We start from the raw sequence: 50,135 nt of genomic DNA on the forward strand, positions 1-50,135 counted from the left end.
GGTTGCAGAGCAACCGCAAACCCTGAATCCGCGATCTGCCTGAAGAAACGCAGCGTCAGGCCCAGCGACGGCTGCGCCGCCGATCGCAGGCTGCGCCAGCGGCTACAGGCTGTGTTTTCAACCTCCCCTATTCACGACTTTTCACATGGAAAGGTTGGGCCGGCTGGCCTGGCCGGTGCTAATCTTCGGCAGTTTTACGCACAGTCGAGCCGCAACCCGTGCCGGGTTCAGGGAAGACGACCACACATTCAACAACGGATCGATCGGGTCAAATAATGAATAAATCAGCAGGCGTACTGTTAGGAATCGTCGTTGCAGTGGGAGCTATCAGCGCCGGCGGCGCCTGGTACACCGGGACCAAGCTGGAAGGGGTACTGCAAACCTCCATCGCCGACGCCAACAAGGAACTCCAGGCGGCCATGGTCGGTTCCAACGGTACCGCCAGCCTGGAGCTGGTATCGCTGGAGCGCAATCTGTTCAGCAGCACCGCGCGCTACCGCCTCAAGGGCCAGGGCGAGATGTTCGGCGACAGCGCCGAAGGCGTCGAGCTGGTCTTTGTCGACCGCATCGAACACGGCCCGCTGCCGTTCTCGCGCCTGATGACGCTGAAATGGCTGCCGGTCATGGCCACCAGTCACTACGAGCTGGAAAAGAACCCCCTGACCGAAAAATGGTTCGCCGCCACCAAGGACGTTTCCCCGCTCAAGGGCGTGGTCAACCTCGGTTACGACCGTTCCGCCACCGGCAACCTCGAGCTGCTGCCGCTGGAAACCGCCCTGGACGACAAGTCGACCCTGAAGTTCTCCGGCATGAAGCTGGACCTCTCCACCAGCACCGAGGCGCAGAAGGTCAAGGCCGAAGGCTACATGGACAGCCTCAAGCTCAACAGCGTCGCCGAAGACCAGACGCCGGTGCAGATCGAGCTCAACGGCCTGACCCTGGCCAGCAACCTGACCAAGAGCAACTACGGCTTCTACGTCGGCGAAAACACCCTGGAGCTGACCAGCACCAAGGCTACGTTCGGCGAGAAACAGTCGGTGCTCAGCTTCAAGAACTCGGAAATCAAGAGCGCCACCGACGAGACCGGCGCGCACCTGGCCGGCCGCGCCGACTACAAGATTGGCGAGGTCGCCCTCAACGGCAAGGCCGTCGGTTCGGCGCAGATGACCTGGAGCATGAAGAACCTCGACATCGCCTCCGGCATGTCGCTGATGCAGGTCTACCAGAACAAGCTGCAACCCTACGAAGACGCCGTCGCCGCCGCCGAAGCCGCCGGGGAGCCAGCGCCCGAGCTGAACCTGAGCGAGGCCGAGCAGGCCCAGGTCAAGGCTGACCTGGACAAGCTGCTGGCCGCCCAGCCGCACATCGCCCTGGAAAACCTCTCGTTCAAGACCACCAATGGCGAAAGCCGCCTGAGCCTGGTGGTGGACCTGAACAAGCCGCAATCCATGGAGCTGCCGCCGGCCGAACTGAGCAAGCAACTGCTCACCCAGCTGGACCTGAACCTGCTGCTGTCCAAGCCGATGATCGCCGACGTGGCATCGCTGCAGGCGCAGCTGGACGGCGTGACCGACGCCAAGGCCATCGCCGACCAGGGCAGCATGGCCGCCGATATGGTCAGCGGCATGGCGCTGGGTACCCAGCTGGCCAAGCTGGAAGGCAACGACATCGTCTCCAAGCTGCGTTATGCCAACAACGAAGTGAACTTCAACGGGCAGAAAATGACGCCTGAGCAGTTCGTCGGTTTTGTCATGAGCAAACTGGGCCCGGTCACCATCCAGTAAGCTGCGAAAACGCCCGCCAGGGCATTTTCGGCACGCAACGCCCGGCCTCCATGCCATGGAGCTGCCGGGCGTTTTTTTGCCTGCTCCGGGCTGGAGAATCCCCGTCCAGAGCCTCCTTCAACATCGCTGGAAGCCACGTCGTTCGCGGATTTGTGCAGAAACGAATCTGAAGAAATATTGCATTTCAGCATCTGTATCAGCCTTGCATGGAAGACTCCGCCGCAATCTGGCCGAGTCATCTGATTCGGCTTCCTGGCACGTACCAGGCGGGGCCACGACCCCGGCTAGCCATGTAAGGATGCTGAAGAAATGCCGCCCATTGTTCATCCCGTTCGTGTTTATGGTTTGCGACCACTGCTGCGCCTGGCGTTATGCAGCCAATTGCTGTGGCCGACCCTGGCCCTCGCCGACCCTGCCTATGACCGCCTGATCCTCGATGCCCGTGCCGGCAGCTATGCCCCCGCGCTGAGCCATTTGCGCCAGGTGCCGGCCGACCGGCTGAGCACCGGGCTGGTCAGCGACCACCTGCAGATCGCCAGTTGGGCCGGCCTCGATGCCGAGGTGGTGAATGTCTATGAAACCCAGGCCCGTGGCCGGGTGCTGCCGGTCCAGGCACTGGCCGCCACCGCCCGGGCCTATCGCAACCTGCAGCGCTGGGACTCGGCCATCCAGGTGTACCGCCTGGCTCTGGAACGTGCCCCGCGGGACCCTGATCTGCAACTGGGCCTGGCCCTGACCCAGGCCGACGCCGGCAAGCCGGAGGAGGCCGTGCGCCGTGCCCGCGAGCTGGTGGCGGCCAAGCCCGACGACGCCACCCGCCGCCTGGCTCTGGGCTACGCCCTGAGCCGCGCCGGTTCGCCGTATGACGCGCTGTTCGAGTTCGACCAGGCGTTCGTCCGCGCCGGCACCCGCCCGGAAGTCGCCCGCGAATACGTATTCGCCCTGCAACGGGCGCGCTTGCCGGAGCCGGCCCTGCGCCTGGCCCGCCAGCGCCCGGGGCTGATCGATCCGACCATCGAACGCCGCCTGCAAGGCGACCTGGCCGCCGAGCGCGTGCGCCTGGCCGAGCTGGCCACCCGCAGCGAGAAAGAGCGCTACGTGATCGCCGACCGCGCCCTGGCCGATTACGACCAGTTGCTCGCCACCTGGACCCCGGACCCGGCAGCCAAGGACGACGTGACCCGCTGGCGCATCGACCGCATGGGCGCGCTCAAGGCCCGGGCGCGCACCGCCCAGGTGATCGCCGAATACCACCAGCTGACCGCCGAAGACGTGGCCATCCCCACCTACGCCCTGCGCTGGGTGGCGGCCGCCTACCTGGACCAGCGCCAGCCGGAGATTGCCAGCGACCTCTATCGCCAGGTGCTGGCGGCGCCGGATGCCGACATCGGCGACCGTGTCGAAGACAGCACCGCGCTGTATTACGCGCTGCTGGAAAGCGACCGCCCGCTGGAGGCACAACAGGTCGCCGAGGACCTGGCCCGGAACCAGAAACCGCGGGTCGAGCTCAAGGGCCTGCCGGTGGGCAACCCCAGCGATGAATGGATGGACGCCCAGCAGCTCGCCGCGCAGGCCGGCACCTACAGCGCCGACCTGGCGGGCAGCGAACAGCGCCTGGCCAGCCTGGTGGACCAGGCGCCGGGCAACATCGGCCTGCGCGTGGCCCAGGCCAACCTGTACCAGGCCCGCGACTGGCCGCGTCGCGCCGAGGGCCAGCTCAAGGAAACCGAGAGCATGGCGCCACGCGATGTCGGCCTCGAAGTTGCCCAGGGCTACACCGCCCAGCAGCTGCAGGAATGGCGCCAGTTCGATGCGCTGACCGACGACGTGGTGCAGCGTTATCCCGAAAACCGCCAGGTGCAGCGCCTGGCCCGCAAGCGCGAAGTGCACGACATGGCCGAGCTGCGGGTCGAGACCTACGGCGGCAAAAGCTACGGCGGCGGCAACAACGGCGCCGGCGCGGTTTCCGGGAGCAAGGATTTTGGCATCGAGACGCTGCTCTACAGCCCGCCGATCAACGAAGACTGGCGCCTGTTCGGCGGCCTCGGCTACGCCACCGGCGATTTCCAGGAAGGCACCGGCCACCACCGCTGGCAGCGTATCGGCGTGGAACGCCGGACCCGCGACATGACCCTGGAAGCGGAAATCTCCAACCATTCCTACGGCTTCGACGACAAGCAGGGCGCGCGGCTGTCCCTGGCCCGCGACATCGACGACCACTGGCAGTACGGCGCGAGCCTGGAATACCTCTCGGCCAATACTCCGCTGCGGGCGCTCAACAGCAACATCTACGCCAATGGCGGCAGCGCGTTCCTGCGCTGGCGGGCCAACGAGAGCCGGGAATGGCGGCTGGCCCTGAGCCCCTCGCACTTCAGCGACGGCAACAACCGCCTCGAGGCCTTGCTCACCGGTCGCGAGGGCATCTATGCCACGCCTCACGTACAGGTCGACCTGGGCCTGGAGCTGGGCGCCAGCCGCAACAGCAAGGAAGACACACCGTACTTCAACCCCAAGTCGGACCTCACTGTCCTGCCGACGGTGAACGTCAACCACGTGCTGTATCAGCGCTACGAAACCTCCTGGAGCCAGCAGTTCCAGGTAGGCGCCGGTACCTACAGCCAGCGTGATTACTCCACCGGGGCGATTGGCCTGCTCAGCTATGGCCAGCGCGTGACCTGGAACGATGTGTTCGAAGCCGGCGCCGCCCTGAGCGTGCTCAACCGGCCTTACGACGGCGACCGGGAAACTGACCTGCGCCTGCTCCTCGACCTTACCTATCGCTTCTAGAGAGTCTGAAGATGCCTCCGATGACCCGTTGCATCCTCCTGCTGGGAGCCCTGATTCTCAGCGCCTGCGCCCAGCCCGCCGCGGACTTCCTGCCGCCGGCGCAACGCCCCGTGCCGGCCAACGAAACCCCGTGGCCGAAAAACCACGTGCTGGGCATTGCCTACCACGACGTCGAAGACCGCGACCCCGACCAGGCGGTGGTGGCCGTGCGCACCGAACGCTTGATCGAGCAACTGGCCTGGCTGCGCGAGAACGGCTACCAGCCGGTGACCGTGGACCAGATCATGGCGGCGCGCAAAGGCGGCCCCGAGCTGCCGGCCAAGGCCGTGCTGCTGAGCTTCGACGACGGCTACGCGAGCTTCTACACCCGCGTGCTGCCGGTGCTGCGCAGCTACAACTGGCACGCGCTGCTGGCGCCGGTGGGGGCCTGGGTCGATACCCCGCTGAACCAGCCGGTGGATTTTGCCGGCACCCCGCGCAAGCGCTCGGACTTCCTGACCTGGCAGCAGGTGCGTGAAATCTCCCGTTCCGGCCTGGTGGAAATCGCCGCCCACACCGATGCCAACCACAAAGGCGTGCTGGCCAACCCCCAGGGCAACCTGCAACCGGCCGCCGCCACCCGGCGCTATGACGCCAGCACCGGGCGCTACGAAAGCGAGGCCGAGTTCGAAGCGCGCCTGCGCGGCGACGTCGCCGCCATCTCGAAAAAAATCCGCGCCGCCACCGGCTACAGCCCGCGCGTCTGGGTCTGGCCTTATGGCGCCGCCGACGGCACGGCGCTGCGGGTGGTGGGCGAGGAGGGCTATGACATGGCCCTGACCCTCGACGACGGCCTCGATGCCCTCGACAACCTGATGAGCAGCCCGCGCTTCCTGGTGGCGTCGGACCCGGACGGCATGCATTTCTCCAACAGCATCGTCGGCGTCGAAGCCAAAAACCCAATGCGGGTGGCCCATGTCGACCTGGACAACGTCTACGACCCGGACCCGCAACAGCAGGAAATCAACCTCGGCAAGCTGGTCCAGCGCATGGCCGACCTGGGCGTGAATACCGTGTTCCTGCAAGCCTTCGCCGACCCCAAGGGCGATGGCCTGGTGCACTCGCTGTACTTCGCCAACCGCCACCTGCCGGTGCGCGCCGATATCTTCGACCGGGTCGCCTGGCAGCTGCGCACCCGGGCCAACGTCAAGGTCTTCGCCTGGATGCCGGTGCTGAGTTTCGCCCTCGACCCGAGCCTGCCGCGCGTGACCCGCTGGGACCCGGAAACCGGCCAGGTCGCGGTCGATCCGGACCAGTACCGGCGCCTGTCGCCGTTCGACCCAGAAGTGCGGCGCATCATCGGCGAGATCTACCAAGACGTGGCGCGCCTGACCTCGGTGGACGGCATTCTCTACCACGACGACGCGGTGTTCTCCGACTTCGAAGACGCCAGCCCCGCCGCGCTGCGCACCTACGCCGCCAACGGCCTGCCTGGCTCGATCGCCGCCTTGCGCGCCGACCCGGCGACCCTGCAGCGCTGGACCCGTTTCAAGAGCCGCTACCTGATCGACTTCACCCATGAGCTGACCGCCAAGGTCAAGGCGATCCGCGGGCCGCAGGTGCTGACCGCGCGCAACCTGTTCGCCGAGCCGATGCTCAACCCGCAGAGCGAAACCTGGTTCGCCCAGAACCTCGACGACTTCCTCGCCAACTACGACTGGACCGCGCCGATGGCCATGCCGTTGATGGAGGGGCAGCAGCGCAAGGCTTCCGGCGCCTGGCTGGAACAGCTGGTGGCCACGGTCAAGGCGCGCCCCGGTGCGCTCAACCGCACCGTCTTCGAGCTGCAAGCCCGGGACTGGACGCAAAAACCGGCGCGCGATATTGACGCCGCGCAAATGGCCGACTGGATGGGCCGACTCAAGCGCCAGGGCGCGACCAGTTTCGGCTACTACCCGGATAACTTTCTCGAGAACTCGCCGGACCTGAAGACCATCCGTCCTGCGTTCTCCACCAAGTGGAATCCTTAAATCATGTTGGATCGACTGTTAGCCCTGCTCGTTCTGGCGATTGTCCTCGGTGTGCCGCTGGGCCTGATTTTCCTGGTGACCGGCCAGTTCCTGATGGACTTCGTGTTTTTCTACCCGCTGTTCATGTCCGGCCTGTGGATCGCCGGCGGCCTGTACTTCTGGCTGCACTGGGAGCGCCACTGGCCCTGGAAGGACGACACGCTGCCGCCGCCGCTCAAGGGCGAGCCGCTGATCAGCATCCTGATCCCTTGCTACAACGAGGGCGACAACGCGGCGGACACCATCCACGCGGCGCTGGCCCAGCATTACCCGAACATCGAAGTGATCGCGATCAACGACGGCTCCAAGGACAACACCGCGCAGGTGCTCGATGCCCTGGCGCTGGAGGACTCGCGGCTGCGGGTGGTGCACCTGGCACAAAACCAGGGCAAGGCCGTGGCCCTGCGCATGGGCGCCGTGGCGGCGCGCAGCGAATACCTGGTGTGCATCGACGGCGATGCGCTGCTGGCGCCGAACACCGCGGCCTACCTGGTGGCGCCGCTGCTGGAGAACTCGCGCCTGGGCGCCGTCACCGGCAACCCGCGGATCCGCACGCGCTCGACGCTGGTAGGGCGGGTCCAGGTGGGCGAATTCTCTTCGATCATCGGCCTGATCAAGCGCACCCAGCGGGTGTTCGGGCGGATCTTCACGGTCTCCGGGGTGATTGTCGCGTTCCGCCGCTCGGCCCTGCACCGGGTCGGCTACTGGAGCCCGGACATGATCACCGAAGACATCGACATCAGCTGGAAGCTGCAGCTCGATCACTGGAGCATCTTCTACGAGCCGCGGGCGCTGTGCTGGATCCTCATGCCGGAAACCCTGCGCGGGTTGTGGAAGCAGCGCCTGCGCTGGGCCCAGGGTGGCGCCGAGGTGCTGTTCAAGAACATCCGCGGGATCTGGCAATGGCGCCACCGCTACCTGTGGCCGCTGCTGTTCGAATACTGCCTGTCCACCGGCTGGGCCTTCACCTTCCTGCTGTCGGTGATCTTCTGGGGCGTCGGCCACTTCATCGTCATGCCCGAGGCCATCGCCGTCGACCGCCTGATGCCGCCGGCCTTTACCGGGCTGGTGCTGGCGATGGTCTGCCTGCTGCAGTTCGCGGTCAGCATCCTGATCGACCGCCGGTATGAGAAGGGTTTGGGCAAGACCATGTTCTGGGTGGTCTGGTACCCCCTGGTGTTCTGGTTCGTCAGTTTGCTCACCACCTTGGTGAGTTTCCCCAAGGTGCTGTTCAGCCAACACCGCAAGCGTGCGCGCTGGGTCAGCCCCGACCGTGGCATCAAGCCGATAGATGATGAAGAGGAGGCTCGCTGATGAAAATCATCAGAACCCGTCAACGCCCATTGCTGGTGATCGTCGATGTGGCGTTCACCGTGCTGGCCTGGATCGGCCTGGTGTACCTGCTGGTACGCGGCCTGTGGCCGCTGATCGACACCCACGACGGTCCGCGTATCGAAGTCGGCGTGCTCGAGGCGCTCGGCACCTTGCAGATCTACCTGTGGGTGGCCCTGCTTAACGCCGCTGTGCTGATCCTCTGGGCGCGTTACCAGCAGCGCAAGAGCAAGCGTTTTGCCCGGCGCCGCCTGCCGTCGCCGATCGTCGACGATCAACGCCTGAGCGAAAGCTTCAAGCTCAGCGCCGCCAACCTGCTGCGCATGCGCCAGCCCGGGACCATGACGGTGCACAACGACGAAGAGGGCGGCATCAGCCTTGTCACTACCGGCTTCATGCGCCTCAACGCCGAGCACTCGGGGCATTCGTCGTTGCTGGCCGAACCTGCGGAACGTTGATCCAGCGGCCGGTGAAAGGCCCAAGGGTCAGATGGCCGGTTGGAATCCCGGTTGTGGCAAAAAAGCCCCGGTACGGAAAAATCGGGGCTTTTTCGTTTACAAGCGGCTACGGCTCAAGCTCAATCAACGGCAATATCGCTCAAGCGCAACGCTGCGCAGTGATAGTCTCCAGGCCCCGATGAACCTATTCGCAGAAGGTGCTCGCGTATGTCCCGTTTTGCCTCTTTCCCTACCTGGCTGGCCGCCAGCGCCGTCCTGCTGTGCCTGCAATTGCCGGCCCAGGCCCAGGAGCGTTTCACCCTGAACGTGCCCGGTGTCTCGGACAACCGCCTGTTCACCCCGGCCAGCGCCAGCGATGCCAAGGGCTGCGGCGGGCATAACCAGTCGCCGGCCCTGGCCTGGACCGCCGGCCCCGAAGGCACTCGCAGCTACGCCATCGTGATGCACGACCCGGACGGCGCCAAAGGCCAGGGTATCGATCACTGGGTGCATTACGGGATCAAGGCCACGACCCGGCAGATCGCCGCGGGCGCTGGAACCAAGGGCACCCTCGAAGGGCTGGGCGGCACCAACAGCAAAGGCTCCACCGGCTACGTCGGCCCTTGCCCGCCGGTGGGCGACAGCGCGCACCACTACATCATCCAGATCTACGCCCTGGAGCTGGCGCCCGATGCCTTGCCGGCCGGCCTGACCCGCGCCCAGCTGCTGGAAAAGATCAACGGCCATGTGCTGCGCAACAGCAGCGTGGTGCGGCGCTACCTGCGCTAAGCAAAAAAATTCCTGGGGCTTAACCCGAATCGCCAAGGGGCTTCGTCTGAAGGGGGGAATGGATCAATTTCTCCCGAGGTCAGCCCCTATGTTCCTTCCTCCGCACTACATTCGCCCCGCCTTCCAGGGTTGCGCCGCCGGGTTGCTATTGGCCATGGCCGGTTGCGGCCCGTCCTTGCCGGATACCCGGGGCGGTGCCTTGCCCGTCCAGGAGACGACAGCGCCGCAGGCCGCCGTGGCTGTGCCAAGCGAGGCCGCGCAGGCCGATGCCAGCCTGGCCCGGCACAGCGCCAAGGCGTTCGCCCCGGCGCCGATGCCCGCCTCGATGCTGCAACGCGAAGCGCTGCCCGCCGGCTATCGCGCCGAGCCGCGCGAGCAGTACCAGAACCTGCCGGACAACCCGATCCACAGCGTGGCGCAGGCTCCGGTCTCGACCTTCAGCGCCGACGTCGATACCGGCGCCTACGCCAACGTCCGGCGCCTGCTCAACCAGGGCAGCCTGCCGCCGGAAGGCGCGGTGCGCCTGGAAGAGCTGGTCAATTACTTCCCCTACGATTACGCCCTGCCCGGCGACGGCTCGCCGTTTGGCGTGACCACCGAGATCGCGCCGTCGCCGTGGAACCCCCACACCCGTTTGCTGCGCATCGGCATCAAGGCCTCGGACCGCGCCGTCGCCGAGCTGGCGCCGGCCAACCTGGTGTTCCTGGTGGACGTGTCCGGCTCCATGGATCGTCGCGAGGGCCTGCCGCTGGTGCAAAGCACCCTCAAGCTGCTGGTCGACCAATTGCGCGAGCAGGACCGGGTGTCGCTGGTGGTCTATGCCGGTGAGTCGCGGGTGGTGCTGGAACCGACTTCCGGGCGCGACAAGGCGAAGATCCGCAACGCCATCGAGCAGCTGACGGCGGGCGGCTCCACCGCTGGCGCCTCGGGCATCCAGCTGGCGTATCAGATGGCCCGCCAGGGCTTTATCAAGAACGGCATCAACCGCATCCTGCTGGCCACCGACGGCGACTTCAATGTCGGCATCAGCGACTTCGACCGCCTCAAGCAGATGGCCGTCGAGCAGCGTAAAAGCGGGGTGTCGCTGACCACCCTCGGCTTTGGCGTGGACAACTACAACGAACACCTGATGGAGCAACTGGCCGATGCCGGCGACGGCAACTATGCCTACATCGACAACCTGCGCGAGGCGCGCAAGGTCCTGGTCGACCAGCTCGGCTCGACCCTGGCGGTGGTGGCCAAGGACGTGAAACTGCAGGTGGAATTCAACCCGGAGCAGGTCAGCGAATACCGCCTGCTGGGTTATGAAAACCGCGCGCTGAAACGCGAGGACTTCAGCAACGACAAGGTCGATGCCGGCGAAGTCGGTGCCGGGCATACCGTCACCGCGCTGTATGAAATCGTGCCCAAGGGCGAGCCGGGCTGGCTGGAGCCGCTGCGTTACGGCCCAGCCCCCGCGCAGCCGCAATCGAGCATCAAGAGCGACGAACTGGCCATGCTGCGGGTGCGCTACCAGACAACCCAGGGCGGCAGCAGCCGGTTGATCGAGCGGCCGATCCTGGCTGCGCAGCAACACGGCAAGCTCGCCCAGGCCAGCGATGATCTAAGATTTGCCGCAGCCGTGGCGGCGTTTGCCCAGCAGCTCAAGGACGCTCGCTATACCGGCGACTTCGGCCTCAAGGACACCGTCGCCCTGGCGCGCGGCGCCAAGGGCGAAGACCGTTTTGGCCTGCGCGGAGAGTTCGTGCAGCTGGTGGAACTGGCGCAGAGCCTGCAGACTCAGGCCGCGCCGGCGGACCAGCCGGCGCCTGCCGGGCAGGCCTTGAGCCGCCGTGAGTAACGCCATGACCCGCCCCCACAAGGAGCCCAGCACGACCATGCCAGGGATGAACCGGCCAGGCACCGCCAGCAGCGACGAAACGCTGCTGGCACGTTATCGCGCGGGTGACAGCGCCGCCTTCGAGGTCCTCTACCAGCGGCATCGCCAGGGGCTGTACCGGTTTTTGCTGAGCCTGTGCGACAAGGTCGAGCTGGCCGACGAGGTCTACCAGGACACCTGGCTCAGCCTGATTCGCACGGCCAGCGCGCCACAGGGCCGGGCCAGCTTTCGCACCTGGCTGTACCAGATCGCCCGCAACCGCCTGATCGACCATTGGCGCAAGCACGGCATCCGCAACCCGCTGCACGACAGCTACGACGAGCAGCTGCACGACCTGGCCGATGCCGCCGACGGCCCCGAGCAGCACCTGAGCCTGAGCCGTGAACGGCAGCGCATCGAGGCCGCCTTGCAAGACCTGCCCGCCGACCAGCGCGAGGTCTTCCTGCTGCGCGCCCACGGCGACCTGGAATTGCCGCAGATCGCCAGCCTTACCGATACACCGCTGGAAACGGTGAAAAGCCGTTTCCGTTATGCGCTGAAAAAATTGCGTCGGCTCCTGGCCGAGGAGGTACTGACATGACTGACGCCCGACCACTTCCCCCCACCGAAGAAGAGCGCATGCTCGAGCACATTCGCCAGCACAGCCACGGCGAGCCGCCAGCCAGCCTCGACGCCCTGATCATGGCCACGGCCCGTCGCGAAGCCCCGGCGCCTCGGCCTTCGTTGTGGCAACGCTGGTTCGACCTGTGCCGTCAGCCGCGCTGGCAAGTGGCGTTCGCCAGCCTGTTCGGCGTGACCCTGCTGCTGGGCGTGCTGCGATCCCCGGAACCGGCACCGAGCCCGGCCTTCGCCCCTGCGCCGGCCCCCGCGGCAAAGCCCGCCGCCCCGCAGCTTGCGCGGCGCCAGGCCGAATACGCTGCCGACGCGGAAGCGCCCGCGCTGAAAAAATCCGCGCCGAGCGCAGCGGCCCTGGAAGAATCGAGTGGCTTCGAACTGGCCGCCACGCCGGATACGGCCGCGGGCGCCTTGTCGGTGCCGGCCCCGGTGGCGCCCATGGCGGGGCCGCCGCTGACCCAGGACGCACAGGCATTCGATGCCGAGCCGCAACAGGCGCTCAAGCGGCTGGCCTCATCCCCCGGCAAGGAACGGTTCGACGGCAAGGCGCCGAACCCGCTTCTCGATGACGCGCTGCGCGAAGTGCTGCGCCTGCGCCAGGCCGGCCAGGGCAAGGCCGCCGACCAGCACATCAGCACCCTGAAGCAACGTTTTCCCACCGAGGACATCGACGCCCGCCTGCGGGCCTTGCAGCAACCCTGACGGCAAAACACGCGCAAGCCATGGCCTGGCATCCGGAAAACGCGCACTATCGAGGCAGTTTCCTGAAAGTGAGAGGCTGGCCATGGCGCCACGCATCGACCGTATCGCTGCACTGCTGAACTGCCCGACCAAGGGCGCGGATATCCGCCAGGCCATCAAGGAGAGTCGCAAGGACTTTCTGCTCGAGGCCGGTGAAGACGATGAAGACCCGCAGCAGGCCCAGCCTGCCGCGGATCAGGATGAAGCGGCGCAGAAGCCGCAAGCGCCCGAGTGAAACCCTCCGTGATTACTTGCGGGCCGGCGCGCGCTTGACGTTCTGGCCCTTGGCCTCGATGGCCAGGGCAATCGCCTTGTAGCAGTCGTAGAACAGCTCCTGGTTCTTGAACATGTTCTCCACCAGTTCCATCTTGCCGTCGCTGTGCTGGACGCGGATGAAACGCTGGTTGAAGACCTCGACCAGCTCGACGTCCGAGATATTGATCAGGCGAATCTCGCGGATCTTCGAACTGAAGTTACTGACCGGGGCCACCAGCTTCTTGTCCGTCAGCACCACATAGCGATTGCCGGCGCCACGCAGGAAGATCAGCGCACCCGCGACGGCGACGGTCATGGCAACGCCCAGGACGCCGGTCAGTTGCATGACCAGATGCCCATTGAGCCCCAGGCCATCTAGCAGCCGGATCACGCCGTTGTTCTCGCTGGGTGTGCCGAACACCGCGAACAGCGAAAGCCCACCGAAGACCAGGCCCGCCAGGGTCATTTTCTTGTAGTTGGGCCCGTAGTAATAACGCGCCTGGTGCGACGGCGCGGTGTTGCCGGAAAGGTTCGAGATATTCATCGTGCGGGGTCTTCCATGAGTCTGGCGAGAAACGCTGTGTATGCGCTCGGCAGTGGGCCGGGCGCGTGAATGGCATCGGGGAGGCATCATCGCAAAAAAGATTGGAGACACCTAAAGGGCTTTCGGAGTGAAAAGGCTTCAGCAAGAAGCGAAATACCTCACAACGAATGCAGCCAATCCGCCTTGTTCCTCCCAAACCTCCATCCCTATAGTTCCCCCTGTCGCTGAAAAATCAGCGACCGGATTTGGCGATCCGTTTAAAGTTAGGCGCAGTCGTGTCATCGACTCCTTGCGCGTGCATTTCTGTACGGGTGATGGCGATCAATGGCGGCTGTGCGCGGGAGACCTTTGGGTCTGCCGGGTTTACTAACTTACCGGTTCGCCAACCCGCGTACGGCTGCCACCCACTCGTTTGGCGACGAGATCGGCAGTCTTCTTAACCAAGTTAGGGATGACATGTCATGTCGAAGTACATACCGCTGCAAACCAATTTTCCTGATTGTCCTGTTCTGCTGATCGATAGTGATGAGCCGATAGCGCATGTGTTGGATTGTGCTCATCAGCGGATCAAGGCGGGGACGGATCTTTTGGAAAGCCTCACCTCAGTGACGATCAAGGGCATTGAGGATGAGGATCTCTATCGGCTGACCAACGCGGCTTATCTGCTGCTCAGGGAGGGGGTGGATTTATTGGAGGTCGCGCGAAGAGTTGTTGCTTGAGCTTGAGTTCCACGAAGGGCTTCTTGCGCAGCCCTTCGATCAATTTCAGCTGACGGGAGAGGCCTCGCCTCTGCATGAATGCCCCCTCTGTCCCCCTAAATTGACGCAATCGTATCGCCCCACCTATAGTCTCGGGCAGAACGAATGAAGCGAGCGGACGGTACAAGGAAAACCTCCCACCTCATTTTGCAGCTCTATGGCCAAGGAGAAAGGCGATGCTGAACGGTGCTGGCACCCGTGGGTGCAAAAAACTCAAATCAGACACGGTTGATGTAAAGACTTGTTGCCGGTGTGCCGTCGTATCGAATTCATCTGAACTATATATGCTGTACTTTTCCCTATGAGCCAAGCCGCCCTTATCAATCCAAACATCTTAACGTGGTCCCGCGAACGTGCTGGTCTGACTGCTGAGGATGTAGCTAAAAAGCTGCCTACAAAACCTGATCGTGTTCTTGAATGGGAGTCTGGGGAAAGCAAGCCTACTTTTAGGCAGGCTCAGCACTGGGCGACTATTGCCCACGTTCCCTTTGGCTTTCTCTTCCTCAAAGAGCCTCCCTCCGAAAAACTTCCATTACCCGACTTACGCACTTTGGGCGGAGCTGCTCCTGCGTATCCTAGTTTGAACCTACTGGATACAGTGAAAGATGTGCTACGTAAGCAGGATTGGTACCTAGATTACCTTCAGGACCAAGAGATGAACCCACTTCCGTTTGTGGGTAGGTTCACAACACAGGCTTCGGTAAAGCAAGTAGTAGCTGATATAAGGCAAACTCTAGGTGTAGATCCTGATGCAGCACGGCTTAACTATGAAGCATATGTCCGTATGCTCATTAGCGCAGCTGAGACGGTTGGAATACTTGTGATGCGTAGTGGCATTGCTTTAGGTAATACTCATCGTAAATTAGATGTTTCTGAATTTCGAGGGTTTGCGATTAGCAATGCGTTAGCGCCAGTGGTTTTTATCAATAGTGCTGATGCTGATACAGCTCGTTTATTTACTCTTATGCATGAGCTTGCACATATTTGGATTGGCAGCACTGGAATATCTGATGGCGGTAGTCCTGTTGGCCGTAGAGAGGAAGTTTTCTGTAATGCCGTGGCTGGCGAATTTCTTGCTCCAGAAGAAGCCTTTCGGGCAGCTTGGCAGGATGGGGTCGATTGGCACGATAATTTAGCCCCATTGGCTGCTCGATTTCACGTTAGCACCCTAGTAATTGGTCGTCGCGCACGGGATCTAGGCTATATCAGCAGCGATCAGTACGGTAACTACTACCGTCAGATACTCCGAGCTTTTCAGGATAAGGATGGTGCTGGCGGCGACTATTATCGAACCGTAAAGGCAAAAAATAGTATCCGTTTCAGTAGAGCTGTATTAACAGAAGCAATGAGCGGTCGGATGCTGCTGCGTGACGCGGGTAGGTTGCTCGGTGTGCAGCCTGCTAACCTTAGGACCTACGCCAGTAAGCTCACGGAATGAAGCATTTATTAGACGCAAATACACTGATTGAAGCTAAGAATCGTTATTACGGTATGACCATCTGTCCCGGATATTGGTCTTGGCTTCTTCTTCAAAGCCAGGCTTTTGAGTTGGCCAGCATAGTGCCTGTTAAAGATGAGTTGACCAAAGGGAAAGACGAGCTGGCTCAATGGGCTAAAGATAATTCTGCTTTGTTTCATGAGATTAGTGATGAACGAACTCAGGAAGCATTTGGCCAAGTTGTTTCTGCTATTGCCGTACAAAGCGAGAAAATGAAGGTTGGCGCGCTCGACGAGTTCCTGAGTGGAGCAGATCCTTGGCTAATTGCGAAAGCCATTACTACTGGTGCAGCAGTAGTGACTCACGAAGTGCTTAATCTTGAGGTTAAGAGGAAGTTTATTATTCCGAACGTATGTGAGATGTTTGGCGTTCCTTATATGAATACCTTTGAACTACTAAATAAACTTGAGGCGCGGTTCGTCTTACCAGTATGAGCCGTTAGAGAAGTGGTTCAGGTTCCTTGAACTGGTAGAAATGACGTTTTGCCGAAGTATCAGGACAAACATATTTCGAGCGATCAGCAACCGGTGGCAGGCGCGTTCAGGCGTAGGGGGACGCGGGCGGGTCGATGAATTCGGTGGCGGCACCGTCCTCGGCCATGCGCCGGGCCCGCTCCGGCAGCAGCCGGGCGTGGTTTTCCAGCTGCCAGCGATACCAGCTCAGGCGCTGGACTATCCGTCGTCGGCAAGGTGCTGGCAGTTGCGCCAGCAGATCGGTGCTGGCGGGTGCCCAGCGAGCCCGGGTCGAGTAATAGCCGAACAGGTTTTCCCGCAGGCCGAAACAGTCCTCGAAGCTTTCCTCGATGCTGTACACATACAGCTCGAAGCTGGCGCTCAACTGCTGCTCGCCGTCGGCGTTATCGCGCAGGTAGGCGAATATCCCCGGCCAGTTGATGCAGAACAGGTGCTCGTCCCAATCGCCGTCCCGGGTCAGGTACTCGCCCTGGCCACGAAAGAACTGCGGTATCTCCTGGCGTGCCAGGGCCCGTTCAAAGTTGCTGCTCATGCCGCTCTTCCTCTCGTGAGCCCTGGACATTGGCGATGCCGACGGATTGCGCCACGCATTCGATGACACAGTCGAAGCCGATTTCCAGGCGCAGGTAATAACCGGGCTTCAAGCGCGTGAGCTGGGTGCGCATACGTCCGTCGAAACGCGTGCCGCTGACGTGCAGTTCGCTGATGCCCTGGATCTTCAGGTCCAGGCGGCAATGGGTCAGCGCCTGGCTGGCCGGCCAGGTGGACGGCAGGGACTGGCGATGCAATGCGCCCGCCAACGGCAGGCTCAGTTGCTCGCCCTGGAATTGTGGTCCCGGGGTGTGCAGGTCGTAGGGCGTGGCCGCTACGTCGAATACGGCTTTCCAGGCTTGGGGATTATCGACGCTGAACAGCCAGTCGTGGGAACCGCGATCTCGCGCCGGGATCGTCCGGCATTCGGCCAGGGACGGCAACCGGGCGCGGGACAGGTCGTCGTGCCACAGCTGCCGGGCCGCCAGGAGCAGGCGCTGGAAGAAGTCCCGGCTGTCGTCGATCTGTGCTGGCCAGCCGCTCGGCCATTGATCGTATGCGTAGTCGTCTTCCATGGGCTCCCAAACCGCCTGGAAGTCGAAATCCGGGTCGTCCAGAGCCGCTTGCAGGATTTCCACCCGCCGCTGCCGGTGACGGAAGTTCTCCTGGGCGTTGATGCGCGCCAGGCAGTAATGGCGGATCAGGTGTTCGCGATCATCAGGGTCGTTGGGGTCGTAGCGGCTCAGTTCGGCATCCAGGGCCGGGGGCATGTCATAGCCGGTGAAACAGCCAATCCAGACACGCAGGTCGGGCTGATAGGGCTGGTTGAGCAAAGGATGGCGCAGCATTGGGACCTCCTGTCCGCGAGGCGTGGGGTGGAACACCTCGATGATTTTTTGACCCACTCCAATGCCAGAAACGAAAAAGCCCCAGGCCATGCGACCTGGGGCTTTTGCGTTTCTAGCTGGCGCACTCGGCGGGATTCGAACCCACGACCCCTGCCTTCGGAGGGCAGTACTCTATCCAGCTGAGCTACGAGTGCAGTGCGGGCGACATCATACCCATGTCGGCTGGGGGCGTCCATGCGGTTTTTTTCTGCGTGATGATTGGTTGCCGCCTCGCTGTTTTCCCGGTCCTTGGCGATACCCGAACGCCCCTTCGCCCTATTCACAAGTGCCCCCGCCGGACGTCCCTTTGTTTGCTTTGCTCTATGGGCTCCAAGAGGGGCCTCAAGCGCTCTCCGGCTGCGTTTGCGCAGCTATTTCCTACCAGTCAAGGCGAACGCATGCATTCAAAAGGCGCGGTAATGCTCGATTTTTCGTTACGTCAGACACTGCTGGCTCGCTCCGATCTGTTCCGGGGGCTGCCAGACACCTTGATCCGTTATGTGGCCACCCATGCCGTGGAGCGGACGTTGAAGGACCGGGAGGTGCTCTACCTCAAGAGCGAGGCGCTGGACTTCATCGCACTGGTCGCCGAAGGGCAGGTGTATTCGGTGATTCATGGCCCCGACGGGCGCGAGCAGATTGTCGGCAGCGCCGGTGTCGGCCAGGTGGTGGGGGAGTCGGCGCTGATCGAGGGCCACGCCCGGGAAAACTCGGCCTTCGCCTGCGGCCCCACGCGCGTGCTGCTGTTGGGGCAGCGACATTTCCGGGTGCTGTACGACGAGCCGCTGTTCTGGCAACGGGTGCTGATGCTGTTGATGACCCGGCTGATAAAAATCATGGAATTGCTCGAGCTGGTTTGCCTGCATCGCCTGGAGTCGCGGTTGGCGCGGTTCCTGCTGGCCAACATCGATGACTTCGAGCTGGCGCCGGTGACCTGTGCCTCGGTTCCGCGCAACCAGGGCATCCTGGCTTCGATGCTCAATACCAGCCGGCCCAAGCTCAATGTCCAGTTGCAGCTGTGGCGGCGTTCGGGGGTGATCAGCTGCCAGAGCGGCCGGCTGGTGATCAACGATGTCGAGCATTTGCGCCGCAAGGCCTACTCGCTCAATTAATTGTTCAACTGTTCCCCAGGTAACAGCGAACGCCCTCTGTGCAATCACAGACTGTCGGCTCATCAAGGAATGCACAGGGAGTGCTGGCGATGGGATCTTTTCGTGAAGTGGCGGCGGTCGACCGGTTGTTCGAGGACAGTTGGCGAGCGGTGTACCCCGAGCTGATGCGTCGGGCCAACCGGCGGGCCAGGGGCAACCTGAGCCTGGCCCAGGAGTGGTTATCGAACACGGCCGTCAAAGCCCTGCTGTTCTTCAGGCGTTCCCCGGAACGCATACGAGAGCCGCAGGGTTTTCTGTTTCTGGTGCTGGACCATGTGTTTCTCGACAGCCTGCGGCGCAGCAAGCGCGAAGGGCAGCTGTTCGATCATTCGGTCGATCTTGAACACGATCACCAGGTGCTCCTCGCCGCGCCGTGCATGTCGGTGCTCGAGTACACCGAGCAGATCGAGCGGCTGGTGCAGCTGGGCAACCGCGTGGAGCGGTTGCCGTTGCCTCAGCGGCGGCTGTTTGAAATGCGTTTTGTCGAGGAACTGCCCTATCCGCAGATCGCCGCGGCGCTGGGCATCGCCCAGCCTTTGGTGCGCAAGCGCGTGCAATTGCTGCGCGAGGCGCTGCGCTGAAAACGTTTTTTGCATTCACAGCCTCGGATGTCGGGCGTTCTTGTTTCATGAGCACCTGAAACCACCGACGAGTTCACCGCCAGCGCGCCTGCGCTGGTGCATTCCATCAAGGAGAGATGTATGTCAGAGCCGATGGTCAACAGCCAGATTACCGACGCTGTAACCCAAACCAACGTCAAGGTGGTGGCCGAGGCTCCGGCCCAGGCCATTGCCTCGCTGTATCAGGTGGCCAGCCATTCGGCGGGCCTGTCCCTGCAGAATGCGGTCAACAGCCAGCAGGCGTTGAATCAGATCTCCAACGCGGTGATCTCCAAGGCTGTGTCGCTGATCATGCAGATCGGCGAGAAGGCCTGACGCCTGGGGAGATACCTCATGTTCTGGTTCAAGAAAAAACCTGCTGCCGCCGCCGAGCCGGCCACCGACGCCACGGCAGCGCCTGGCCCCACCGCGCCTGGCCCCACGGCCGCCAGCGATGCCCCGCAGCCGGCGGCACCGGCCAACCCCACGCGCAGCGTAATGGACCGCATGAACGAGCACATGCTGGCCCAGGCCGCGGCACCGGCGCCCGGCAGCACCGATGCGCTGAACAGCCAGATCGTCGAGGCGGTGCAATTCACCAATGCGCAGACCTTCAGCTATGCCCCGGCGCAGATCGCCATCGCCCCGGACATGATGATCAGCCAGGCCGCCGGCCTGGTCGCGCAATCGGCGGCGGGCTATTTCGACGGGGTCAGCAAGCTGGCGTTGGCGGCGCAGGCGGTGTTGCTCGAGCAGATGACGAAAAACATCGTCGAGAACCATCCGGAAAAAGCCGCCGAGGATGCCTTGGGCGCCCTGGCCACCGATCTGCTGGTGGGGGCCGCCGCCGCGGTCGCCGCGGCCGCCGGTGCCATGGAAGCGGCCGCGGCGGGCGCGGCCATCGACAAGATCGACCAGAGCATCGCCAACTACAGCAGCACCCTGGCCAATCGCGCCGCGCCACCGCCCTGATTCACGCCGCCCTGGCGTCATGAGCATCAAGTCCCGGAACCCCTCCGGGACTGTGCAGCAGCACGTTCAAAAAGCACTTTTCTTCAACGAGGAGCGACATCATGCAGCCCGGAGATATTGTTTTTTCAGTGGCGCAAGTGGACGACAAGCTGTCCACCAGCATTCCTCGCGCGTTCATTCGCGCGGGGCAATGGATCAAGGCCAAGATGTTCGGCGAAGGTTCGCCGAATGTGCCGGTGGTGCACGCGGCCATCGCGATCAACGATACCTGTGTGATCGAAAGCGTCGGCAACGGCATTCAGATGACCGATCTGTCGACCGAGACGGTCAAGCGCTCGGCCATGGTCTATTCGTGCGGCGACGAGGATCTTGCACGGGCCGCGACCGTGGCCGCCGAGCAGTTCAACGGCGACGTCGGCAGTACCCAGATCAGTGGGCGCTACAGCGTATGGAACGCGACCCTCTCGGTGTTCAAGCGCACCCCGTTCACCCCGGAACTGCAAGCGCGGATCAACGAGTCGGTGGCGATCGGCAATGTCTCGTTTTGTTCGCAATTCGTCGCCAACAGCTACGAGGTCGGCAACCTCTACAACAACGCCAACCTGCTGCCACCGCCGCCGGCGGTCTTCGACACCCGCCCCAGCGCCATGACGCCCTGGGACCTGGCCTCGTCCTGCGACAGCGACGGCAAGTTCTACTTCGCCGGCTTCTGGCAGGACGGTATCGAGGTGCGGCTTTAGCGGCACGGCCCCGTGCCTGAAGGAGGAAGTCCAGATGCCCCAGGAAACCCCGGACGCGCTAGCGGCGCTCTATCAATTGGCCGATGCGCTCAACCTGAGCCTGACAGCGGGTGAAAAACAGATTCTCGAAGCCTGGATGCGCAGCCAACCGCAGACCGGTGTCATCGATCAGGTGCTTACCCAGACCCAGCATTTGATCGAAAACGAGAAGCAGCGCACCAGTGAGTTGATGGCGCAGGCCAAGGCCAGCGAAAGCGCGCTGCAGCAGAACGCCCAGCAGCGCGAGGCGGTGATCCGCCAATGGCTGGCGGCCAAGCAACAGGCAGCGGCCAGCGAGGCGGGCGCGCCACCGGCCCAGACGCTGGCGTCCGGGCAGGCCGAGCTGATCCAGAAGGCCGTCAACGCTGCCGTGCAAGCCCGGATGCAGGGGCTGGTCGAGCAGGTCGAGGCGGTCATTTCCCGTCTCGGCACGCCCGTCACGCCGCCTCCGGAAACTTGAGCAGTTGCTTGTTCACAGCCTGTGTTTTGCCACGTTCATTGATTAACACGGAACCCGCCGTGTACTAACAAAGGAAGTTGAACCATGCCATTAGTCAACGAGCAAATTACCGACGCGGTCACCCAGACCAACGTCAAAGTGGTGGCTGAAGCGCCAGCGATGGCCATGAGCACCATCTACCAGTCCATGGCCCAGGCCACGGCGATCCTGTTCCAGAACTCCGTTTCTGCGCAGCAACAGCAAAACACCCTGGCGCAGGCGGCCACCAACCAGGGCGTGATGCAGATCTACAGCGTCGATACCACCGCGGGCGCGGCGGCGACCGAAAAAGTCGCCCAAGGCGGCGTGGCCGACAACCTCACCAGCCTGCTGACGATCCTCAAGTCGTTCAACCCTTGATCGGGCGAGCGTTAACGGAAGCTATTGTTTTCTAATCAGGAGTTTCATTTATGAGCACAGTCAGTCCGCAAATCACCGATGCCGTCACCCAAACCAACGTCAAGGTCGTTGCCGAAGCGCCGGCCATGTCGATGGGCACCATCTACCAGTCCCTGGGGCAATCCGTGGCGATCCTGTTCCAGAACTCGGTCTCGGCCCAGCAGCAGCAAAACACCCTGGCCCAGGCGGCCACCAACCAGGGCGTGATGCAGATCTACAGCGTCGATACCACCGCCGGCGCCTCGGCCACCGAAAAAGTGGCCCAGGGCGGTGTGGGCGACAACCTCACCAGCCTGCTGACAGTGCTCAAGTCGTTCACTTAAGACCTGGCCCTGGAGAAACCCCGCAGCCTTTTGGGCTGCGGGGTTTTTTGCTTTCCTGCGGCAGTGGGCTCGCCAGCGATGAAGAACGGGCCCTGGCCATCGATGCCGACCTCCAGGCCGCCATCGCCAACAGGCTCGCGCTGCAGGCGGGGGGCCGGTGCGGCGATAGCGGGCAATGTCGTTGATCCGAAAGGTTCTGCCAAAGCGGCGTTTTCGTTCTTTTTTTCGAACAGCCTATTGCCCTGTCCCCCTGTTGACCCTAGGATTCGTTTGAGATTTCAAACGCTCTTGTCTGAGAGCCAACCCGCACGTCTATTCTGATATGCGCTATTTCTGTGCTTGAGCCCGGTAAAAGATTTTCCTGACGGCAGCCTGTCAAGGCGCCTTTCAATAATCACAATTCGCTCCGCCCCGCGCGGTGCTGTTAAGGAAGCCGACATGCAGCTTAAAGACGCCCAGTTGTTCCGCCAGCAAGCCTTCATCGATGGAGCTTGGGTCGACGCGGACAATGGCCAGACCATCAAAGTGAACAACCCGGCAACGGGCGAAATCCTCGGCACCGTGCCGAAGATGGGCGCCGCCGAGACCCGCCGTGCCATCGAAGCCGCCGACAAGGCGCTGCCGGCCTGGCGTGCGCTGACCGCCAAGGAGCGGGCGACCAAGCTGCGTCGCTGGTATGAATTGCTGATCGAAAACCAGGACGACCTCGGCCGCCTGATGACCCTGGAGCAGGGCAAGCCACTGGCCGAGGCCAAGGGCGAAATCGCCTACGCCGCGTCCTTCATCGAGTGGTTCGCCGAAGAAGCCAAGCGTATCTACGGCGACGTGATTCCCGGCCACCAGCCAGACAAACGCCTGATCGTGATCAAGCAGCCGATCGGCGTGACCGCGGCCATCACCCCGTGGAACTTCCCGGCGGCGATGATCACCCGTAAAGCCGGCCCGGCCCTGGCCGCTGGCTGCACCATGGTGATCAAGCCGGCTTCGCAGACCCCGTTCTCGGCCCTGGCCCTGGTCGAGCTGGCGCACCGCGCGGGCATCCCGAAAGGCGTGCTGAGCGTGGTCACCGGCAGCGCCGGCGACATCGGCGGCGAGCTGACCAGCAACCCGATCGTGCGCAAGCTGTCCTTCACCGGCTCGACCGAAATCGGTCGCCAACTGATGGCCGAATGCGCCAAGGACATCAAGAAAGTCTCCCTGGAGCTGGGCGGCAACGCGCCCTTTATCGTGTTCGACGACGCGGACCTGGATAAGGCCGTCGAAGGCGCGATCATCTCCAAGTACCGCAACAACGGCCAGACCTGCGTCTGCGCCAACCGCCTGTACATCCAGGATTCGGTCTACGACGCCTTCGCCGAGAAGCTCAAGGCCGCGGTGGCCAAGTTGAAGATCGGCAACGGCCTGGAAGAAGGCACCACCACCGGTCCTCTGATCGACGAAAAAGCCGTGGCCAAGGTCCAGGAACACATCGCCGACGCCCTGGGCAAAGGCGCGACCCTGCTGGCCGGTGGCAAGCCGATGGAAGGCAACTTCTTCGAGCCGACCATCCTGGTCAACGTGTCGAAAGACGCGGCCGTGGCCAAGGAAGAAACCTTCGGTCCGCTGGCGCCGCTGTTCCGCTTCAAGGACGAGGCCGAAGTGATCGCGATGTCCAACGACACCGAGTTCGGCCTGGCCTCGTACTTCTACGCTCGCGACCTGGGCCGTGTGTTCCGTGTGGCCGAAGCCCTGGAATACGGCATGGTCGGCGTCAACACCGGGTTGATCTCCAACGAAGTCGCGCCGTTCGGCGGCATCAAAGCCTCCGGCCTGGGCCGTGAAGGTTCCAAGTACGGCATCGAGGATTACCTGGAAATCAAATACCTCTGCCTGGGCATCTGATACCCGCGCCAAGGCATGGTTTTAAACGCCAGGGGCACGAGAGCGCTGTCCCCTGGCGTCGCTTTAAACGATTTTTCAGTTAGTGGCCGGGATAGCCGGGGCAGTCGATCATCGCATGCTGCCGCGGTTGCCTTCCCGCCACGTCATCCTTGAACCACGCCGACCGATGAGCGGCGAATGAGGACACTATGAGCAAGACCAACGCATCCCTGATGAAACGCCGTGAAGCCGCCGTACCGCGTGGTGTGGGCCAGATTCACCCGATCTTCGCCGATTCCGCGAAGAACGCTACGGTAACCGACGTTGAAGGTCGCGAGTTCATCGACTTTGCCGGCGGTATCGCCGTACTCAACACCGGCCACCTGCACCCGAAAATCATTGCCGCGGTGACCGAGCAGTTGAACAAGCTGACCCACACTTGCTTCCAGGTCCTGGCCTACGAGCCTTACGTGGAACTGTGCGAAAAAGTGAACGCCCGGGTGCCAGGCGATTTCGCCAAGAAAACCCTGCTGGTGACCACCGGTTCCGAAGCCGTGGAAAACTCCGTGAAGATCGCCCGTGCCGCCACTGGCCGCGCCGGCGTGATCGCCTTCACCGGCGCCTACCATGGCCGCACCATGATGACCCTGGGCCTGACCGGCAAGGTCGTGCCTTACTCGGCCGGCATGGGCCTGATGCCAGGCGGCATCTTCCGCGCGCTGTACCCCAACGAGCTGCACGGTGTGAGCATCGACGATTCGATCGCCAGCATCGAGCGCATCTTCAAGAACGATGCCGAGCCGCGTGACATCGCCGCGATCATCATCGAGCCGGTGCAGGGCGAAGGCGGTTTCTACGTCGCACCCAAAGAGTTCATGAAGCGCCTGCGTGCCCTGTGCGACCAGCACGGCATCCTGCTGATCGCCGACGAAGTGCAGACTGGCGCTGGCCGGACCGGCACCTTCTTCGCCATGGAGCAGATGGGCGTTGCCGCCGACCTGACCACCTTCGCCAAGTCCATCGCCGGCGGCTTCCCGCTGGCCGGTGTCTGCGGCAAGGCCGAATACATGGACGCCATCGCGCCAGGCGGCCTGGGCGGCACCTACGCCGGTAGCCCGATCGCTTGCGCCGCCGCCCTGGCGGTGATGGAAGTGTTCGAGGAAGAGCACCTGCTGGATCGTTGCAAGGCGGTCGGCGAGCGTCTGGTGACCGGCCTCAAGGCCATCCAGGCCAAGTACCCGGTGATCGGCGAAGTGCGTGCCCTGGGCGCGATGATCGCGGTCGAGCTGTTCGAGAACGGCGACAGCCACAAGCCGAACGCGGCAGCCGTCGCCCAGGTAGTGGCCAAGGCGCGCGACAAGGGCCTGATCCTGCTGTCCTGCGGCACCTACGGCAACGTCCTGCGCGTGCTGGTTCCGCTGACCTCGCCGGACGAGCAGCTGGACAAGGGCCTGGCGATCATCGAAGAGTGCTTCTCCGAACTCTGATGCCGTTGTGACCTGTTCGACAAAAAGACCCGCCTCGGCGGGTTTTTTTGTACCTGTCGCTGCCGCGCAGTGCATTTACGCTGTATGGAAGCCTCGGCTTTGACTAAGGTGCAAAGGATTGCCCAGGGAGCGTGCTGCATGACTGCTGTGGATTTACCCGCTGTACCGCGAGTGTTGATTGCCGAGGCGGACCCTTGGTCTCGCGACCTGTTGAAACAGGTGTTGTTGAGCGTTCGCTGCGACGCCCGGCTGGATGTCTGCGGCAATGGCCAGGAAGCCCTGCAACTGCTGGCCGAACACCCTTATGACCTGGTGATCGCCGATTGGGAATTACCCGGCGTCGACGGCCTGGGCCTGCTGCGCAGCGTGCGCCAGCGCAAGCGCAACCCGGTGTTGCCCTTTATCCTCATGAGCAGCCGCAACGACAGCGCCAGCGTGCGCGAAGCCCTGCCGCTGGCCCCCACGGCCTATCTGACCAAGCCGCTGAACATGGAAGGCCTGACCCAGCGCCTGCAGGACTTGCTGCTGGACCCCGGCCAGGAAGTGTCGTGCGAGGTGCCGACCCTGGCGCCGGGCATGACCCTGTGGACCTTTCTCGAGCGCCGCCGCGAGCTGGCCGACGGCGCGCCGTTGCTCGCCGATGTGCAACTGGCGGTCAAGCGCAGCCTCAACCCCGACGGTCTCGACCTCAAGCTGCTGGAAGAAGAGGTGCGTACCGACCCGCAGATCAACGCGGTGCTGATCGCCGCGGCCAACAGCGCCGCCCAGCACCATGGCAGCGCCGTGCAGACCCTGGGCCAGGCCCTGCACCGGCTGGGCACCGGGCAGAGCATGAACCTGATTTTGGGCCTGGCGCTCAAGCGCAGCGCACGCCTGAGCGACCCGGCCCTGGGCGACTATGCCGAGCGTTATTGGGAGCTGTCGCTGCACACCGCCGAATATGGCCGGACCCTGGCCCGGCTGCTGGACCTGGACCAGGAGCGTTGCTATTGCGCCGGCCTGCTGCATCGCCTGGGCGACCTGGCGTTGCTGCGTTGCCTGCAGGAGTGGAAGCAGGCCGGGGGCGCGCTGGACGACATGGAAGAGATCGGCGACGCCCTGGAGCAGTTCGGCGCGGCCTACGGTTCGGCCCTGCGCACCCGCTGGCGCCTGCCGTTGGAACTGCGCGAGCTGATTGCCTCGGCCTATCAGCTCGGTGGCGGGGTTTATTCGCGCGAGGCGCTGGTGATGAACCTTGCCAGCCAGCTCGCCCGCCTGCAGCCGTCCGAGGGCCTCGAAGAGCTGGCCAACAGCAAGACCGCGCGGTTGCTCAAGATCGGCCTGCCGGAACTGGTTCGCCTGCGTAAAGCCGACACGCGAGAAGCATGAGGACCCCGCGCAATCCTGTAGCCGCTGCCGAGCCCGCGAGGCTGCGATCGGCGGCGCAGCCGCCGCAAAACCAGCGCACGCGGTGTGCCTGATGTAACGCGGAGCCTGGTTTGCGATGGCTGTGCCATCGATCGCAGCCTCGCGTTGCTCGGCAGCGGCTACAGGTGCGCAGGCGGCTCGAGCGTTCGCAGTACCTCTTTTCGCAGCTCTTATTGCGTTTAGCTAATTCATGAACCCACCCGTCCCCCGTAGCCGCTGCCGAGCCCGCGAGGCTGCGCTCGGCGGCGCAGCCGCCGCAAAACCCGCGTACGCGGTGTGCCTGATGTAACGCGGAGCCTGCTTGGCGATGGCTGCGCCATCGATCGCAGCCTCGCGTTGCTCGGCAGCGGCTCCGGTGGGTTGCAGTTGCGACCTACGCCGAAACGATGCGGTTTTTGCCCTGGCGCTTGGCCTGGTACATGGCTGCGTCGGCGCGGGCGAAGAGGCTGTCGAGGTTTTCGTCGGCGGCGGTGAGACTGGTCAGGCCCTGGCTGACGGTGATGCTGAAGTGCTCCTCGCCATGGCTGAAAGTCAGGCGCTGGATTTCCCGTTGCAGGCGTTCGGCAACCTGGCGCGCCATGTCCGGGGCGCAGCCGGGGAAGAGGGCGGCGAACTCCTCGCCGCCGATTCGCCCGAACAGGTCGCCACGGCGCAAGGTCGCGCGCCCGGTCTCGGCGATGCGTTGCAGCACGTTGTCGCCCTCGGGATGGCCGTAGGTGTCGTTGACCACCTTGAAGTCATCGATATCCAGCAACAGGAAAGCCAACGGCGTGCCTTGCTGGCGCGCCTGCTCGAACTCGCGGTTGGCGCACTCGAAGAAGTGCCGGCGGTTGCTGCTCTGGGTCAGCACATCGGTGGTGGCCAGGCGTTGCAGCTCGGTTTCCAGCTGCTTTTTCTCGGTGATGTCTTCGGCCAGGCCAACGATGATCACCTGGTCCCCGGGGGCGGCGTTGCGATTGATGAAGCACTTGTCGCTGAGCCAGCGGACCTGGCCCTGGGCGTCGATGATGCGGTATTCGCGGTCTTCCACCGCGCCTTTGTCCAGCACCTGGGCCAGGGTCCGCTCGGCGTATTCGAGGTCGTCGGGGTAGACGCTGTTGCGCCATTCGTTGAAATCGGCCAGCAGCAGGCCGGCGGAGCGCCCGAAAATGCGTTCATACGCCGGGCTGACATAGAGCACCTTGCGGGTTTCCCAGTCGAAGGCCCAGAGCACGGCATTGACGCTGACCAGCAGCGAGTTGAACAGCTGTTCACGCTCCGTCAGCCGGGCGACTTCGCCCTGGGCATGCATCAGCGCCATCAGGGTTTGCGCGGCCTCGGGCCACTGCGGAAAAGCGGATGGGAGTTGTGGGTTCTTGTTGACCATCGGCACCGATCTCAAAGCGCACGCCGCTCTGGAAGCAAAGCGGCCACAGAAAGCCCGCCTGGATGGCGAAGTGTTGCTTGAGATAGGGGATTGGCTGCGAAGTTCCCGTTTCTCGCGGTCTGCGAGCAGGCTCCCGCTGGGCGGTCACGGTACGGGGAGAAATGGGCTGCCACCGAGCGGCCCGAGGCTTGCGAATTGCCGCGCCAGGCCTGTCCGCCACGGCAGGCGAGGCTGCCGTGGCGGGTGGCGGGCCGGCGTCAGATGCCGGCAGGGCGTAGCGAGTAGGTTTTCAGCTGGCTGGCGAAGTCGCGCAGCGATTGGATCCCGCTGGCCTCGGCTTCGTGGACCCATTCCTTGATCGCCGCCAGCATGTCGTGGCCGTTGGAGCTGGTCTTGGCCCAGATCTGTTGCAGCGCCAGGCGCTTTTCGTAGATCACTTTCAGGGCCTGGCTGTGTTCCAGCATGTTCTGGATGCGCACATGGTGGCGATCTTCCAGCAGGCTGGTTTCCCGCGACAGCAGGCGCTTGGCGCGATGGAATTGATGGCGCACCGAGTGGTCGACCTTGTCCAGTTCCTGCTTGACCAGCGGCGCGATCACCAGCTTGCGGTACTGCGCCATGATCTGGAAACGGTTGTTGAGGATCGCCATCGCCGTGTCCATGTCCAGGTGGCCCTTGCCTTCGACCCGGTGGGCGATCGGCGCGACCCGCTGCACCTTGGCCAGGCGCAGGAAGCTGAACACCTTGATCCAGGCCCAGCCCAGGTCGAATTCCCATTTCTTGACCGACAGCTTGGCCGAGTTGGGGTAGGTGTGGTGGTTGTTGTGCAGCTCTTCGCCGCCGACCAGGATGCCCCACGGCACCAGGTTGGTGGCCGCGTCGCGGCATTCGAAGTTGCGATAGCCGACTGCGTGGCCCAGGCCGTTGATCACGCCGGCAGCCCAGACCGGGATCCACATCATCTGGATCGCCCAGATGGTGATGCCGATGGTGCCGAACAGCAGCAGGTCGATCACCGCCATCAGCGCCACGCCGCCCAGCTTGTAGCGCGAGTAGAGGTTGCGTTCGATCCAGTCGTCGGGGCAGTTCTTGCCGTAGATGCGCAGGGTTTCCGGGTTTTTCGCTTCTTCGCGGTACAGCTCGGCGCCCTTGCGCAGCACCGTGGACAGGCCTTTGATCACCGGGCTGTGGGGGTCGTCCGCGGTTTCGCATTTGGCGTGGTGCTTGCGGTGGATGGCGGTCCACTCGCGGGTGTTCTGCGCCGTGGTCAGCCACAGCCAGAAGCGGAAGAAATGTTTCAGGCCGGCATTGAGCTCCAGGGAGCGGTGGGCTGAATAACGATGCAGGTAAACCGTGACGCCAACGATGGTCACGTGAGTCATTAACAGGGTGACTGCCACCAGTTGCCAGGCCGACAAGCCAAGAAAACCTTCGTACCACATAGGCTGTAGGGCCCTCGATAAAGAAAAAACAGCAGTCGCATTATCGCCAAGCCTGCACAGAAAACCAGTCGCCCTTTCAGATAAGAGTGGCCAGATGTTTCTTCCTCTATAATCCCAAGCTTTTCGTAAGGACATTGACGACCTTATGTCGGTTTCTTCTCGCGACGCTCTGCGCGCAGCCCTGCTCTACCTTTTGCTGTCGGTCTTGTGGCTGCAGTTCAGTGGTTATTTATTGAGCAGTTTCTTCGATGAGTCGAACGACCTGGCGCGCTGGCAACTGATCAACGGATATCTCTGGGCCCTGGTCAGCGCCGTTTTGATTTTCATCGCGCGGGGCCGTTTGTTGCGTTTGCTGGGCGCCGACTCCTGGCGGCACCAGCGCGAGGACCGCGAGCGCCTGCGCCAGGCGGCGGCCGTGTTCGATTGCACCCGCGAAGGGGTGCTGGTCAGCGATCGCCAGGGCAAGATCGTCCATGTGAACCGTGCGTTCATCGAGATCACCGGCTATCAGCGCGACGAAGTGCTGGGTCGCCAGCCGAGCATGTTCAAATCCGGGCACCACACGGCAGAGTTCTATCAGGCCATGTTTGATTCGCTGAACGCCACGGGCGAATGGAGCGGCGAGATCTGGAACCGGCGCCAGGGCGGCGAGATCTACCCGCAGTGGCAGACCATTCGGGCGATCCGCGATGACGATGGCCAGCTCAGCCACTATGTCGCGGTGTTTTCCGATATCAGCGCGATCAAGGATTCCGAGTACGAACTGGCGCACCTGGCGCACCACGACCCGCTGACCGACTTGCCCAACCGCCTGCTGTTCACCGACCGCGCCGAGCAGGCGCTGGCGTCGGCACAGATCCACAAGCGCGGCTGCGCGCTTCTGATGGTCGACCTGGACCACTTCAAGATGATCAATGACAGCCTTGGGCACAACGTCGGTGACCGCCTGCTCAAGGCCGTGGCCCAGCGCCTGCAGGGCATGTTCGGGCCGGGCATCACCCTGGCGCGGCTGGGCGGCGACGAGTTCGCGGTGCTGGCGGAGAGCTGCGCGCAACCGGGCCAGGCCGCGGTGCTGGCGCAGCGCATCATCGACGGGCTGAAGCAGCCTTTCCTGATGGACGAGAATCAGCTGTTCATCAATGCCAGCATCGGCATCAGCCTGTTCCCCAGCGACGCCCTGAGCGCCGAGCAGCTGTTGCGCAATGCCGACACGGCGTTGTTCAAGGCCAAGAGCGCCGGGCGCGACAGTTACGCGCTGTACACCGAGGAACTGACGGCCCATGCCCAGCAGCGGGTCGAGATTGCCTTCGAATTGCGCCGGGCCCTGGAGCAGCAGGAGCTGCGGGTGTTCTACCAGCCGGTGCATGACCTCGCCAGCGGCCGCCTGGTCGGGGTCGAGGCGCTGGTGCGCTGGGAGCATCCGCAGCGCGGCCTGGTGTCGCCTGGCGAGTTCATTCCGATTGCCGAGCGCACCGGGCTGATCGCCGAGATCGACGCCTGGGTCATGCAGCAGGCCTGCCGGCAGATGTGCCAATGGCAGGCGGCCGGCGTGGTGTTGTCCTTTGTCGCGGTGAACGTTTCCAGCCGCCTGTTCGCCCGCCGCGAGCTGTACCAGCAGGTGGCCCAGGTGCTGCACGACACCGGCCTCGACCCGGCCTACCTGGAGCTGGAAGTCACCGAAAGTGCGGTGATGGAAGACCCGGAAGTCGCCCTGGAGCAGATGCATCGCCTGCGTGAATTGGGGCTGCGCCTGGCCATCGACGACTTCGGGACCGGTTATTCCTCGCTGCTGCGGCTCAAGCGCCTGCCGGTGCAGAAGCTGAAGATCGACCAGGGTTTCGTCGCCGGCCTGCCATGGGACGAAGACGACGCGGCGATCTCCCGGGTAATCATCGCCCTGGCCCAGAGCATGGGCATGCAGGTGCACGCCGAAGGTATCGAACAGGCGGAACAGGCGCGGTTCCTCCTCGACCAGGGATGCAACCTGGGCCAGGGCTACTGGTTCGGCCGCCCGTCGCCGGCGGCGCAACTGCAATGGGACCGCGCGCCGCAGATTCACTGATTGCCAGGCTTGCATCGATTCCACCCTGTAGCCGCTGCCGCAGGCTGCGATCGGCCGGAACGGCCGTGGCACGCGTGAGGACGCAGGAGGACCTGCGGTCCTATCGCAGCCTGCGGCAGCGGCTACAAGGTTTTCTGCTGCCTGAAGAGACGCAACTGCGCGTCAATTCGAATAATTTTTTCTGGTTATATAAACATTCTTAAATAGTATTTTTAAGAATATCTGCGCCTATCTACTATTGCCCTCACGCCGCATGCAGTGCCGCCACTGCCAGGCACATTTCATTCAGGAGCAACACCATGAGCGCATCTCTTCGTAGCGTTGACGGCCAGGACGAACAAACCATCTTGCGCGAGATTCAAAGCGCGTTGCGCGACCTGCGTTTCGGTGCGGTGGAAATCACCGTGCACAACGCCCAGGTCGTGCAGATCGAGCGCAAGGAAAAATTCCGCCTGCAAAACCCTGGCAACAAACCGAGCTGAATCCGCTTCACCCTCTCGGGCTTCTGACGAAGCCTGGAGAGCCCGACTGGTCAACCGGAGGGCGTCTCCATGATCCGCCGCCTGAATCCCGGCGTTCGGCCACGAATGCGGGCCTGATCCGCCATAAGAAAAATGCCAGCACATTAGAAATTTCGGGAGCTCCATCATGTCGTCGATTCGCCGTTATGCCCTGGCCGCCCTCGCCAGCGCTGTTTTTGCCGGTTCCGCCGTTGCCAAGGATTACGAGCTGCTCAATGTGTCCTACGACCCGACCCGTGAGCTGTATCAGGATTACAACGCCGAATTCGTCAGCTTCTGGAAAAAGCAGCACCCGGACGACAACGTCAAGATCCAGCAATCCCATGGCGGTTCGGGCAAGCAGGGCCGCGCGGTGATCGACGGCCTGCGGGCCGACGTGGTGACCCTGGCGCTGGCCGGCGACATCGACGAAATCGCCAAGCTCGGCAAGACCCTGCCGGCCGACTGGCAAACACACCTGCCGGATGCGAGCACGCCCTACACCTCGACCATCGTGTTCCTGGTGCGCAAGGGCAACCCCAAGGGCATCAAGGACTGGGGCGACCTGATCAAGAAAGACGTGTCGGTGATCACGCCGAACCCGAAAACCTCCGGCGGCGCCCGCTGGAACTTCCTTGCCGCCTGGGCCTATGGCCTCAAAGCCGGCGGCAGCGAAGCCCGTGCCCAGGAATACGTGAAGGAGCTGTTCAAGCACGTACCGGTGCTGGACACCGGTGCCCGCGGCTCGACCATCACCTTCGTCAACAACGGCCAGGGCGACGTGCTGCTGGCCTGGGAAAACGAAGCCTTCCTGGCGCTGAAGGAAGACGGCGGCGCCGACAAGTTCGACATCGTGGTGCCTTCGCTGTCGATCCTCGCCGAGCCGCCGGTGGCGGTGGTGGACAAGAACGCCGAGAAAAAGGGCAACAGCGAGATCGCCGAGGCCTACCTCAAGCACCTGTACAGCCCGGCCGGCCAGGAAATCGCGGCGAAGAACTTCTATCGCCCGCGGGACAAGGATGTCGCGGCCAAATACGCTCAACAGTTCCCGAAACTGGAGTTGGTGACCATCGACAAGGACTTCGCCGGCTGGAAAACTGCCCAACCGAAGTTCTTCAATGACGGCGGGGTGTTCGACCAGATCTACCAGGCACAATAAACAACACCGTCCACTGGAGGGGCGAGCGTGCCGGCGAAAAACTTCAAGGCTGCGCGTGCCTCGGACGGCCCGCGTTATCGTTGACGATCTTCGCGAGCAAGCCCGCTCCTGCAGGTGATTACGAGCCCGCATTCCCGTTGCGGGCTTTGCGTATCGGTTCCGCTAACCAAGGACTTTTATGTCGCGTCGTATTTCCCCCGTCATACCCGGCTTCGGGCTGACGCTGGGCTACACCTTGGTGTACCTCAGCCTGATTGTGCTCATACCCCTGGCGGCGATGTTCGTGCATGCCGCCCAACTCACCTGGGAGCAGTTCTGGGCCATTGTCTCGGCGCCGCGGGTTATCGCCGCGCTCAAGCTGAGCTTCGGCACGGCGCTGTATGCGGCCATCATCAACGGCGTGATCGGTACGCTGCTGGCCTGGGTGCTGGTGCGCTACACCTTCCCGGGGCGCAAGATCATCGATGCGATGATCGACCTGCCGTTCGCCCTGCCCACCGCCGTGGCCGGTATCGCGCTGACCGCGCTGTACGCGCCGACCGGCCTGGTCGGCCAGTTCGCCACCGACCTGGGTTTCAAGATCGCCTACACGCCCCTGGGCATCACCCTGGCGCTGACCTTCGTCACCCTGCCGTTCGTGGTGCGCACCGTGCAGCCGGTGCTGGCCGACATTCCCCGTGAGGTCGAAGAAGCCGCCGCGTGCCTCGGCGCGAAGCCCTGGCAGGTGTTCCGCCACATCCTGGTGCCGGCGCTGCTGCCGGCCTGGCTGACCGGCTTCGCCCTGGCCTTTGCCCGGGGCGTCGGCGAATACGGCTCGGTGATTTTCATCGCCGGCAACATGCCGATGAAAACCGAAATCCTGCCGCTGCTGATCATGGTCAAGCTCGACCAGTACGATTACACCGGCGCGACCTCCATCGGCGTGTTGATGCTGGTGGTTTCCTTTGTCCTGTTGCTGCTGATCAACCTGCTGCAGCGGCGCATCGAACGACCTTAAGGAGGCGCGAACCATGTCCCAATCGTCTATTGCGGCCTCTTCCGTCAACGCTGCCCGTCGCGGTAGCCCGACCTCGCGGCGCATCCTGATCGGCCTTGGCTGGCTGATCTTCGCCCTGTTCCTGCTGCTGCCGCTGTTTATCGTGGTGTCCCAGGGGCTCAAGCTCGGCCTCGGCGCGTTCTTCGCCGCGATCTTCGAGCCGGACGCGCTGTCGGCCCTGAAGCTGACGGTGATCGCCGTGCTGATCTCGGTGCCGCTGAACCTGGTGTTCGGCGTCAGCGCCGCCTGGTGCGTGAGCAAATACAACTTCCGCGGCAAGAGCATCCTGGTGACCCTGATCGACCTGCCGTTCTCGGTGTCGCCGGTGATCGCCGGCCTGGTCTACGTGCTGATGTTCGGCGCCCAGGGCCTGTTCGGGCCGTGGCTGTCGGACCACGACATCCAGATCGTCTTCGCCCTGCCGGGCATCGTCCTGGCGACCATCTTCGTCACCGTGCCCTTCGTCGCCCGTGAGCTGATCCCGCTGATGCAGGAGCAGGGCACCCAGGAAGAGGAAGCCGCACGGCTGCTGGGGGCCAATGGCTGGCAGATGTTCTGGCATGTGACCGTGCCGAACATCAAGTGGGGCCTGATCTACGGCGTGGTGCTCTGCACCGCGCGGGCCATGGGCGAGTTTGGCGCGGTGTCGGTGGTGTCCGGGCACATTCGCGGGGTCACCAACACCCTGCCGCTGCACGTCGAGATCCTCTACAACGAGTACAACCACGTCGCCGCGTTCGCCGTCGCGAGCCTGTTGCTGATCCTGGCGCTCTTCATCCTGCTGCTCAAGCAGTGGAGCGAAAACCGTATCAACCGCCTGCGCACCAGCGCCGCGGAGGAATGAATCATGTCGATCGAAGTCCGTAACGTCAGCAAGAACTTCAACGCCTTCAAGGCCCTGGATAACATCAACCTGGATATCCAGAGTGGCGAGCTGGTGGCGCTGCTGGGCCCGTCCGGCTGCGGCAAGACCACCCTGCTGCGGATCATCGCCGGCCTGGAAACCCCGGATGCCGGCAGCATCGTGTTCCACGGTGAAGACGTGTCCGGCCATGACGTGCGCGATCGCAACGTCGGTTTCGTGTTCCAGCACTATGCGCTGTTCCGCCATATGAGCGTGTTCGACAACGTCGCCTTCGGCCTGCGCATGAAGCCGAAGAACCAGCGCCCGAGCGAAAGCAGGATCGCCGAGAAGGTCCATGAGCTGTTGAACATGGTGCAGCTGGACTGGCTCGCCGACCGCTACCCGGAGCAGCTGTCCGGCGGCCAGCGCCAGCGGATCGCCCTGGCCCGCGCCCTGGCGGTGGAGCCCAAGGTGCTGCTGCTGGACGAACCCTTCGGCGCCCTGGATGCCAAGGTGCGCAAGGAACTGCGGCGCTGGCTGGCGCGGCTGCACGAAGACATCAACCTGACGTCGGTATTCGTTACCCACGACCAGGAAGAAGCCATGGAAGTGGCGGACCGTATCGTGGTGATGAACAAGGGCGTGATCGAGCAGATCGGCTCGCCGGGCGAAGTGTATGAAAACCCGGCCAGCGACTTCGTCTACCACTTCCTCGGCGACTCCAACCGCCTGCACCTGGGCGAGGACAACCATGTGCTGTTCCGCCCGCACGAAGTGTCGCTGTCACGCTCCGAACTGGCCGACCACCACGCCGCCGAAGTGCGCGATATCCGTCCGCTGGGCGCCACCACGCGGGTGACCCTGAAGGTCGAAGGGCAGAGCGAACTGATCGAGGCCGAAGTGGTGAAAGACCATGACAGCCTGGTCGGGCTGGCCAAGGGCGAGACGCTGTTCTTCAAGCCCAAGGTCTGGCAGAAAGTCGCCAATATCTAAAAAGGCAAAGGCATCGCGGGCAAGCCTCGCTCCTACAGAAGAAACAGGAGCGAGGCTTGCCCGCGATTGCGATCTAAATCGGCGCACGCTTCGGATTGACCCGCACCCCTCCCGCCCGCGCCTCGATCTCATGCTTGAGCGCCTGGCGCAGCCCCAGCAGAAACGCCAGCTCCGCCACTACGAACAACGGCCCGACGATCAGCCCCGAGATATCGTCGACAAAGGCCGGCTTGCGCCCTTCGTAGTAATGGCCGACGAACTGGATCGCCCAGCCGATCACGAACATGCCGACCCCGCTGGCCAGCCAGACCAGGGTGCTTTGTTGCGCCAGCCCATGGCCGGCCCATACCGACAGCCCCATCAGCAGCGTCATCAGCAGGCCCAGGCGCAGCTCCAGGCGCAAGTAGAACACGCAGGACGCCAGCGCCAGCAGCAGCGCCGGCGACAGCCACAGCCCGGCGACCGGCCAGGCCGGACGCGACAGCAGCACCGCCACGGCCAGCACAATCAGCGGAATGCCGATAAAGTGGCTGGCGATGTTGCGCGGATCACGGTGGTAGGCGGCGTATTGACTGAGATGGTCGACGAGGCTTTTCATTGTTGTTCCTCCTGTAGGGTGATCGAATCATGCCCTGCGCCGGTCGCCGGCTCTGTCGGCTAGGCGACAATCGGCTCGCTGCCCGTGTGGATAACGCTATCGATGAATATGCAGGTCTGGCGCGAGCGCCTGATGAGCGGCCAGTGGTTCAGCCACTTGCCTGCTCATTTACAGAATAGCCTTCTGGCCAGGGCCCGTTTGCGCCCGCTGAGCGCCGGCCAGCGCCTGTTCCAGCGCGGCGATCCGCCTTGCGGCCTGTATGCGGTGCTGCAAGGCACGGTGCGCATCGGCGCGGTCAGCGAAGAGGGCAAGGAGGCGCTGCTGAGCCTGGTGGAGGCGCCGCACTGGTTCGGCGAGATCTGCCTGTTCGACGGCCAGCCGCGCACCCATGACGCCTATGCCGTGGGCCCGTGCAGCCTGCTCAATGTGCCCCAGGCGGCGTTGCTCGAACTGCTGGACGAGCACCCGCAATACTGGCGGCAGCTGGCGCTGTTGATGAGCCATAAACTGCGCCTGGCCTTTATCAACCTCGAACAGCTGAGCCTGATGCCGGCGCCGGCGCGAGTGGCCAACCGCTTGCTGATGATCGCCCGTGGCTACGGCGAAACCGAGACCCTGCGGCGGGTCCTGCACCTGCCCCAGGAGCAGCTGGCGCTGATGCTTTCGCTGTCGCGCCAGACCACCAACCAGATCCTCAAGGAGTTGCAGGGGCAGGGCATTCTCAAGCTGGGTTACGGCGAGATCGAGATCCTCGACGAAGCGCGGTTGCGGGCAGTGGCTGGGGTTTGACCGTCAGATCGCTTTCGCGGGCAAGCCTCGCTCCTACAGATCGGCGTCGTTCGTAAATGGCACGAACGACACAACCCTGTAGGAGCGAGGCTTGCCCGCGATAAGTCCCGCACCGACACCGCCAATCCACGGCTAACGCAACCCATCGCGAAACTGCCCCGGGGTCATCCCGGTCCAGCGTTTGAATGCGCGGCTGAAGCTGCTGGCGTCGGCGAAACCCAGCAGATAACTGATTTCGCTCAGGGAGCACTGCGGATCGCGCAGGTGCAGCAGGGCGAGGTTCTCCCTGCATTCGTTGAGCAGCGTGTCGAAGCGGCAACCCTCGTCCGCCAGGTGGCGCTGCAGGCTGCGCAGGCTCAGGTGCAGGGCCTGGGCCACACGTTCGGCCGAGGGCTCGCCTTCCGGCAGCTGGGCCTCGATGACACCGCGCACCTTGCGCTCCCAGGTCAAGGGTTGCAGCTGCGCTAAGGTGCGCTTGAGCACCGTTTCGTTGTGCTCGGCCAGTTCCGGGTTGGCGTCGTCCAGGTGGCTGTCGAAATCGTGCAGGCCGAACTCCAGGCGGTCCTCGTCGGCGCTAAAGAACACTGGCGCGCGAAACACCGAATGCCATTGCCGGGCGTCTTCCGGCTCGGGGCGCCGCAGGTACACCGCCAGTGGCGCATAGTCGCGGCCCAGGCGGTTGCGGCAGGTGCGCACGTAAATCGCGATAAAGGCGTCGATGGCCTCGACCGCCGGCTCCGGGTTGCCCTCGGGGACTTTCAGGCGAAAGCGGTAGCGGTCCTCGGTACGGGTCAGCTCCAGTTCCAGGGCATCGCTGACCACCTGGTGATAGCGCACGATGCGCTCGAACACTTCCCGCAGGCTGCCGCTGGCCACCAGCGCATAGCCCAGGGCGTGAAAAGTGGTCGGGCTGACAAAACGCGAGACCCGCAGGCCTATGGCCGGGTCGCCGCTGGCCTGCACCGCCAACTGCCACAACCGCGTGGTGCCGGACAGCGGGTAGCGGGCGTTGGGGTCGTCCATCAGTTGCGGGTCGAGCCCGGCCTGCTGGCACAAGGCGATGCTGTCCAGGCCCAGGGCATCGAGCTGCTTGCGCAGGGCGCGGGTCCAGCTGGCGAGGGAAGTGGGTTCGGTCATGGTGGTTGGCGCGTCCGGTCAACAGGTTGGCGTCCGCGGCTAGCGCCTGGAGCACGAGCCCAAGGCAGGATGCGAACATCAATAACCAGAGGATGGAAGCATGCACGGTACTTCTGCAAGTCCCGACCGGCTGAATGCACAGCAACGATCGGCGCGTATTCGCGAGGTGGTGCTGGCCAGGGGCGTCGAGTTGCGCGAGCGTTACCCGCTGCTCAAGCATCAGGATGCGTTGGGCGCGGGCATCCTGGCCTTGGCCCTGGCCGGGATGATCGGTTCGGCGGCGCTCTACATCGGCGGCTACATGGCATGGTGGGCCTGCCTGCTGCTCAATGCATTTTTCGCCTCCCTGACCCATGAGCTGGAACACGACCTGATCCACAGCATGTATTTCCGCAAGCAGCGCATCCCGCACAACCTGATGCTGGCGCTGGTCTGGCTGGCGCGGCCGAGCACCATCAACCCGTGGATCCGCCGTCATCTGCACCTCAATCACCACAAGGTGTCCGGCACCGAGGCCGACATGGAGGAGCGCGCCATCACCAACGGCGAACCCTGGGGCATCGCCCGCTTGCTGATGGTTGGCGACAATCTCATGTCGTCATTGATCCGCACCCTGCGCGCCAGGACCTGGGCGCACAGGCGCAGCATCCTCAAGCGCACCCTCAAGGTGTATGCGCCGCTGGCATTGCTGCATTGGGGCGCCTGGTATGTGTTTCTCGGCTTCCACGCCGCCAATGGCGTCGCCGCGCTGCTGGGGGCGCCGATCGACTGGTCGGCCAATACCCTGGCGGTGATGCAGGTGCTCGACATCGCCGCGGTGGTGATCATCGGCCCCAACGTGCTGCGCACCTTCTGCCTGCACTTCGTCAGCTCGAACATGCATTACTACGGCGACATCGAGGCGGGCAACGTGATCCAGCAGACCCAGGTGCTCAATCCCTGGTGGCTGTGGCCGCTGCAGGCGTTCTGCTGCAACTTCGGCAGCACCCACGGCATCCACCACTTTGTGGTCAAGGAACCCTTCTACATCCGCCAGCTGACCGCCCCGGTGGCGCACAAGGTAATGGCCGAGATGGGCGTGCGCTTCAACGATTTCGGTACCTTCGGCCGGGCCAACCGCTTTACCCGCCAGGAGCGGGCGGCGGCGCAGGCGGTGCGGGGGGCGAGGGCGTGAACTGGCATTGAAGGTGCAAACATCCGTAGGAGCGAGGCTTGCCCGCGATTCGTCCGCCCTGACCCACCTCGGCGTCCACATCGCGGGCAGACGGCTTATTTGCAGCGGTAGCCTTCCGGCATGGTCACCGTGTAATTGCGCTGCACGCGGTCGCGCAAATTCAGGTTCTGCAGGCCTTGTTCCACCAGGAAGGCCTCGACCTTGCCGTTCTGGCAGTCCTCGTTATAGGAAGACACCCGCAGCAGATACACCGCACGTCGGCTGGCTTCGTCCCGGGCCGTCGCGGTAAAGGTCGAAAGGGTGGTGTAGCCGGTGCGTTCCGAGGTGCCTACCGGCCCGTAAGACGTATTGGGCGTGCTGGTGCAGACCAGCTTTTCCTTCTTTTTCTTGCCATCCTTGCACACCGTGGAAGTGCTGTTCAGCACCTGGCCGTAGTCGGTGGCGGTGTAGCGGTAAGTGACTTGCTTGCTGTGGATATCGAGGCTGACCGTCATCTTGATCGGCGCATGCTTCTTGGGCAGCGACGCATCGGTAAACACCTCGCGGAAGCCCTGGTCCTTCAACGCACTGACCATATCGCGCAGGTAATAACGGGCATTCAGCGAGTTTTCGTCATCCCCCGTCGCGACCGTCACCAGCACCGGCGCCTGCCGGTCGAAGGCATAGTCCGGATCGGGCGTGCCATTGAGTGCGACCTCGTACTTGGTGGCACAGCCGGTGAGCAGGGTGGAAAGCAGCAGGAGTAGCGGGTAAAGCGTGTATCGAGTCATGGGGGCTTCGTTGTGTTGCGGGAAGTGGATAGGGATTAGACGGATGAAGGCGGGAATAAACAAATAAAGGGTGAGGGAGCAGTAGGTCCGACAGGTTTTTTCGTATTGAAAGGCGGCTTCGCTTGTAAGCAGATTCCCGTAGAGCATGGTTAAGGGGAAGCATGAGCAGCTTGTAGAGGCGGTAATGTTCCCGTCACCCAGCGTCCCGCTGTTGCCTGAGTCGCATGCCTGTCATGACTGCGAGATGTTGGTATTGATCAATCTTCCGTTGAGAATCTTGCTCTCAATGTTTTGCATTTTAGCAAAATGCTATCACGGTCTAACATGGCGTTATTGTCGCACCAGCTGCTGATGGCAGAGGCTCCGTCAGAAAATGGAAGTACTACGTGCTCGCCCATGAACTCGAATGCTATTCCTTCTTTCAGGTATTCGGGGATGTTTTCAAAGTCCTCATCAGTACTGAGATAAATTCCCGACATGTCGATGCCGAAACCCTCCGAAGTTACGAGCTTGTCTAGCGCTACAGGTAGAAAGCTTGGGATGGTCAGGGAGGAAGAGTCTTTGAGGTCGAGGAGGCAGTTGTGGATGATGCTTTTTTGTCTGAGCGTCAGTGTGTTCATTAGCCTGTACTACTGATTGAACTTTATGTCAGTCACATTGGGTGACTATATAGACGCGATCATCAGGGGCTGATGTTTTACTTCCAAAGAAGTATATTTCGTTCTGGTTGAATAAAGTGTAGTTTCTTTTTGTTCGGGGCTTGTTTTCGCCAAAAATATCCATTTCCTGTTGTGGCGGGGCGGTATCAATAATCGGAAATGACTGCTCTCCATGTACTTGCAATAAAAAGTCCAAGGCTGCTCCCTTGTACTGGGCCGGTGTTTCATCACCCATGAGCCACTTGGGCTTATCACCAGCCCAACCGAATACATCGCTGCCTTTGCTATGGCTAAAGGCTAAGGGAGTCATTGCGACTCGGATTGGGTAGTCATTCGCATAGGTTTTTTCTTCATTCTTGAAAAGAAAGGCGGCGAAATATTTTTGGTAATCGCTTAAGAAATTGTCTGGAATTGTCGCTCCCAGTAGTGGGATCTTGAGCATTTCAGGAATCGTATAGTCTTCGTTGAAGTCCTCGGTCGCGGCAAAAATACTTAGTGTGTGGCCATGTAGTGAATGAGCCTCTGGGAATTGCAGAGTGAAGTAAAAGCTCATCAAACTGCCGTTGGGGCTTTTGGGTATGCTCATTCCTTGGGGAAGGGCTGGTTTTCCTCCGATGTATGAAGCGGATTCGGTTTTTTGGGTTCTATTTATGTACATGGATTTAAATTGATTTTCCTGAAGAGTAGACTTTTACTGGTTTTGAGGGGGGAGCGCTTTTTGATGCCACAAGATTATGCTTCTAATAGGTAACGGGGTTGACAGGCCGAAGACTCTTACCAAGTTGATGGGGCTTCAATGCTCGCTTTGGCTAAATCGCTCTTCCATTTTTCGTTTGCCAGCCTCAAGATCTCTTCGAAAAAAGCTTTTGGGTTTTTCATTTCGTTCCATCCTGAAGGAAGCGACGAATATTCTTCGGGATCATCTTCAAGTAGCTTGTTAAAGTCGAAGTTCTTATCAAGTAATGCATTTTCCAAAGATTTCAAAAGAACAAATTTATGTCTATATGAAAGGTTTTCGTGTCTGTTAAGGCAATATTTCTCTATCAGCTCGATACGATCTTTTGGATCTTCCAGATTGTAAGTTTCGAGTTCAGTTCCTAGAGTTTCCTCTCTGTCGTAGATATCAAATCCACCTAAGAAATACGCTGGCGTTGGACAGTAGGGAATACCTGAGTCTTTATCTAATAACATCAAAGCCTCATTTAGTCAGGAATGCGGTACGCTGAGTCGAGTTTCACCTCAGCCCCATTCATGCTGTCATTATAGTGTGGATTAGTCTTGTACTTCTTATTTGGTGTGTAGCCTCTATCTGCACTAGATATCTCCATTCGAACGATATCATTACCGACAGGCATAAAAATACCAGCTGTTCACATAGCGACATTTGCATGTCTCGATCATATTTGGTCTGTAAAAACCGGTCACTGATTTTGCAGCGACTTGAAGATGCTATCTGGGCAGAGAGGGGGGCTACAAGCTGGCAGAAGTCGATTTGTTTTGTAGGAAAGGTCTCTGAATGTGTTACATTGATTTCTCGCTTGAAATGAATCTGAGTGTTGTTCTGTTATTGTTTTTAGTCGAAGTTTTGTCGGTGGGTTTTCTTTAGAGGTCATACCAAGTTTCTCTTGGTCTTTTTACATTTTTCATTTTTGCCCCTCAAGCGGATTTGGCCAATAAATTCGTACATCACCCCAACCTACTTCGGGGTAGGGTTTCTATCTGTCTTGGCTAGAGCTGAGTATGAACTATTGTCTTTTATTTTTCTGATCTACGACCTACCATTCGGACTGATCTTCTGATGCGGCTTTGATAAGATCGTTATGCCATTTTTCTTTCGAGTTTTTGAGTATTCTTTCAAAAAAACCATATGCGTCTTTAATTTCGGTTTCGTCCCATGCGATAGTTCTAGGGTCGTCGTAGTCGCTTTCAAAAAGTAGATTGAAATCTGTTTCTCTTTTAAGTAGTGCGTTTTCTAGATTTTTAATGAGGACGAATTTGTGTCTGTATGAAAGATAGTTTAAAGCTGGAAGTATGTAGAGGTTTATGATTTTCTCTCTGTCTTCAGCATTGTTTGGATTGTATTTTTGTAATTCCTCACCAAGAGTATGCTCGCGATCGTAGATCTCTATTCCTCTAAGAAGAGCCGATAGGTGAGGCTCATATGGTACGTCTGAGAAAGGGTGTTTTAACAAGTTATCTCTCCTTCACTGGAAATGCAGTATAGGGCCGAGTCGGGTCATCCGCATCAAACTTGATTTCAGCGCCATTCATTGGGTCTACCCGAATTGGGTTTTGTGCATCTCGCTTGTTTGGCTTGTACCCTTTACCTGATCCAGGCTGTTCGATTCTGACAACAGGGTTGTCATTTCCATCGAAGCCCGTATGTGCGGGCAAACCACGTCTTACTCGGGTAGTCGCTTCGTTGATTGCATGCATCTGCAATTTCCAGCTATTAAATTGAGAGCTTGAGTTTCTTTTGCCTCTTCTACCCGTTATTGGATCGCTGCCGTCAATCGCTCTTTGTTTCATGGTCGCATCGGGGATGTCTGGTCCGTGTTTTCCAATGGTGTGCATATCATATTTAGCTTCAAATTCCTGAACACGGCGTTTTGCATTTGCCTCAGACAGCTCCTCAATTCGAGCTTGACGTTGCTGCGACGTCATTTGAGGAGCAGGAGCTTTTGGACTCCCTTCATCCACTGTTGCCTTAGCCTCGGGATTTGCGGGAGGGCTTGCTTTACCTCCATCCTGGCCTAGACATCCATTCAACCCTAACGGATCCACCCACCCCGTAGGGTTAGGCACGTACTGGTAGTTATTCAACCCCCCTGCCAGCTTGATCGGGTCCGGCGTCAAGAACCGTCCAGAGCTCGGATTGTAGTAGCGATGGCGGTTGTAGTGCAGTCCGGTTTCCGTATCGAAGTACTGGCCCTGGAAACGCAGCGGGTTGTCGATTTCGGAAACGTCCAGCGCGGCCAGATTGCCATAAGCGCGGTACTTCGCCGACCACATGATCTCGCCACTATAGGCGGTCAACTCCTGCGGCGTGCCGAGGTGGTCGAGTTGGTAGTAGAACGGTGTGGCCTGGGCCGGGCCTTCGCCATCGAGCATGGCCAAGGGGCGGAAGGTGCCGGGTTCGTAGAGGTAGCTGCGATAGCGGTTTTCACCACTCTCGGCAATCAGTCGTTCGCCCTGCCAGAGGAACTCGGTAGTGCGGCCGTCGACGGTTTTGGCGATGCGACGGCCAAAAGCGTCGTACTTGTAAGTGGCGGTGCTGCCGCCCGGCAGGCTGACGCCGATCAACCGGTGCTGGCAGTCGTACTGGTATTCGGTGACCAGCTTCTGGCCCGCGCCGCGGCGTTCGCGGCTGAGGTTGCCGAAGGCGTCGTAGTCGTAATGCCGGTCGCCTTGCATTAGCAGGCGGTTGCCTTTGACGTTGGCCAGGTTGGCGGCGGGTTGGTCGCCCTGGCCGAGCAGGTTGCCGGCGGGGTCGTGGGCGAAGCTTTCCGGGGTGGCGCCACGTACGTTGATCAGGCGATCCAGCGGGTCGTAGTGATAACGCAGGTTGCCCTTGCGGCTGTCGTCGATACCGGCGAGGTTGCCGTTGGCGTCGTAGGCATAGGCGCGGTGGTAGAGGCTCTGATGCTGGCCGTGCCGTTGCTGGCTGACGCTGTGGGCCTGCAGGCGGCCTTGTTCGTCGTACTGGTACTGGCTGAGCAGCAGGCCCTGCTGGCGTTGCTGTTCGCGCCCGGCGTTGAACTGGTGGCTGGTCAGGCGCGAGCCGTTGAGGTCGATACTACTGAGCTGGCCGCCAAGGGCATGGCGGTAGTCGAGCTTGCTGCCATCGGGCAGGCGGCAATGGCTGAGCTGGCCGAGCTTGTCGTACTCGTAGCGCAGGGTGCCCCAGCCCTGGTGTTCGGTGATCAGGCGGTCTTGCAGGTCGTATTCGTAGGCCAGCGGCCAGTGGCCGTCGTCGACATTCACCAGGCGCCCGAGGGCGTCGTAGCTGTAGTGGATTTCTTCGCCATCGGCCAGGGTTTTCACCAGCAGGCGGCCAGCGGCATCGCGCTGATATTCGGTGACCAGCTCGCTGCCGTCGTCGCCGAATTCGGTTTTCTTCAGCAGGTTGCCGTTGAGGTCATAGGCGTAGGCGGTGCTGCGTCCATCGAAGCCGGTTTCCTGCTGGATCAGGCCGTTGGGGTAGTAATCCAGGTGGTACTGCTCGCCGCGCTCGTTCTCGATATCGGTGAGCAGCAGGCGTGCGTTGTCGTAGCGATAACGCAACTGGCTGCCGTCCGGGTTGATGCGGCGGCTAACCAGGTGCAGGTTGTCGGCATATTCGTAGCGTGTGATACGGCCTAGCTCGTCGCGCTCGGCGGTGACTTTGCCGTAGGCGTTGTAGCTGAAGGCGCGGGTGGCGCCGCCGGGCAGGGTGATCTGTGCCAGACGGTTAGCGGCGTCCCACTGGTACTGGGTGATGGCGCCGCTTTCGTCCTGACGGGTGATCTGCCGGCCGAGGGCGTCATAGCGGTATTTTCGCTGGCCGCCGTCGGGCAGGCGTTCTTCCAGCAGTTGGCCGAGGCCGTTCCAGCCCAGTTGATGGCGGCTGCCGTCGGGGTGGGTGATTTCCAGCAGGCGGCCCTGGCGGTCATAGCTGTAGTGGGTTTCGTTGCCGTCGGGGTCGGTCTGTTGGGTGATGTCGCCTTGATCGTTGCGTTCGTATTTCCACTGCGCGTTGCCGCGTCGAACTTCGATGAGATGACCATCGAAATAATTGTAATAGGTGGATTCGTCCTCTGGAGGAATCACGGCGATCAGGCGCCCGGCCTCACTGTACTCGTATGTGGTGATGGCCCCGAGAGGGTCTTTTTCGGCGATCAGGCGACCTTTTTCATCGTAGGCTTTTTGCGTTTCCGCACCGTCAGGGGTGGTCTGGCTGACCAGCCGCGCATTCTCGTCGTGCACGTAGACCTGTTCGCTGCCATCGGCGTTGATAACGGTGACCGTACCTTCGTCGTCCCACACATAGCGCGCATCGATCTGCGATAGGTTGGACCACTGGCGGATACAACGGGCTGCCTTGCCTTCGTATTCCCACTCCCAGCAGAAGCTCGCACCACCGGCCAGTTGGCGTTGCTGAATGACATGCTGCTCGTCATAGCGATAGCGTTCGACTTCACCCATCGCATTGGTGGCGCTGATCAGCTGGTTGTGTTCGTTGTACTGGTAGCTGACCAGGGTCTGAACCGTCAGCCAGGGTTCCTGGCGCTCACCTTGTTCGTTGTAGTCGGGACGTCGCTGCTGATAGTCGACTGCGGCGATATGGCGGTCGTCGTAACGCAAAAACAGGGAGCGGCCTGCGCCATTGTCGATGCGCTGGATGCGATCGACCAGGTCGTAGCTGACGTGCAGCTGGTTGTCGTAGGCATCGCTAATGGTGGTCAGGCGCCCGGCACGGAAGTGATAAAAGCGCGCGCCTTGCCCGGCTTGGGTCAGGATCAGTTCGCCCGGAGCATCCCCCAGATAGATGGCGGCCTCGGCCAGGCTATTGGTAATGGCCGGACGCTGTTCGGTCGGCAGTGGAAACTGGGTTTGGCGATTTTCGTTGTCAGTCCACAGCACGCCCTCATCGTTGATTTGCAACCGATGGGACAACGAGTGGCTCCAGCCGAAACCCAGGCGGTTGTCGATTTCCACCGCACTGGTGCGGTACAGCCGCGTCCATTCCAAGGGCAGCAGGCCATCGAGTTCACCATCGGTGAGGGTCAGCAGTTCCTCACCGGTGACCATCGAGATGGGGTCACCTTCGCAGCGAGTGTCTTTTGTGCACCGCGCTGGTTTATCCGCCGGGTTTGTAGACTGCTTGGGGGCATCACTGACGGGTTCATTTTGCTCGGCGCGAGTGGCGGGCTTTTTCTTACCGCGAGCCTGGATCTGCGCATCGGTTTCCACGGTGCCGCCAGAGCCTTTAGGCTTGCTCTTGGGCGCTGTGGCTGTCGCTGCGGGCTTGGGTGGGGCTATCTCTACACTAGCCTTGCGACCAGGGTTCAATGCGGCGTTGCCATTGAGCAGCAATGGCCTGGCTGCCTCAGTGTGGCCAGCTGCGTTCTTCTTGCTGGTTTTCATCAGCAGGGAAGTGAAGTCTTCGATCAGCTTCAGCACTTTGCCGCTGTTTTGCGTGGCCTTGAGTGCCTTGGTGCCAACCCGTACGGCCAGACCAATACCTCCGGTGAGCACAATCCCGATCAGGATGTTCAGCAACACTTCGGTGGTCAGCTCGGCCAGCACTTCCATGCAGGTTTGTGGTGGCAGCATCTTCACCCAGGCGACAATCGCCGACACGTAGATCCACATCAGTGGCTCGTCGCTGGCAATCAGCAGGGCGGTATGGATGGCGCTTTTCGAGGCGTTGTAGATCTTCTTGATTTCTTCCTCGGTGAAGAACTTTTTCAGCTTCTGGTAGTTTTCCCGAGGGTGGGCCACCAGGTTGTAGAGGCTCTTGATATCGCCCCACAAACCCATGATGGCCTTCAGGAAACCCTTCCAGGCCGACTCTAGCTGCTGTAGCGCCCGGCCGCCGATGGAAGCCTTGTTATGGGCCTTCCACAGCGGCAGGAAGTCGGTACTCCATTCGGTTTGCAGCCAGCCGCTCAGGTCGCCAATCACGCCCTGATAAGAGTTGAACAGCGAGTCGATTTGCGCACGGGTCGGGTTGGGAAAGAAAGTGATTTTGTATTGCTGGTTGGGCTTGAGCCCCGTGACTTCCTTGATGCCGCTGGGGCCGATGGTGACGTTGATGGCAGCACCGGCCTCGTTCTTGCCGTAGACCATGCCATCGACCACTGGCACCAGGCGTACCGGCGTATTGCCGATCGGTACGAAACGCGCGGATTCAAAGCTGTGCACCAGCTTGAGCTTGCCGTTGGCCGGGCAATTCGCGTAAAGATCAGCGCTGCGTTTGCTGTCTTTGTCCTGGGTGGCTACTTCGTCACCGACTTGGAACTGCTGTTCAGCGTCCAGCACGCCGCCGTACCAGGCTTCGGCTTGAGCACGATAGTCGGCCAGGCATTTCTTGAAGTCGCGGATGATGACTTGAGCATCCGGTTGTTTAGCCGTCAGGTTAACGGCGAATTCCCCCAACAAAATGCTCATGCAACCACCTCATTTTCCAAATGGGCTTTCAATAGCCCGGTGTAGTTTTCTTCCGTGAGAGGGGTGCGTTTTACGAAACGTGCCACCTTCTGCCGCAGGTTGGATTCGGGGAACGAGAAATACAGCTCGGCGTGGTCTTCCAGCAGCCACTGCATCATGTTGTCGATCACAGTACCGGGGTCATCCTCGGCGAGCTTCTTGACCAGCGCTTCCGGCACTTCCCACCAGGGAAATGGCTTCGGCGGCTTGACCACGCCCTGGCCGACGTTCAGTGCCCGGCCATTGATCAGGTAGCGGTCGAATATCGGCAGGACTTGGGGGGCGCCTTCGCCCAACCCCTCCAAAATCGGATAGATATGCCGCCCATCCCAAAACCGGAAAAACACCTCCGCCCCATCCGGCATCTTCACCTGGGTCAGGCTGCGCAGGTGTTCAAATACCACTGCCGGTTCGCAGTGGGAGACGGCGAGCCAGCCCCAGTCGTCGGCGTCGGTTTCGGCGATCCAGTCGAGGAAGCTTGAGGTCGGTTTGAGTTCGGCGAGGTAAGGCATGACCGGCTGCCAATCGGCGTAGGGCGTGCCGCTCCAGATCGCGGTCAGGCCGCTGGTGCCCTGGCTTTGGTAGAAGTCCTTGAGCGGATCGGCGTCGCTGGCGTTGCTGATCACCAGGTACAGGCGTTCGTCGGCTTGCAGGGGCTGGCGGGCGAGCCAGGCCTGGGGTGTCAGGCGATCAGATGGCACAGGCACCGTCCTTGCACTTTTCGCACTCTTCGCAGAAAGGCGCGTTGCGTTTGAGGGTGTTGATTTGCGCCGGGGTCAACAGGGCGCCGGCCTTGTCGGCGTCGGCCTGCTTCAGCACGCCGGGCATCAATGGCGCGGCGCCGGAGCCGCTGCCCGGGCCGCCGCCGGAGTTGACCTTGACCTGCGGGCCGCTGATGGTCACGCCGCCGGCGTCGAGCTTGATGAAGCTGCCGCCGCCCTTGAGGGTCAGCTCGCTGCCGGCCTCCATGACGACCTTCATCCCGGCATTGAGGTGGATCTCCTGGCCGGCTTCGATGAACTGCCCAGTACCGATCTTGATGTGCTGGTTCACGCCGACGGTGAGGTGGTCGCTGGCGCGCGCTTCGACCTTGCGGTCGGCGTGCACGGTGTGGTGTTCCTCGGCCTTGAATTCGCTGTAGCTGTTGGCCTCGACCGTGTCGTGGCGTTCGTTGCCGACGCGGATCTTCTGGTCGTGCTCGACGTTCTCGTCCCAGTCGCGCTGGGCGTGCAGGAAGATCTGTTCCTGGCCCTTCTTGTCCTCGATGCGCAGCTCGTTGTAGCCGCCACCACCGGGGCTGCTCAGGGTCTTGAAGGTGCTGCGGGTCTTGTTCGCCGGCAACTCGTAGGGGACGACGTTTTCCTTGTGGTACAGGCAGCCGCTGATCAACGGCTGGTCGGGGTCGCCCTCGAGGAAGGTCACCAGCACTTCCATGCCGATCCGCGGGATGGCGATGCCGCCGTACTGGGCGCCGGCCCAGGCGCTGGAGACGCGCAGCCAGCAGCTGGTCTTGTCGTCGGCCTGGCCTTCGCGGTCCCAGTGGAACTGCACTTTCACCCGGCCGTATTGGTCGCAGTGGAT

Annotated in this window: 48 protein-coding genes and 1 tRNA gene; 33 read left to right on the forward strand and 16 right to left on the reverse strand. The window is 61.8% G+C overall.

Translation table 11 applies throughout. From position 1 onward, the window contains the following. The 11 genes from BLV20_RS31605 to BLV20_RS26860 all read left to right on the forward strand — a co-directional run. The coding region (locus tag BLV20_RS31605) for a hypothetical protein (RefSeq protein WP_218190315.1) at window positions 1–276 on the forward strand (276 nt) is incomplete at its 5' end. Further along, window positions 276–1,784: a YdgA family protein gene (locus tag BLV20_RS26815; protein ID WP_092305428.1), complete on the forward strand. Its 1,509-nt coding sequence runs from the start codon at window positions 276–278 to the stop codon at window positions 1,782–1,784. The genes BLV20_RS31605 and BLV20_RS26815, both read left to right, overlap by 1 nt. A 309-nt stretch (window positions 1,785–2,093) precedes the next feature. Beyond that, window positions 2,094–4,571 (forward strand): poly-beta-1,6 N-acetyl-D-glucosamine export porin PgaA, encoded by a 2,478-nt coding sequence (gene pgaA, locus BLV20_RS26820; protein WP_092305429.1) that lies wholly within the window; start codon window positions 2,094–2,096, stop codon window positions 4,569–4,571. Between the two features lie 11 nt (window positions 4,572–4,582). After that, on the forward strand, window positions 4,583–6,580 hold the full coding sequence (gene pgaB, locus BLV20_RS26825; RefSeq protein ID WP_092305430.1) for a poly-beta-1,6-N-acetyl-D-glucosamine N-deacetylase PgaB: 1,998 nt from the start codon (window positions 4,583–4,585) through the stop codon (window positions 6,578–6,580). A gap of 3 nt (window positions 6,581–6,583) precedes the next feature. Continuing rightward, window positions 6,584–7,933 (forward strand): poly-beta-1,6-N-acetyl-D-glucosamine synthase, encoded by a 1,350-nt coding sequence (gene pgaC, locus BLV20_RS26830; protein ID WP_092305431.1) that lies wholly within the window; start codon window positions 6,584–6,586, stop codon window positions 7,931–7,933. Next, complete coding sequence (gene pgaD, locus BLV20_RS26835; RefSeq protein WP_092305432.1) at window positions 7,933–8,409, forward strand: poly-beta-1,6-N-acetyl-D-glucosamine biosynthesis protein PgaD; 477 nt, start codon at window positions 7,933–7,935, stop codon at window positions 8,407–8,409. The genes pgaC and pgaD overlap by 1 nt, the downstream gene beginning before the upstream one ends. Before the next feature lie 207 nt (window positions 8,410–8,616). Further along, window positions 8,617–9,177 carry a YbhB/YbcL family Raf kinase inhibitor-like protein gene (locus tag BLV20_RS26840; RefSeq protein ID WP_092305433.1) on the forward strand — a complete coding sequence of 187 codons (561 nt, stop codon included), beginning with the start codon at window positions 8,617–8,619 and terminating at the stop codon, window positions 9,175–9,177. Window positions 9,178–9,265: 88 nt separating this feature from the next. Then, a complete protein-coding gene (locus tag BLV20_RS26845) occupies window positions 9,266–11,017 on the forward strand; it encodes a vWA domain-containing protein (protein WP_092305434.1) in 1,752 nt (583 codons plus the stop codon). Window positions 11,018–11,054: 37 nt separating this feature from the next. Then, window positions 11,055–11,636: an RNA polymerase sigma factor gene (locus BLV20_RS26850; RefSeq protein ID WP_092305435.1), complete on the forward strand. Its 582-nt coding sequence runs from the start codon at window positions 11,055–11,057 to the stop codon at window positions 11,634–11,636. Continuing rightward, window positions 11,633–12,373 (forward strand): hypothetical protein, encoded by a 741-nt coding sequence (locus tag BLV20_RS26855; protein ID WP_092305436.1) that lies wholly within the window; start codon window positions 11,633–11,635, stop codon window positions 12,371–12,373. The genes BLV20_RS26850 and BLV20_RS26855 overlap by 4 nt, the downstream gene beginning before the upstream one ends. 82 nt (window positions 12,374–12,455) lie before the next feature. Then, a complete protein-coding gene (locus BLV20_RS26860) occupies window positions 12,456–12,647 on the forward strand; it encodes a hypothetical protein (RefSeq protein WP_092305437.1) in 192 nt (63 codons plus the stop codon). Between the two features lie 12 nt (window positions 12,648–12,659). Here the strand turns inward: BLV20_RS26860 and BLV20_RS26865 are convergent, their stop codons facing one another. Beyond that, on the reverse strand, window positions 12,660–13,211 hold the full coding sequence (locus BLV20_RS26865) for a hypothetical protein (protein WP_092305438.1): 552 nt from the start codon (window positions 13,209–13,211) through the stop codon (window positions 12,660–12,662). A 461-nt stretch (window positions 13,212–13,672) separates the two neighbouring features. Here BLV20_RS26865 and BLV20_RS26870 point away from each other — a divergent pair, with 461 nt between their 5' ends. From BLV20_RS26870 to BLV20_RS26880, 3 genes are all read left to right on the forward strand, one after another. Then, complete coding sequence (locus tag BLV20_RS26870; protein WP_092305439.1) at window positions 13,673–13,930, forward strand: hypothetical protein; 258 nt, start codon at window positions 13,673–13,675, stop codon at window positions 13,928–13,930. A gap of 340 nt (window positions 13,931–14,270) precedes the next feature. Continuing rightward, a complete protein-coding gene (locus BLV20_RS26875; protein ID WP_092305440.1) occupies window positions 14,271–15,407 on the forward strand; it encodes an XRE family transcriptional regulator in 1,137 nt (378 codons plus the stop codon). Further along, window positions 15,404–15,901, forward strand: coding sequence for a DUF4411 family protein (locus BLV20_RS26880; protein ID WP_092305441.1), 498 nt, complete (start codon window positions 15,404–15,406; stop codon window positions 15,899–15,901). The genes BLV20_RS26875 and BLV20_RS26880 overlap by 4 nt, the downstream gene beginning before the upstream one ends. Window positions 15,902–16,007: 106 nt before the next feature. On the opposite strand, the gene BLV20_RS26885 is transcribed toward BLV20_RS26880, so the two are convergent. The 3 genes from BLV20_RS26885 to BLV20_RS26895 form a co-directional block, all read right to left on the reverse strand. Then, window positions 16,008–16,472, reverse strand: coding sequence for a hypothetical protein (locus tag BLV20_RS26885; RefSeq protein WP_092305442.1), 465 nt, complete (start codon window positions 16,470–16,472; stop codon window positions 16,008–16,010). Then, window positions 16,456–17,319 (reverse strand): hypothetical protein, encoded by an 864-nt coding sequence (locus BLV20_RS26890; RefSeq protein WP_092305443.1) that lies wholly within the window; start codon window positions 17,317–17,319, stop codon window positions 16,456–16,458. The genes BLV20_RS26885 and BLV20_RS26890 overlap by 17 nt, the downstream gene beginning before the upstream one ends. Before the next feature lie 117 nt (window positions 17,320–17,436). Beyond that, window positions 17,437–17,513, reverse strand: a tRNA-Arg gene (locus BLV20_RS26895). A 243-nt stretch (window positions 17,514–17,756) separates the two neighbouring features. Here BLV20_RS26895 and BLV20_RS26900 point away from each other — a divergent pair. From BLV20_RS26900 to BLV20_RS26950, 11 genes are all read left to right on the forward strand, one after another. Continuing rightward, a complete protein-coding gene (locus tag BLV20_RS26900; RefSeq protein WP_092305444.1) occupies window positions 17,757–18,470 on the forward strand; it encodes a Crp/Fnr family transcriptional regulator in 714 nt (237 codons plus the stop codon). A gap of 89 nt (window positions 18,471–18,559) precedes the next feature. Then, window positions 18,560–19,090, forward strand: coding sequence for an RNA polymerase sigma factor (locus BLV20_RS26905; RefSeq protein ID WP_256577881.1), 531 nt, complete (start codon window positions 18,560–18,562; stop codon window positions 19,088–19,090). 120 nt (window positions 19,091–19,210) lie between these two features. After that, window positions 19,211–19,444 carry a RebB family R body protein gene (locus BLV20_RS26910; protein ID WP_092305446.1) on the forward strand — a complete coding sequence of 78 codons (234 nt, stop codon included), beginning with the start codon at window positions 19,211–19,213 and terminating at the stop codon, window positions 19,442–19,444. An 18-nt stretch (window positions 19,445–19,462) separates the two neighbouring features. Further along, window positions 19,463–20,080, forward strand: a complete 618-nt coding sequence (locus BLV20_RS26915) for a hypothetical protein (RefSeq protein WP_092305447.1) — start codon at window positions 19,463–19,465, stop codon at window positions 20,078–20,080. 101 nt (window positions 20,081–20,181) lie between these two features. Next, on the forward strand, window positions 20,182–20,820 hold the full coding sequence (locus BLV20_RS26920) for a C40 family peptidase (protein ID WP_092305448.1): 639 nt from the start codon (window positions 20,182–20,184) through the stop codon (window positions 20,818–20,820). A gap of 34 nt (window positions 20,821–20,854) precedes the next feature. Beyond that, complete coding sequence (locus BLV20_RS26925) at window positions 20,855–21,319, forward strand: hypothetical protein (RefSeq protein WP_092305449.1); 465 nt, start codon at window positions 20,855–20,857, stop codon at window positions 21,317–21,319. 84 nt (window positions 21,320–21,403) lie between these two features. Next, complete coding sequence (locus tag BLV20_RS26930) at window positions 21,404–21,718, forward strand: RebB family R body protein (RefSeq protein ID WP_009046381.1); 315 nt, start codon at window positions 21,404–21,406, stop codon at window positions 21,716–21,718. A gap of 50 nt (window positions 21,719–21,768) precedes the next feature. Next, window positions 21,769–22,080, forward strand: a complete 312-nt coding sequence (locus BLV20_RS26935; protein ID WP_092305450.1) for a RebB family R body protein — start codon at window positions 21,769–21,771, stop codon at window positions 22,078–22,080. 438 nt (window positions 22,081–22,518) lie between these two features. Further along, the gene (gabD, locus tag BLV20_RS26940) at window positions 22,519–23,961 is read left to right on the forward strand and encodes an NADP-dependent succinate-semialdehyde dehydrogenase (RefSeq protein WP_009046383.1); all 1,443 of its coding nucleotides are present in this window, start codon (window positions 22,519–22,521) and stop codon (window positions 23,959–23,961) included. A 188-nt stretch (window positions 23,962–24,149) separates the two neighbouring features. Beyond that, complete coding sequence (gene gabT, locus BLV20_RS26945; RefSeq protein WP_092305451.1) at window positions 24,150–25,427, forward strand: 4-aminobutyrate--2-oxoglutarate transaminase; 1,278 nt, start codon at window positions 24,150–24,152, stop codon at window positions 25,425–25,427. Window positions 25,428–25,565: 138 nt separating this feature from the next. Next, the gene (locus tag BLV20_RS26950; protein WP_092305452.1) at window positions 25,566–26,795 is read left to right on the forward strand and encodes a response regulator; all 1,230 of its coding nucleotides are present in this window, start codon (window positions 25,566–25,568) and stop codon (window positions 26,793–26,795) included. A 412-nt stretch (window positions 26,796–27,207) separates the two neighbouring features. Here the strand turns inward: BLV20_RS26950 and BLV20_RS26955 are convergent, their stop codons facing one another. Together BLV20_RS26955 and desA are read right to left on the reverse strand one after the other, a co-directional pair. Beyond that, on the reverse strand, window positions 27,208–28,200 hold the full coding sequence (locus BLV20_RS26955) for a GGDEF domain-containing protein (RefSeq protein WP_092305453.1): 993 nt from the start codon (window positions 28,198–28,200) through the stop codon (window positions 27,208–27,210). Window positions 28,201–28,457: 257 nt separating this feature from the next. Next, the gene (gene desA, locus BLV20_RS26960) at window positions 28,458–29,642 is read right to left on the reverse strand and encodes a delta-9 fatty acid desaturase DesA (protein WP_092305454.1); all 1,185 of its coding nucleotides are present in this window, start codon (window positions 29,640–29,642) and stop codon (window positions 28,458–28,460) included. Window positions 29,643–29,787: 145 nt separating this feature from the next. Between desA and dibA the strand changes: the two genes are divergently transcribed. From dibA to BLV20_RS26990, 6 genes are all read left to right on the forward strand, one after another. Continuing rightward, a complete protein-coding gene (dibA, locus tag BLV20_RS26965; protein ID WP_092305455.1) occupies window positions 29,788–31,704 on the forward strand; it encodes a phosphodiesterase DibA in 1,917 nt (638 codons plus the stop codon). A gap of 299 nt (window positions 31,705–32,003) precedes the next feature. Next, the gene (gene oscA, locus BLV20_RS26970; RefSeq protein WP_009041629.1) at window positions 32,004–32,186 is read left to right on the forward strand and encodes a sulfur starvation response protein OscA; all 183 of its coding nucleotides are present in this window, start codon (window positions 32,004–32,006) and stop codon (window positions 32,184–32,186) included. A 166-nt stretch (window positions 32,187–32,352) separates the two neighbouring features. Further along, the gene (locus BLV20_RS26975) at window positions 32,353–33,363 is read left to right on the forward strand and encodes a sulfate ABC transporter substrate-binding protein (protein ID WP_092305456.1); all 1,011 of its coding nucleotides are present in this window, start codon (window positions 32,353–32,355) and stop codon (window positions 33,361–33,363) included. Between the two features lie 178 nt (window positions 33,364–33,541). Then, on the forward strand, window positions 33,542–34,360 hold the full coding sequence (cysT, locus tag BLV20_RS26980) for a sulfate ABC transporter permease subunit CysT (RefSeq protein WP_092305457.1): 819 nt from the start codon (window positions 33,542–33,544) through the stop codon (window positions 34,358–34,360). A gap of 13 nt (window positions 34,361–34,373) precedes the next feature. Continuing rightward, window positions 34,374–35,243, forward strand: a complete 870-nt coding sequence (cysW, locus tag BLV20_RS26985) for a sulfate ABC transporter permease subunit CysW (RefSeq protein WP_092305458.1) — start codon at window positions 34,374–34,376, stop codon at window positions 35,241–35,243. 3 nt (window positions 35,244–35,246) lie between these two features. Next, window positions 35,247–36,236, forward strand: a complete 990-nt coding sequence (locus tag BLV20_RS26990; protein WP_092305459.1) for a sulfate/molybdate ABC transporter ATP-binding protein — start codon at window positions 35,247–35,249, stop codon at window positions 36,234–36,236. Between the two features lie 73 nt (window positions 36,237–36,309). On the opposite strand, the gene BLV20_RS26995 is transcribed toward BLV20_RS26990, so the two are convergent. After that, window positions 36,310–36,834, reverse strand: a complete 525-nt coding sequence (locus BLV20_RS26995; RefSeq protein WP_092305460.1) for an Mpo1 family 2-hydroxy fatty acid dioxygenase — start codon at window positions 36,832–36,834, stop codon at window positions 36,310–36,312. A 102-nt stretch (window positions 36,835–36,936) separates the two neighbouring features. On the opposite strand from BLV20_RS26995, the gene BLV20_RS27000 reads away from it, so the two are divergent. Further along, window positions 36,937–37,623 (forward strand): Crp/Fnr family transcriptional regulator, encoded by a 687-nt coding sequence (locus BLV20_RS27000; RefSeq protein WP_092305461.1) that lies wholly within the window; start codon window positions 36,937–36,939, stop codon window positions 37,621–37,623. Between the two features lie 132 nt (window positions 37,624–37,755). Here the strand turns inward: BLV20_RS27000 and BLV20_RS27005 are convergent, their stop codons facing one another. Then, complete coding sequence (locus BLV20_RS27005; protein WP_092305462.1) at window positions 37,756–38,760, reverse strand: AraC family transcriptional regulator; 1,005 nt, start codon at window positions 38,758–38,760, stop codon at window positions 37,756–37,758. Window positions 38,761–38,860: 100 nt separating this feature from the next. On the opposite strand from BLV20_RS27005, the gene BLV20_RS27010 reads away from it, so the two are divergent. After that, the gene (locus tag BLV20_RS27010) at window positions 38,861–39,934 is read left to right on the forward strand and encodes a fatty acid desaturase (RefSeq protein WP_092305463.1); all 1,074 of its coding nucleotides are present in this window, start codon (window positions 38,861–38,863) and stop codon (window positions 39,932–39,934) included. A 95-nt stretch (window positions 39,935–40,029) separates the two neighbouring features. Here BLV20_RS27010 and BLV20_RS27015 read toward each other — a convergent pair whose 3' ends face one another. The 8 genes from BLV20_RS27015 to tssI all read right to left on the reverse strand — a co-directional run. After that, window positions 40,030–40,704, reverse strand: coding sequence for a hypothetical protein (locus BLV20_RS27015; RefSeq protein WP_092305464.1), 675 nt, complete (start codon window positions 40,702–40,704; stop codon window positions 40,030–40,032). 257 nt (window positions 40,705–40,961) lie between these two features. Next, window positions 40,962–41,324 carry a hypothetical protein gene (locus BLV20_RS27020; protein ID WP_092305465.1) on the reverse strand — a complete coding sequence of 121 codons (363 nt, stop codon included), beginning with the start codon at window positions 41,322–41,324 and terminating at the stop codon, window positions 40,962–40,964. A gap of 28 nt (window positions 41,325–41,352) precedes the next feature. After that, on the reverse strand, window positions 41,353–41,916 hold the full coding sequence (locus BLV20_RS27025) for a hypothetical protein (RefSeq protein ID WP_092305466.1): 564 nt from the start codon (window positions 41,914–41,916) through the stop codon (window positions 41,353–41,355). A gap of 221 nt (window positions 41,917–42,137) precedes the next feature. After that, on the reverse strand, window positions 42,138–42,554 hold the full coding sequence (locus tag BLV20_RS27030) for a hypothetical protein (protein ID WP_092305467.1): 417 nt from the start codon (window positions 42,552–42,554) through the stop codon (window positions 42,138–42,140). A gap of 584 nt (window positions 42,555–43,138) precedes the next feature. After that, the gene (locus BLV20_RS27035; protein WP_092305468.1) at window positions 43,139–43,555 is read right to left on the reverse strand and encodes a hypothetical protein; all 417 of its coding nucleotides are present in this window, start codon (window positions 43,553–43,555) and stop codon (window positions 43,139–43,141) included. A gap of 1 nt (window position 43,556) precedes the next feature. After that, window positions 43,557–48,515 (reverse strand): RHS repeat-associated core domain-containing protein, encoded by a 4,959-nt coding sequence (locus BLV20_RS27040; protein WP_092305469.1) that lies wholly within the window; start codon window positions 48,513–48,515, stop codon window positions 43,557–43,559. After that, window positions 48,512–49,255, reverse strand: a complete 744-nt coding sequence (locus BLV20_RS27045) for a DUF4123 domain-containing protein (RefSeq protein ID WP_092305470.1) — start codon at window positions 49,253–49,255, stop codon at window positions 48,512–48,514. The genes BLV20_RS27040 and BLV20_RS27045 overlap by 4 nt, the downstream gene beginning before the upstream one ends. Further along, window positions 49,245–50,135: type VI secretion system tip protein TssI/VgrG (tssI, locus tag BLV20_RS27050; protein ID WP_139192749.1), on the reverse strand; the 891-nt coding region annotated here is incomplete at its 5' end. The genes tssI and BLV20_RS27045, both read right to left, overlap by 11 nt.

The sequence above is a fragment of the Pseudomonas sp. NFIX28 genome (genome assembly GCF_900107395.1).
In the GTDB taxonomy this organism is placed as follows: Bacteria; Pseudomonadota; Gammaproteobacteria; order Pseudomonadales; family Pseudomonadaceae; genus Aquipseudomonas.

Excerpts from the sequence above, each read along its gene's own strand:
- BLV20_RS26815 (WP_092305428.1), top strand. The coding sequence starts at position 276 with ATGAATAAATCAGCAGGCGTACTGTTAGGAATCGTCGTTGCAGTGGGA.
- pgaA (WP_092305429.1), top strand. The coding sequence starts at position 2,094 with ATGCCGCCCATTGTTCATCCCGTTCGTGTTTATGGTTTGCGACCACTG.
- pgaB (WP_092305430.1), top strand. The coding sequence starts at position 4,583 with ATGCCTCCGATGACCCGTTGCATCCTCCTGCTGGGAGCCCTGATTCTC.
- pgaC (WP_092305431.1), top strand. The coding sequence starts at position 6,584 with ATGTTGGATCGACTGTTAGCCCTGCTCGTTCTGGCGATTGTCCTCGGT.
- pgaD (WP_092305432.1), top strand. The coding sequence starts at position 7,933 with ATGAAAATCATCAGAACCCGTCAACGCCCATTGCTGGTGATCGTCGAT.
- BLV20_RS26840 (WP_092305433.1), top strand. The coding sequence starts at position 8,617 with ATGTCCCGTTTTGCCTCTTTCCCTACCTGGCTGGCCGCCAGCGCCGTC.
- BLV20_RS26845 (WP_092305434.1), top strand. The coding sequence starts at position 9,266 with ATGTTCCTTCCTCCGCACTACATTCGCCCCGCCTTCCAGGGTTGCGCC.
- BLV20_RS26850 (WP_092305435.1), top strand. The coding sequence starts at position 11,055 with ATGCCAGGGATGAACCGGCCAGGCACCGCCAGCAGCGACGAAACGCTG.
- BLV20_RS26855 (WP_092305436.1), top strand. The coding sequence starts at position 11,633 with ATGACTGACGCCCGACCACTTCCCCCCACCGAAGAAGAGCGCATGCTC.
- BLV20_RS26860 (WP_092305437.1), top strand. The coding sequence starts at position 12,456 with ATGGCGCCACGCATCGACCGTATCGCTGCACTGCTGAACTGCCCGACC.
- BLV20_RS26865 (WP_092305438.1), bottom strand. The coding sequence starts at position 13,211 with ATGAATATCTCGAACCTTTCCGGCAACACCGCGCCGTCGCACCAGGCG.
- BLV20_RS26870 (WP_092305439.1), top strand. The coding sequence starts at position 13,673 with ATGTCGAAGTACATACCGCTGCAAACCAATTTTCCTGATTGTCCTGTT.
- BLV20_RS26875 (WP_092305440.1), top strand. The coding sequence starts at position 14,271 with ATGAGCCAAGCCGCCCTTATCAATCCAAACATCTTAACGTGGTCCCGC.
- BLV20_RS26880 (WP_092305441.1), top strand. The coding sequence starts at position 15,404 with ATGAAGCATTTATTAGACGCAAATACACTGATTGAAGCTAAGAATCGT.
- BLV20_RS26885 (WP_092305442.1), bottom strand. The coding sequence starts at position 16,472 with ATGAGCAGCAACTTTGAACGGGCCCTGGCACGCCAGGAGATACCGCAG.
- BLV20_RS26890 (WP_092305443.1), bottom strand. The coding sequence starts at position 17,319 with ATGCTGCGCCATCCTTTGCTCAACCAGCCCTATCAGCCCGACCTGCGT.
- BLV20_RS26900 (WP_092305444.1), top strand. The coding sequence starts at position 17,757 with ATGCATTCAAAAGGCGCGGTAATGCTCGATTTTTCGTTACGTCAGACA.
- BLV20_RS26905 (WP_256577881.1), top strand. The coding sequence starts at position 18,560 with ATGGGATCTTTTCGTGAAGTGGCGGCGGTCGACCGGTTGTTCGAGGAC.
- BLV20_RS26910 (WP_092305446.1), top strand. The coding sequence starts at position 19,211 with ATGTCAGAGCCGATGGTCAACAGCCAGATTACCGACGCTGTAACCCAA.
- BLV20_RS26915 (WP_092305447.1), top strand. The coding sequence starts at position 19,463 with ATGTTCTGGTTCAAGAAAAAACCTGCTGCCGCCGCCGAGCCGGCCACC.
- BLV20_RS26920 (WP_092305448.1), top strand. The coding sequence starts at position 20,182 with ATGCAGCCCGGAGATATTGTTTTTTCAGTGGCGCAAGTGGACGACAAG.
- BLV20_RS26925 (WP_092305449.1), top strand. The coding sequence starts at position 20,855 with ATGCCCCAGGAAACCCCGGACGCGCTAGCGGCGCTCTATCAATTGGCC.
- BLV20_RS26930 (WP_009046381.1), top strand. The coding sequence starts at position 21,404 with ATGCCATTAGTCAACGAGCAAATTACCGACGCGGTCACCCAGACCAAC.
- BLV20_RS26935 (WP_092305450.1), top strand. The coding sequence starts at position 21,769 with ATGAGCACAGTCAGTCCGCAAATCACCGATGCCGTCACCCAAACCAAC.
- gabD (WP_009046383.1), top strand. The coding sequence starts at position 22,519 with ATGCAGCTTAAAGACGCCCAGTTGTTCCGCCAGCAAGCCTTCATCGAT.
- gabT (WP_092305451.1), top strand. The coding sequence starts at position 24,150 with ATGAGCAAGACCAACGCATCCCTGATGAAACGCCGTGAAGCCGCCGTA.
- BLV20_RS26950 (WP_092305452.1), top strand. The coding sequence starts at position 25,566 with ATGACTGCTGTGGATTTACCCGCTGTACCGCGAGTGTTGATTGCCGAG.
- BLV20_RS26955 (WP_092305453.1), bottom strand. The coding sequence starts at position 28,200 with ATGGTCAACAAGAACCCACAACTCCCATCCGCTTTTCCGCAGTGGCCC.
- desA (WP_092305454.1), bottom strand. The coding sequence starts at position 29,642 with ATGTGGTACGAAGGTTTTCTTGGCTTGTCGGCCTGGCAACTGGTGGCA.
- dibA (WP_092305455.1), top strand. The coding sequence starts at position 29,788 with ATGTCGGTTTCTTCTCGCGACGCTCTGCGCGCAGCCCTGCTCTACCTT.
- oscA (WP_009041629.1), top strand. The coding sequence starts at position 32,004 with ATGAGCGCATCTCTTCGTAGCGTTGACGGCCAGGACGAACAAACCATC.
- BLV20_RS26975 (WP_092305456.1), top strand. The coding sequence starts at position 32,353 with ATGTCGTCGATTCGCCGTTATGCCCTGGCCGCCCTCGCCAGCGCTGTT.
- cysT (WP_092305457.1), top strand. The coding sequence starts at position 33,542 with ATGTCGCGTCGTATTTCCCCCGTCATACCCGGCTTCGGGCTGACGCTG.
- cysW (WP_092305458.1), top strand. The coding sequence starts at position 34,374 with ATGTCCCAATCGTCTATTGCGGCCTCTTCCGTCAACGCTGCCCGTCGC.
- BLV20_RS26990 (WP_092305459.1), top strand. The coding sequence starts at position 35,247 with ATGTCGATCGAAGTCCGTAACGTCAGCAAGAACTTCAACGCCTTCAAG.
- BLV20_RS26995 (WP_092305460.1), bottom strand. The coding sequence starts at position 36,834 with ATGAAAAGCCTCGTCGACCATCTCAGTCAATACGCCGCCTACCACCGT.
- BLV20_RS27000 (WP_092305461.1), top strand. The coding sequence starts at position 36,937 with ATGAATATGCAGGTCTGGCGCGAGCGCCTGATGAGCGGCCAGTGGTTC.
- BLV20_RS27005 (WP_092305462.1), bottom strand. The coding sequence starts at position 38,760 with ATGACCGAACCCACTTCCCTCGCCAGCTGGACCCGCGCCCTGCGCAAG.
- BLV20_RS27010 (WP_092305463.1), top strand. The coding sequence starts at position 38,861 with ATGCACGGTACTTCTGCAAGTCCCGACCGGCTGAATGCACAGCAACGA.
- BLV20_RS27015 (WP_092305464.1), bottom strand. The coding sequence starts at position 40,704 with ATGACTCGATACACGCTTTACCCGCTACTCCTGCTGCTTTCCACCCTG.
- BLV20_RS27020 (WP_092305465.1), bottom strand. The coding sequence starts at position 41,324 with ATGAACACACTGACGCTCAGACAAAAAAGCATCATCCACAACTGCCTC.
- BLV20_RS27025 (WP_092305466.1), bottom strand. The coding sequence starts at position 41,916 with ATGAGCTTTTACTTCACTCTGCAATTCCCAGAGGCTCATTCACTACAT.
- BLV20_RS27030 (WP_092305467.1), bottom strand. The coding sequence starts at position 42,554 with ATGTTATTAGATAAAGACTCAGGTATTCCCTACTGTCCAACGCCAGCG.
- BLV20_RS27040 (WP_092305469.1), bottom strand. The coding sequence starts at position 48,515 with ATGAGCATTTTGTTGGGGGAATTCGCCGTTAACCTGACGGCTAAACAA.